This window comes from Brevundimonas sp. UBA2416 (assembly GCF_002343105.1).
In the GTDB taxonomy this organism is placed as follows: Bacteria; Pseudomonadota; Alphaproteobacteria; order Caulobacterales; family Caulobacteraceae; genus Brevundimonas.
In genome coordinates this window covers 57415-112812 of record NZ_DDRM01000037.1, presented here as the reverse complement: position 1 = coordinate 112812, position 55398 = coordinate 57415, and the positions used below count along the sequence as shown (strand labels likewise).

51 protein-coding genes and 1 pseudogene are annotated in these 55398 nt (G+C 65.8%); 17 read left to right on the top strand and 35 right to left on the bottom strand.

Translation table 11 applies throughout. The features are described 5' to 3' along the window. The 7 genes from B3E43_RS11945 to B3E43_RS11915 form a co-directional block, all read right to left on the bottom strand. Positions 1 to 2093, bottom strand: a 2093-nt coding sequence (locus B3E43_RS11945) for a VirB4 family type IV secretion/conjugal transfer ATPase (protein ID WP_292029757.1), incomplete at its 3' end; no start/stop codon positions are given. Beyond that, positions 2086 to 2436, bottom strand: coding sequence for a type IV secretion system protein VirB3 (locus B3E43_RS11940; RefSeq protein ID WP_292029755.1), 351 nt, complete (start codon positions 2434 to 2436; stop codon positions 2086 to 2088). The genes B3E43_RS11945 and B3E43_RS11940, both read right to left, overlap by 8 nt. After that, a complete protein-coding gene (locus B3E43_RS11935; RefSeq protein WP_292029753.1) occupies positions 2429 to 2608 on the bottom strand; it encodes a hypothetical protein in 180 nt (59 codons plus the stop codon). The genes B3E43_RS11940 and B3E43_RS11935 overlap by 8 nt, the downstream gene beginning before the upstream one ends. Then, a complete protein-coding gene (locus B3E43_RS11930) occupies positions 2608 to 2910 on the bottom strand; it encodes a TrbC/VirB2 family protein (protein WP_292029749.1) in 303 nt (100 codons plus the stop codon). The genes B3E43_RS11935 and B3E43_RS11930 overlap by 1 nt, the downstream gene beginning before the upstream one ends. Next, a complete protein-coding gene (locus B3E43_RS11925) occupies positions 2907 to 3554 on the bottom strand; it encodes a lytic transglycosylase domain-containing protein (RefSeq protein WP_292029748.1) in 648 nt (215 codons plus the stop codon). Before B3E43_RS11925 ends, B3E43_RS11930 begins: the two co-directional genes overlap by 4 nt. Before the next feature lie 75 nt (positions 3555 to 3629). Then, positions 3630 to 3896: a helix-turn-helix domain-containing protein gene (locus B3E43_RS11920; RefSeq protein WP_292029746.1), complete on the bottom strand. Its 267-nt coding sequence runs from the start codon at positions 3894 to 3896 to the stop codon at positions 3630 to 3632. A 59-nt stretch (positions 3897 to 3955) separates the two neighbouring features. Beyond that, positions 3956 to 4462 (bottom strand): helix-turn-helix domain-containing protein, encoded by a 507-nt coding sequence (locus tag B3E43_RS11915; RefSeq protein ID WP_292029744.1) that lies wholly within the window; start codon positions 4460 to 4462, stop codon positions 3956 to 3958. 251 nt (positions 4463 to 4713) lie between these two features. Here B3E43_RS11915 and B3E43_RS11910 point away from each other — a divergent pair, with 251 nt between their 5' ends. From B3E43_RS11910 to B3E43_RS11895, 4 genes and pseudogenes are all read left to right on the top strand, one after another. Then, positions 4714 to 5325: a GntR family transcriptional regulator gene (locus B3E43_RS11910; RefSeq protein ID WP_292029742.1), complete on the top strand. Its 612-nt coding sequence runs from the start codon at positions 4714 to 4716 to the stop codon at positions 5323 to 5325. A 72-nt stretch (positions 5326 to 5397) separates the two neighbouring features. Next, complete coding sequence (locus tag B3E43_RS11905) at positions 5398 to 5625, top strand: hypothetical protein (RefSeq protein WP_292029740.1); 228 nt, start codon at positions 5398 to 5400, stop codon at positions 5623 to 5625. A 55-nt stretch (positions 5626 to 5680) separates the two neighbouring features. Continuing rightward, on the top strand, positions 5681 to 6316 hold the full coding sequence (locus B3E43_RS11900) for a lasso peptide biosynthesis B2 protein (RefSeq protein WP_292029737.1): 636 nt from the start codon (positions 5681 to 5683) through the stop codon (positions 6314 to 6316). After that, positions 6313 to 7887, top strand: a pseudogene (locus B3E43_RS11895) (asparagine synthase-related protein); the annotation flags it as partial. The gene B3E43_RS11900 and the pseudogene B3E43_RS11895, both read left to right, overlap by 4 nt. Before the next feature lie 15 nt (positions 7888 to 7902). On the opposite strand, the gene B3E43_RS11890 reads toward B3E43_RS11895, so the two are convergent. The 4 genes from B3E43_RS11890 to B3E43_RS11875 form a co-directional block, all read right to left on the bottom strand. Beyond that, positions 7903 to 10425: an alpha/beta hydrolase family protein gene (locus tag B3E43_RS11890; RefSeq protein WP_292029734.1), complete on the bottom strand. Its 2523-nt coding sequence runs from the start codon at positions 10423 to 10425 to the stop codon at positions 7903 to 7905. Beyond that, positions 10425 to 13382: a TonB-dependent receptor gene (locus B3E43_RS11885; protein ID WP_292029732.1), complete on the bottom strand. Its 2958-nt coding sequence runs from the start codon at positions 13380 to 13382 to the stop codon at positions 10425 to 10427. The genes B3E43_RS11890 and B3E43_RS11885 overlap by 1 nt, the downstream gene beginning before the upstream one ends. An 81-nt stretch (positions 13383 to 13463) precedes the next feature. Continuing rightward, positions 13464 to 14447 carry a FecR family protein gene (locus tag B3E43_RS11880; RefSeq protein ID WP_292029730.1) on the bottom strand — a complete coding sequence of 328 codons (984 nt, stop codon included), beginning with the start codon at positions 14445 to 14447 and terminating at the stop codon, positions 13464 to 13466. Between the two features lie 10 nt (positions 14448 to 14457). Then, positions 14458 to 14943: an RNA polymerase sigma factor gene (locus B3E43_RS11875; protein WP_414631356.1), complete on the bottom strand. Its 486-nt coding sequence runs from the start codon at positions 14941 to 14943 to the stop codon at positions 14458 to 14460. A 480-nt stretch (positions 14944 to 15423) separates the two neighbouring features. Between B3E43_RS11875 and B3E43_RS11870 the strand changes: the two genes are divergently transcribed. Beyond that, entirely contained in the window at positions 15424 to 15666 is a 243-nt protein-coding gene (locus B3E43_RS11870; RefSeq protein WP_292029726.1) for a helix-turn-helix transcriptional regulator, read from the top strand. A gap of 316 nt (positions 15667 to 15982) precedes the next feature. Here the strand turns inward: B3E43_RS11870 and B3E43_RS11865 are convergent, their stop codons facing one another. Next, complete coding sequence (locus B3E43_RS11865) at positions 15983 to 16444, bottom strand: PaaI family thioesterase (protein ID WP_292029724.1); 462 nt, start codon at positions 16442 to 16444, stop codon at positions 15983 to 15985. 211 nt (positions 16445 to 16655) lie between these two features. On the opposite strand from B3E43_RS11865, the gene B3E43_RS11860 reads away from it, so the two are divergent. Beyond that, positions 16656 to 17492 (top strand): IclR family transcriptional regulator, encoded by an 837-nt coding sequence (locus B3E43_RS11860; protein ID WP_292029722.1) that lies wholly within the window; start codon positions 16656 to 16658, stop codon positions 17490 to 17492. A gap of 12 nt (positions 17493 to 17504) precedes the next feature. Here B3E43_RS11860 and B3E43_RS11855 read toward each other — a convergent pair whose 3' ends face one another. Further along, positions 17505 to 17906: a VOC family protein gene (locus B3E43_RS11855; protein ID WP_292029720.1), complete on the bottom strand. Its 402-nt coding sequence runs from the start codon at positions 17904 to 17906 to the stop codon at positions 17505 to 17507. A 182-nt stretch (positions 17907 to 18088) separates the two neighbouring features. Here B3E43_RS11855 and B3E43_RS11850 point away from each other — a divergent pair, with 182 nt between their 5' ends. Further along, entirely contained in the window at positions 18089 to 19423 is a 1335-nt protein-coding gene (locus B3E43_RS11850; RefSeq protein ID WP_292029717.1) for an amidohydrolase family protein, read from the top strand. A 51-nt stretch (positions 19424 to 19474) separates the two neighbouring features. On the opposite strand, the gene B3E43_RS11845 is transcribed toward B3E43_RS11850, so the two are convergent. From B3E43_RS11845 to B3E43_RS11835, 3 genes are all read right to left on the bottom strand, one after another. Further along, complete coding sequence (locus B3E43_RS11845; RefSeq protein WP_292029715.1) at positions 19475 to 20539, bottom strand: phosphotransferase family protein; 1065 nt, start codon at positions 20537 to 20539, stop codon at positions 19475 to 19477. Continuing rightward, positions 20536 to 21759 (bottom strand): acyl-CoA dehydrogenase family protein, encoded by a 1224-nt coding sequence (locus B3E43_RS11840; RefSeq protein ID WP_349677587.1) that lies wholly within the window; start codon positions 21757 to 21759, stop codon positions 20536 to 20538. The genes B3E43_RS11845 and B3E43_RS11840 overlap by 4 nt, the downstream gene beginning before the upstream one ends. A 99-nt stretch (positions 21760 to 21858) precedes the next feature. Next, positions 21859 to 22590, bottom strand: coding sequence for an SDR family NAD(P)-dependent oxidoreductase (locus tag B3E43_RS11835; protein WP_292029711.1), 732 nt, complete (start codon positions 22588 to 22590; stop codon positions 21859 to 21861). A 70-nt stretch (positions 22591 to 22660) separates the two neighbouring features. Between B3E43_RS11835 and B3E43_RS11830 the strand changes: the two genes are divergently transcribed. Continuing rightward, positions 22661 to 23278 carry a TetR/AcrR family transcriptional regulator gene (locus tag B3E43_RS11830; RefSeq protein ID WP_292029710.1) on the top strand — a complete coding sequence of 206 codons (618 nt, stop codon included), beginning with the start codon at positions 22661 to 22663 and terminating at the stop codon, positions 23276 to 23278. A 165-nt stretch (positions 23279 to 23443) separates the two neighbouring features. After that, positions 23444 to 24418: a fumarylacetoacetate hydrolase family protein gene (locus tag B3E43_RS11825; protein ID WP_292029949.1), complete on the top strand. Its 975-nt coding sequence runs from the start codon at positions 23444 to 23446 to the stop codon at positions 24416 to 24418. On the opposite strand, the gene B3E43_RS11820 is transcribed toward B3E43_RS11825, so the two are convergent. Genes B3E43_RS11820 through B3E43_RS11800 form a run of 5 tightly spaced genes read right to left on the bottom strand, consistent with a single transcriptional unit; the run spans position 24415 to position 29323 of the window. Next, entirely contained in the window at positions 24415 to 25194 is a 780-nt protein-coding gene (locus tag B3E43_RS11820) for an SDR family oxidoreductase (RefSeq protein WP_292029709.1), read from the bottom strand. The two genes, B3E43_RS11825 and B3E43_RS11820, sit on opposite strands and share 4 nt — an antisense overlap. Before the next feature lie 21 nt (positions 25195 to 25215). Next, positions 25216 to 26352: an acyl-CoA dehydrogenase family protein gene (locus B3E43_RS11815; protein WP_292029706.1), complete on the bottom strand. Its 1137-nt coding sequence runs from the start codon at positions 26350 to 26352 to the stop codon at positions 25216 to 25218. A 7-nt stretch (positions 26353 to 26359) separates the two neighbouring features. Beyond that, positions 26360 to 27160, bottom strand: coding sequence for a crotonase/enoyl-CoA hydratase family protein (locus tag B3E43_RS11810; protein WP_292029704.1), 801 nt, complete (start codon positions 27158 to 27160; stop codon positions 26360 to 26362). Then, positions 27153 to 28172, bottom strand: a complete 1020-nt coding sequence (locus B3E43_RS11805; RefSeq protein ID WP_292029703.1) for an acyl-CoA dehydrogenase family protein — start codon at positions 28170 to 28172, stop codon at positions 27153 to 27155. Before B3E43_RS11805 ends, B3E43_RS11810 begins: the two co-directional genes overlap by 8 nt. Beyond that, positions 28172 to 29323 carry an acyl-CoA dehydrogenase family protein gene (locus tag B3E43_RS11800; RefSeq protein ID WP_292029701.1) on the bottom strand — a complete coding sequence of 384 codons (1152 nt, stop codon included), beginning with the start codon at positions 29321 to 29323 and terminating at the stop codon, positions 28172 to 28174. The genes B3E43_RS11805 and B3E43_RS11800 overlap by 1 nt, the downstream gene beginning before the upstream one ends. A gap of 250 nt (positions 29324 to 29573) precedes the next feature. Between B3E43_RS11800 and B3E43_RS11795 the strand changes: the two genes are divergently transcribed. Together B3E43_RS11795 and B3E43_RS11790 are read left to right on the top strand one after the other, a co-directional pair. Further along, positions 29574 to 30464: a 3-hydroxyacyl-CoA dehydrogenase gene (locus tag B3E43_RS11795; protein WP_292029698.1), complete on the top strand. Its 891-nt coding sequence runs from the start codon at positions 29574 to 29576 to the stop codon at positions 30462 to 30464. Further along, positions 30461 to 31645 (top strand): thiolase family protein, encoded by a 1185-nt coding sequence (locus tag B3E43_RS11790; protein WP_292029697.1) that lies wholly within the window; start codon positions 30461 to 30463, stop codon positions 31643 to 31645. The genes B3E43_RS11795 and B3E43_RS11790 overlap by 4 nt, the downstream gene beginning before the upstream one ends. A 21-nt stretch (positions 31646 to 31666) precedes the next feature. On the opposite strand, the gene B3E43_RS11785 is transcribed toward B3E43_RS11790, so the two are convergent. The 6 genes from B3E43_RS11785 to B3E43_RS11760 all read right to left on the bottom strand — a co-directional run bounded on the left by B3E43_RS11785 (position 31667) and on the right by B3E43_RS11760 (position 36608). Further along, a complete protein-coding gene (locus tag B3E43_RS11785; protein ID WP_292029696.1) occupies positions 31667 to 32641 on the bottom strand; it encodes a DMT family transporter in 975 nt (324 codons plus the stop codon). Next, positions 32638 to 33159, bottom strand: coding sequence for a carboxymuconolactone decarboxylase family protein (locus B3E43_RS11780; protein WP_292029695.1), 522 nt, complete (start codon positions 33157 to 33159; stop codon positions 32638 to 32640). The genes B3E43_RS11785 and B3E43_RS11780 overlap by 4 nt, the downstream gene beginning before the upstream one ends. Before the next feature lie 3 nt (positions 33160 to 33162). Then, entirely contained in the window at positions 33163 to 34131 is a 969-nt protein-coding gene (locus tag B3E43_RS11775; protein ID WP_292029693.1) for a lactoylglutathione lyase, read from the bottom strand. Between the two features lie 49 nt (positions 34132 to 34180). Continuing rightward, entirely contained in the window at positions 34181 to 35287 is a 1107-nt protein-coding gene (locus B3E43_RS11770) for a thiolase family protein (protein ID WP_292029690.1), read from the bottom strand. Positions 35288 to 35370: 83 nt separating this feature from the next. Next, positions 35371 to 35769: a Zn-ribbon domain-containing OB-fold protein gene (locus B3E43_RS11765; RefSeq protein WP_292029688.1), complete on the bottom strand. Its 399-nt coding sequence runs from the start codon at positions 35767 to 35769 to the stop codon at positions 35371 to 35373. Between the two features lie 35 nt (positions 35770 to 35804). Next, positions 35805 to 36608, bottom strand: coding sequence for an enoyl-CoA hydratase/isomerase family protein (locus B3E43_RS11760; RefSeq protein ID WP_292029685.1), 804 nt, complete (start codon positions 36606 to 36608; stop codon positions 35805 to 35807). A 186-nt stretch (positions 36609 to 36794) separates the two neighbouring features. Between B3E43_RS11760 and B3E43_RS11755 the strand changes: the two genes are divergently transcribed. The 6 genes from B3E43_RS11755 (at position 36795) to B3E43_RS11730 (ending at position 45477) form a co-directional block, all read left to right on the top strand. Then, positions 36795 to 37811: an NADPH:quinone oxidoreductase family protein gene (locus tag B3E43_RS11755; protein WP_292029683.1), complete on the top strand. Its 1017-nt coding sequence runs from the start codon at positions 36795 to 36797 to the stop codon at positions 37809 to 37811. A 133-nt stretch (positions 37812 to 37944) separates the two neighbouring features. Then, on the top strand, positions 37945 to 39567 hold the full coding sequence (locus B3E43_RS11750) for an AMP-binding protein (protein WP_292029679.1): 1623 nt from the start codon (positions 37945 to 37947) through the stop codon (positions 39565 to 39567). 458 nt (positions 39568 to 40025) lie between these two features. Then, positions 40026 to 42470, top strand: a complete 2445-nt coding sequence (locus B3E43_RS11745) for a TonB-dependent receptor (RefSeq protein ID WP_292029677.1) — start codon at positions 40026 to 40028, stop codon at positions 42468 to 42470. Between the two features lie 315 nt (positions 42471 to 42785). Further along, on the top strand, positions 42786 to 44051 hold the full coding sequence (locus B3E43_RS11740) for an MFS transporter (RefSeq protein ID WP_292029675.1): 1266 nt from the start codon (positions 42786 to 42788) through the stop codon (positions 44049 to 44051). Beyond that, positions 44048 to 44686: a glutathione S-transferase family protein gene (locus tag B3E43_RS11735; RefSeq protein WP_292029672.1), complete on the top strand. Its 639-nt coding sequence runs from the start codon at positions 44048 to 44050 to the stop codon at positions 44684 to 44686. The genes B3E43_RS11740 and B3E43_RS11735 overlap by 4 nt, the downstream gene beginning before the upstream one ends. Before the next feature lie 23 nt (positions 44687 to 44709). After that, positions 44710 to 45477, top strand: a complete 768-nt coding sequence (locus B3E43_RS11730; RefSeq protein WP_292029671.1) for an SDR family NAD(P)-dependent oxidoreductase — start codon at positions 44710 to 44712, stop codon at positions 45475 to 45477. 99 nt (positions 45478 to 45576) lie between these two features. Here B3E43_RS11730 and B3E43_RS11725 read toward each other — a convergent pair whose 3' ends face one another. From B3E43_RS11725 to B3E43_RS11690, 8 genes are all read right to left on the bottom strand, one after another. Next, positions 45577 to 46422, bottom strand: a complete 846-nt coding sequence (locus B3E43_RS11725; protein ID WP_292029669.1) for a fumarylacetoacetate hydrolase family protein — start codon at positions 46420 to 46422, stop codon at positions 45577 to 45579. Then, positions 46422 to 47498, bottom strand: coding sequence for an amidohydrolase family protein (locus tag B3E43_RS11720; protein ID WP_292029667.1), 1077 nt, complete (start codon positions 47496 to 47498; stop codon positions 46422 to 46424). Before B3E43_RS11720 ends, B3E43_RS11725 begins: the two co-directional genes overlap by 1 nt. Before the next feature lie 232 nt (positions 47499 to 47730). Continuing rightward, entirely contained in the window at positions 47731 to 49239 is a 1509-nt protein-coding gene (locus B3E43_RS11715; RefSeq protein ID WP_292029666.1) for an ABC transporter substrate-binding protein, read from the bottom strand. After that, a complete protein-coding gene (locus B3E43_RS11710; protein WP_292029664.1) occupies positions 49236 to 50033 on the bottom strand; it encodes an ABC transporter ATP-binding protein in 798 nt (265 codons plus the stop codon). Before B3E43_RS11710 ends, B3E43_RS11715 begins: the two co-directional genes overlap by 4 nt. Continuing rightward, the gene (locus B3E43_RS11705) at positions 50030 to 50833 is read right to left on the bottom strand and encodes an ABC transporter ATP-binding protein (RefSeq protein ID WP_292029662.1); all 804 of its coding nucleotides are present in this window, start codon (positions 50831 to 50833) and stop codon (positions 50030 to 50032) included. The genes B3E43_RS11710 and B3E43_RS11705 overlap by 4 nt, the downstream gene beginning before the upstream one ends. Beyond that, positions 50830 to 51654 carry an ABC transporter permease gene (locus tag B3E43_RS11700; protein WP_292029660.1) on the bottom strand — a complete coding sequence of 275 codons (825 nt, stop codon included), beginning with the start codon at positions 51652 to 51654 and terminating at the stop codon, positions 50830 to 50832. The genes B3E43_RS11705 and B3E43_RS11700 overlap by 4 nt, the downstream gene beginning before the upstream one ends. Beyond that, on the bottom strand, positions 51651 to 52694 hold the full coding sequence (locus B3E43_RS11695; RefSeq protein WP_292029658.1) for an ABC transporter permease: 1044 nt from the start codon (positions 52692 to 52694) through the stop codon (positions 51651 to 51653). Before B3E43_RS11695 ends, B3E43_RS11700 begins: the two co-directional genes overlap by 4 nt. Before the next feature lie 9 nt (positions 52695 to 52703). Then, positions 52704 to 55178, bottom strand: a complete 2475-nt coding sequence (locus B3E43_RS11690) for a TonB-dependent receptor (RefSeq protein ID WP_292029657.1) — start codon at positions 55176 to 55178, stop codon at positions 52704 to 52706. Between the last annotated feature and the right edge of the window lie 220 nt (positions 55179 to 55398).

Below are 55398 nucleotides of genomic sequence, written 5' to 3'. Positions count from 1 at the left end.
TTGGGCAGGAAGATCTTGGTCGCGCACTGTTCGAGGATGGCGTGGGCGATCGGCGAGCGCAGGGCGTCGGCCGGGGACTGGGTCCCGAACACCATGAAGGCGTTTTGCTTGCGCCAGGTCTTGAGCCCGTCCTGGGCCAGGTCGGTGAAGGCCGGGTCGCCCAGCACCTTCCAGAACTCGTCGATGTCCACAACCAGCCGGCGCCCGTCGACGCGTTCGGCGATGCGGTGAAACAGATAGAGGATGGCCGGGGTGCGGACCTCGTCGTGATCCAGCAGCTGGGTGATGTCGAAGCCCGCGAAGCGCGCGTCCAGGGTCAGGGCGTCCTCGTCATTGTCGAGCACCCAGCCCAGAGGTCCGCCGCGCTGCCAGCGTTCCAGCCGGGCCCCGACGCCGCCGGCGTCGCCCTGGCCGAGCAGGCTGCGCAGGGCGGCGATCGAGCGGCGTTCGCGCGGCAGGGCCTCCAGCGCCGCAATGCCCTGATCTATCGCGCGCGCCTCGGCCACGTTGAGGGTCTCGTCCGGCCGCGCGACGAGGGCGCGCACCAGCCGCACCAGAAAGGCGCGATTGGCGGGCGACGGAGCCAGGGCCTTGAAGGGGGCGAAGCCGGTCGGCTCGCCGTTGCGCAGCGCCAGATAGGTCCCGCCGCAGGCGCGCACGAACAGTTCGGCGCCGCGGTCCTTATCGATGAACAGCTGCTGGGCGTCGAACCGTTCGAGCTGGGCCAGCATGAAGTTCTGCACCACAGTCTTGCCGGAGCCGGACGGGCCGCAGATGAAGGTGTGGCCGAGATCGCCGACGTGGAAGTTGAAGTGGAAGGGCGAGCCGGCGGTGGTGCGCAGGGTCGCCACCGCCTCGCCCCAGTGGTTGCCGCGCGCCTTGCCGACCGGATGGGCGTGGAAGGGCGCAAGCGCCGCGAAATTGCGCGAGGTGATGGCCGCGGGCCGGGTGCGGCGCGCGAAATTGCCGGGGAACTGGGCCCAGAACGCCGCCTCCAGACCGAGGTCCTCGCGCGCCACGACCAGGCCGGAGTCCGCCAGGACGGCGCGGGCGCGCGACAGATGATCGGCCAGGGCCGACGGGGTGTCGCCGTGCACCAGCACCGAGGCGTGGTGTTCGCCCATGACGAACCGGTTGCTGACCAGGTCGTCGAGCGCCTCCGACAGGCCTGCGATCTGGGAGGCGGCGCGGTCGCGCGCGGAGACCATCTGGTTCTGTTTGCGCTCCATCACGGCCCGGGAGGAGGCCTTGGACAGGAAGGCGAAGGACTGGCTGGCGACGAAGTCGAACCGGGCGCTGAGCAGGGCGTCCCAAAGGCCAGGGCGGGTCGCCGCCGGATATTCCTTGATGGCCAGGACGCCGGCGTAACGGGCGTCCGAGACGTCGCGCAGTTCCAGCGTCTCGCGGCCGAAGATGGCGCGGACGGTGTAGATCGCCGATCCGAGATGGCCGTGGACGAGGGGGACGGCGGAGCGGCGGCCGGTCAGCACCAGCCGCATCACCTCCAGCGGTTCGGAGAACCACAGGCCCGACCGCTCGGACAGGCCCAGCCGCCGCGGGGCGTAACGGCCGAGGTACTGGACCAGATCGCGCCCGGCCTCCTCGAGGCGGCGAATGTGGTCGGGCAGCGCCTCGGTCCCGTCCCGCCGGGCCGATTTCAGCCGCTTCATCAGGGCAGCGGCGCGGTCTCCGGCGTCCCGGCCGGGATGCAGGACGAGGGTGACGAACAGTTCGTTGACCCGCAGCGGGCGCTCGGCGATCCGCGCGTCATAGGCCGCGCCCAGTTCGGCGGCGAAGGTCGAGCGATAGCCGCTGAATGGTAGGGGCGCGGCCTCGCGCCGGACCACATGGTGCCAGACCGCGAGACGTTCATCGGCGAGGTTGCGCCAGGCCTGGTTGAGCTTGACGTGCCAGTCGTTGAGATCGCGGGCGTCGGCGGTCTCGAAGCTGGCCCCGTCGATCTGGAACACCATCATCAGGGCGCCGCTGTCGAGCGCGACGACGTGGTCGCTGACGTGGCGGGCATAGGGCAGGTTCGGGCGCACCTCGCCCTCGCGCCGCAGCCGCGTGACGGAAACGCCGCCCTCAGCCACGGGTCAGCTCCACCGGACGATAGCGCCGCGCCAGGGGGAGGGGCGAGGCCGAGCTGCCGCCCCACAGGGCGCCGTTGCGCGCGCGGCCCTTGGTGTCGACATGGACAAGCAGCAGCCGGAAGGCGTTGTGGTCGGCCCGGCAGATGGCGCGGAACACCAGGTGCACGGCGGGGGCGACCAGCAGATAGAGCAGGCTGCCGCCGACCAGGAAGACGATGCCCGAGACGATGAGGTTGACGCCCATCGCCTCTATCGGCACCCCCATGACCATGGCCGGACGGGTGCAGGCCAGAAAAAGCGGATCCTCGATCAGCTTCTCCTCAATCAGGCGAGCCTCAGCCATGGGGCCCTCCCGGCGCGAGGCGGGCTGCGACGAAGCCGAGCAACAGTCCGGTCAGCAGGCCGGCGACGATCCGGGCGAAGCGGCCGGGAGAGATCAATCGCAGGCCCAGCATCAGTCCGGGTCCGAGGACGGCCGCGCCGGTGGTGATCAGCCAGGGGACGAACGGCTCCATCAGGCGCCGCCGGTGATCAGGTTGACGATCTCGGCGGCGCCGAAGACGACGACGATGCCCAGCACCACGATGGCCGCCCGGCGCAGGTCGAACAGGCCGAACATCCACAGGATGCCGACGACGACCACGGCGAGCACCGCCAGCAGGCGCGCGGTGTTGCCCGTCAGCATGTCGACGACGTTCTGCAGCAGGCCCTCGACATTGGCCGAGGCGAAGGCCGGCTGGACCAGGATCAGGGTGGCGGCGGCGGCGATGGCGCCGGTGGCGCAGACGCGGCGCGCGCGGGCGGGGCGAGGGGTCATCTCGGGTCTCTCCAGCTGGGTGCGGATGGCGCGAAAGCGATGGTCGCGCTAAAGCGGGCGCGGCCGAACACGTCCCAGGCCGGCGGGTCCGGCGTCCGGGCGGAAAGCGCCGGCGTCGCCGGGCGGACGACGACCGGCGCCTCGGCGGCGGCGGTGTGCGAGGCGGGTGCGGGCGGGGCGAGCGACAGGGCGACGGCGGCGCGCTCGACGCGCGCGACATAGCCGTTGCGGAAACCACGTTCGGGATGTCCGGTGTTGTAGCGCGACAGGGCGACCCGCAGCGCCGCCTGACGGTCCCCGCCCCGCGCGGGCCGGTAGCCGGCCCGCAGCACGACGCCGGCGGCGGACAGGTTGCGGCAGGGATCGAACGCCGCCTCGACCGACAGGCCGAGCCAGGCCAGGTTGGCGCTGTTGATCTGGGCCAGGCCGAGGTCGAGGTTGGCGCCCCGCGCCAGCAGGCCGCGGGCGATCCGGGCGGCGTCGGCGGCGTCGCGGGGGCGCCGGGCGGGCCGGGGGCCGCGGTTCACGCCGATGGCCAGGGGATCGAACCGGCTTTCGGTCCAGGCGATGGCGGCCATGGTCTGCGGCGCCGCCTGGGGGGCGCAGGCCTGGGACAGGGCGAGAATGAGATTGAGGTCCAGCAAGACGGGCTCCGTTCAGGGCCCCAGCAAACCCGATCCCGACCGCCGCCCGCGACCCGCGGCCGGCCCGTCGGAAATCTACGGTAGGAAGCTGCGGGACTCGGGCATCGGTCCGGTCCGGGCGGCGAGGCGGGCGACGGCCTGGATCCGGGTGCGCACGCCCAGAGTTCGGCAGGCCCGCATCAGGTGTTCGTCAACGGTGCGGCCGGAGATGCCGAGACGCTCGCCGATCGCCGCCGAGGTCAGACCCCGGGCGGCGAGGGCGAGGCACTCGCATTGCCGCGCCGACAGGGGCTCGTCGGGGGCGGGCGGCGCGGCGTGTGGGCGCAGGGACGGCGGCGTCATGACGCCAGCAGAAGGCCGAACGAAATCCACGGCCAGACCGCAGCTTTCCGGCGGGGCGTCTACGGTCGGGATTTCCCGGCGCCGCCCTCGTCCTCGCCGCCGCCCGGCGAGACGAGCCTGGCGACCCGCGTCTCGAGCCAGTCCTGGGCCGCGCTGTCGCGGCGGACCGCCTGCAGCGCCAGGTCCTTCATCGTCCGGGTGAAGGCGTTGATCAGGGTGCGGGCGTCGAGCTCGACGATGACGTCGCCGAGGGTCTCGTCGAACTCCTGCAGGGCGACGGTCAGAATGGTCATCAGCTTGTTGTCGGCGCTGCGCAGGGCGAACTGCGGCGAGCCGAGGGCCAGGGCCGCGAGGATGGCGTAGGGGTCGGAATCCGTAACCTCGGCAAAGCGATGGATGCGTTCTAGATTGATGCGCCCGCCGCCCGCCTCGAAATGTTCGTAGGACCGCAGGGCCATACCCATCGCCTCGGCGACCTCGGCGGTCTTCATGCGGCGATGGGCGCGGATCAGACGCAGGGCCGAAGACAGGGTCTCGCTCTGCGACTGACGTTCGGCGGGATCCATCGTCCGGACTCTTCCACATCCATGAGGCCGCCGGACTCATCCTTCCGTACCCCTGCTGGTTGAAAAATGGGGCAATCGCGCTTCAAATGAAAGTCGTGAAAGCCACGGGGGCGAAAGTCTTGCGCGCGTGCGCAAGAAACCTGCGCGCACCTTGCGAGAACTTGAAGAGTGTTAATGGATACACGATCACCCGCCGACCATGGGTCGCCGGACAGGTTCCGAGCCGGAGCGGCGTGGCCGGACCGGGGCCCGTGAAGGCGCGCGATCCCTATCATCTTGCGGTGGCCGCCCTGACGGATTTCGCATCCGAAGGCCGGTTCGGCTGGGGCCGGCCGCTCGTCGCCACCGCCCTGGCGACCGAACTGGGCCTCAGCCCCACGCCGGTCCGCGAAGCCCTCGCCCGACTTTCCGGCGAGGGCGTGCTGGAGCACCGACCCGGCCACGGCTATTTCGCGCCGAGCCCGACGGCGTCGGACATCGCCGATCTCTATGAACTGCACTGGCGGCTGGCCGGATGGGCCATCGAGCGGATTCCGCCGGGCGCGCGGCCGCCACGCCTTGAGGCGTCGCCTCGCCCCCGGATCGAGGCCTTCTACGACAACCTGCTGGCCTGGGCGGGCAATGATGTGCTCGACCGGGTCTACCGCCGCACGGCGCTTCAGCTGCGTCCGGTCCGACGGGTCGAACGCCTTGTCGATCCGATCGCCGACGAAGCGGTCGCGCACCAGGAGGAACTCTTTCTCGAAGGCCGGATGAGCGATCTCAGGCCGGCGATCGACGCCTACCATCGGAACCGGATCGCGGCCGCCCAGTCCGTGTTTTCAGTCATGCGGCGGTCGGCGGAAAGTATAGAACGAATATAGTTTGAAAATAGAACCTGGCGGGCGCGGACTGGCGCGACGGGGCGATGGGCCCCGTTGACAGGAGGTTACGTCATGAAGACCGCGACCACGCCGCACCTGATCGGTCTGGGCTCCGCCCGGACCGCCACCCGTGCGGACGCCACCGAAGGCGACATGGAGCAGATTCCGGTGCGACTCTATGAGAGCGCCGGCGTTCGCGCCGATCTCGTCCGGCTCGGCTCGGCCGAACAGGCCACCCGCGCCGATTCCACCACCGGGGATTTCGAACAGATCCCGGTGCGGCTCTGGCAGCAGGGCTGACGGCGGGGGCGCCGGCTTCGCGCCGGCGCCCCTCGTCTGTCCGACCGCTTCGGCGATGACCCTGTATCTCCGACCTGACGTCCACGCCGTCGCCATCGGCGAGGATCTCGCCCTGCTCGACCTCGCGCGGGACGCCTATCTTTGCCTGCCCGACGGCGCCGCCGCCCTGGAGCCCTGCGCCCGGGACTCGCTACGGCAGGGGGCCGTGGCCGACGCCCTGCAGGCCGGGGGCCTGCTGGGTCCGGAGCCGCCGGCCCCGCGGCCGGCCCCGCCGCCACTTCCGACGCGGACCCTCATTCATCAGCCCCTGTCCTGCGCCGTATCGGCCCGAGGTCTCGCCGCGGCGCTCGCCGTGCCGGCGGACATCCGTTGCGCCCGCCGGGGCGAGGGGCTGGTCGCCTGGCTGGCGCTCGCCGAGGCCCGCCGTCCCCTGTCGCGCGATGCGGAGGCGGTAGAGGCGGCGGCGCGGCAGTTCTGGACGATCGGCGCCTGGTTGCCGGTCGAGGGCGAATGTCTCGTGCGCTCCGCCATGCTGGTCGCCTTCCTGCGCCGCATGGGACTCGCGGCGGACTGGGTGTTCGGGGTCCGGCTCTGGCCCTTCGCCGCCCATTGCTGGGTGCAGCTCGACGACGTCTGTCTCAACGACGACGTCGAGCGGCTGTGGCCCTATACGCCGCTGTACCGCCGATGACGGGCCCGGGACCCGCAGACCATGGCTATCTGATCCTTGACCAGCGGGATCTCGGCGAGGCGTCCCGCGCGCCGGTCGAGGCCGCGATCGCGGACCTGGTGCGCAAGGGGTGGCGCGCCTCGCACGCGGTCGAGGACCTGCAAGTCCTGCTCGGTCCGCGCGCGCGTCTCAGGGTCCGCCAGGTCGGCCGCCGTCATGTCCTGATCGGCGACTGGCGTGGGCCCAGGCCGCTGTCGACCCTTGTGGCCGTCAACAGTCGACCGGCGGACCTTGCCCGGGCGGTCGTCGGCGCCGGCTGGGGGCGCTACATCCTCGCCTGGCGCGACGACGAGGGCCGTCTCGCTCTGCTGCGCGATCCCACCGGCGCTGTCGACTGCGTCTGGTGGCGCCACGGCGGGGCCGTGCTGGCGGTCGCGGAGCCGCCGCGCGAGCTCGATCCGCTCCTGCCCGCGGACCTGGCCATCGAATGGACCGTGCTGCGCGAGATCGCCGAGGCCCCCGAGCTGCTCGGCGACCGCCTGGCGCTGACGGGGCTGACCGCGGTCAATCCCGGGACGCTCGCCCTGATCGCCGGGGACCAGGCGTCCATACCGGTGTGGCGGCCCTCGACCTTCTGCCGGGCGGGCGCCGGGTGGGACGAAAGCCTCGCCGGCCTGGCCGGGGTGGTGGATGAAACGGTCGCCGACCTGGTCGATCCGCACCGCCGGGTCGTCGCCGAACTCTCCGGCGGACTGGATTCGGCCATCGTCGCCGGCAGTCTGGCCGCGACCGGCCGGGCCGGGCAGGCCCGGTTCCTCAACTTCCATGGCGACTGGCGCGAAGGCGACGAGCGGCCCTGGGCCGAGGCCGTCGCCCACAGGCTGAAGCTCGACCTCGCCACGGTCCGCAAGCCGGTCGAGGCCATCACCCTGCGTCAGCTGCGCCCCCTGGGCGAGAGCGTGCGTCCGGCGCTCCAAGGCGTCGATGTCACCTATGACGGCGAGGTCGCCGCGCGCATGCGCAGGGGCCGGGCCACGGCCCTGCTGACCGGGCAGGGCGGGGACGCTGTCTTCTTCCAGGCGCCCGATCCCGCGGTGGCGGCCGACCGCTTCCGGCGCGAAGGGCCGGCCGGCCTCTCGCCGGCCTTCCTCGCCGCCGTGGGGCGCTGGACCCGTCATTCGGCCTGGACGGTGCTCGGTTGCGCCCTGGGACTGCGCGCCACCGGACCCCGGCCCGCGTCCGGGCGGCGGCATCCGTGGCTGGAAGACATCGAGGATCTGCCGCCGGCCAAGACCGGACAGCTGCGCCAGTTCGTCAACGCCCAGCTGTTCTGGGGCGACTGCCTTCGCGCCCGCGCCGGGGATCTGCTTCATCCCCTGCTGAGCCAGCCGGTGGTCGAGCATTGCCTCGCCATTCCCGCCGACCGGCTGATCGCGGGCGTGCGCGATCGCGGTCTGGCGCGCCGGGCCTTCGCCGATCGCTTGCCGCCGATGCTGATCGAACGCCGCAACAAGGGCGATCTCAGCTGCTTCTACGGCCATGTCACCCGGGCCAGTCTCGCGACCCTGAGGCCGCTGCTGCTCAACGGGCTTCAGGTCGACCAGGGGCTATTGGACGGCAAGGCCCTGGAGCGGGACCTGGCAGAGGATCGCCTGATTGTCGGGCCGGGCTACAACCGGTTGCTGGTCGGCGCCGTCCTGGAGGTCTGGGCGCAGCACTGGGAGGGGCGGATCGCCGATGTTCGCCGGACCCAGATAGCGGTCCAGCCAGGCGAGGATTCGGGCGTGGAGGTCGCGCAGGTTGGCCGGGCTGACGAAAACATGGCCTTCGCCCGCATAGGTCACGAGATCGGCCTCGCGTCCCAGCCGGTAAAGCGCCCCGAACAGGACATCGCCGCCGGCCGGGTCGAGGTCGCCCTCGATCAGCAGGACGGGGGTGCGGATCCGGTCGGCGAAATAGACCGGACTGTTGTCGACATAGGCCTCGGGTCGCGCCGGTAGACTGGCGCCGATCGCGCCCTGACCGCTCTCGGCCCAGCCCGCGAGGGCGTTGATCGGCACCCCGTCGTCGGGGGAGACCAGGAAATGCGGCGTCAAAGCATAGACCCGAGAGAGGTCGGCGTATCCGGCCGAGGCGATCACGGCGCGGAAGCGCTCGCTTTGCGCCGCGGCCAGCAGGGCGGCGTGTCCGCCATAGCTGTGTCCGACCAAGGCCACGCGGGCGGGGTCGACCGCCGCCTGTCGCGCCGCCTGGTCGACGATGGCGTCGATCCGTGCGGCCAGATCGTCGAGGCCCGTCCCGCCGGCGGCGGGGCGCGGTAGGGAGGGCACAAGCACGGCGTAGCCGTGGGCGGCCAGGACGGCGGGATTGATGTGCCGCCGCTCCCCGCCTGGCCGAAGCCAGAAGGGCGAAACGGGGTAGGCGGCGCCGGGGTAGAGGACCACCGCCACGGGGGCCCTCCCGCCGTCGGGGTCTGGCGGCGGAAGCAGCAGCCAGCTGGTCAGGACCTGGCCCCCCGGCCCGGGGTGGGTGACGGCTTCGATCCGACCCCAGGCCAGCGGGTCGAGCGCGAGGTTGAGCGCGGCGAGCGGATGGTCGCCGTTCGGATCGCGCCGCAGCAGGCGGGTCGATCCCGTCGCCGAAAGGCTCTGCACGACCACGAACCGCGCGTCCGGGCTGGCGGCGACGAGGGTCTCGTCCGGGCCCAGGGGCGGCAGGCAGGCACCGGATCGCGACGCGCCGAGGCGGGTGAGGCATCCGGCCCGAAGCAGAACGCCCGGCGCCGGGCCGACCGCGGTCGGGTTGGTTCGCGCCCGACCGCCGCCGTCGGCGGCGCGCTCGGCGCTCTGCAGTCGCCCGCGGAGGCCCGGAGCGTCGGCGGACGCATCGAGCCGGTAAAGGCCGTCGCTGCGTTCGATCCAGGCGTGATCGCCAGCCTGCAGCAGGCGTTCCGACGGCTCGTGGACCGGGACGGTCAAGGGGATCGGCGCGGCGCGACGCCATGCCCGGGCGTCGTCTGACGTCCGGACCTGGACGAGGGGCGCTTCGCCGTCCCAGCCCGCCCGCACGAAGGGCATGCCGTCGGCCTGTTCGCCGACCCAGGGGCGGGCGTCGCCGAGCGGCACGGACCGGGCCGGGTCGGCGCGGGAGACGCGCCAGAAGCGGCCGTCGCCCCATGACCCGCCGGGCGTCCGGCCGAAGACCAGCACGGACCGCCCGTCCGGCGACCAGCTCAGCAGATGCGACAGGAAATCCTGATCGGGCAGGGGCTCGTCCACTTGCCGGCTTTCAATGTCGACCATCAACAGCCGCCTGCGTCGCGCCGGCGTCCCGACCCGCACCGGGGCGTCGCCGCTCGCCTGCAGGTCTTCGGCGTCGGCCAGCATGACAATCGCCGCGCCATTCGGGGACAGTTCGAAGTCGAACAGCGCCCCGGTGGCGAGCTCGGTCTGGGCGCCCGTGACGAGATCGAGGCGGAGCAGGCGCGCCGGCGCGGCAGGTTCGCGGTCGCTGCGATGCGCGCCGCTGGGAATCGAGACCGCGGAGGGCGCGTGACCCGACTCGAACCGGCGCCACAGCGCCGCCTTGCGCACCTGGGTCTGGCCGCCGAGACGGAACACCAGCGGAAGATCGTCGGGCGCCCGCGCGATCACGACCACCTCCGTCGCCGAGCGCCAGGCGACCGTGCGGCCGAGGCCCGTGTACTCCGGGGTCAGGGCGAACCACCGGGTCTCGCCGGTCGCCAGGGTCAGCACCCCGAGGCGCCAGCTCGTTTCGGTCAGCCGGAAGACCAGCATCCGTTCGCCATCGGGGGAGAAGGGCCCGGAGACATAGCCGGTCGCGTGGCCAGGGTCGGAAATGACCTGCGGCGGCGCGCCGGATGTCGTGTCGTGTATCTCCAGACCGCTCAGCAGATGGGTGGTCATCAGCCCGAAGCGGTAGCTGGCCGCCGACGACCAGGCGGCGCGGCGTTCGACGACGATCCAGCGGCCCCCAGGGCCGATCCGGACCTGGCCGAGACTTTCCTGACCCAGCACGGCCTCGATGGTGACCGGCCGCGGCGTCTCGCCCACGGCCGGGCTGGCCGCCGTCCCGAGGACGGCGGCCAGCAGCAGACAGACCGGACGCATCACCAGGTCCGGGTCAGCTGCACGGCGATGAACCGGCCGATGACGCTGGTGTTGGCCGCGTCGTAACCGATGCCTTCGGGCGCGTCGTAGAAGGGCGGATCGCGATCGAACAGGTTCTGCACCGTCAGGGCGACCGCAGACCCCTGGAAGGGGCCGGTCTCCGGCGCATAGCGGATCTGGGCGTCTGCCGTGGTCCAGGAGCCGATGCGCGACCCGGCGAGGTCGCGATAGGAATCGACATAGTGCAGCGAGGCCGAGGCGCTCCAGGGACCTCGCGCCCAGCCCAGGGAGCCGCGGCCCCGCAGACCGACCGGATAGTTGGGGCGGTCGCGCAGCGACTGGGGCGAGGCGTCCGGGGTCGTCCAGCTGTCGAACCGGGCCAGATACGACAGCGTCAGTCCGAGGTCGAAGGCATCGGGACCGAAATCGAAGGCGTAGCGGGCGTTTGCGTCGATCCCCTCCACCTCGACACGGGCGGCGTTGACGTAGCGGGCGTCGACGATCGCCCCGTAGGACGTGGCCGGGTAGGCGTCGCGAAAATTGGTGGTCGGCAGGTCGAGAACGGCCTGGACGGCGGCCCGGTCATCCGCGTTGTTGAGCGGATCGACGATGCGGACAAAGGCCGACAGGGCGGGATCGGACAGGGCCGTCAGGATGTTCTCGAAGGTCGGCTGGCCGATCCGGTTGTCGAACTCCGTGCGAAACCAGTTGAAGCCGAGCTTGAGCCCGGGAAGGGTCTGTGGCGCATAGTCGGCGCCCACCGTCCAGGTGTCGGCCTCTTCCGGCTTGAGGTCGGGATTGCCGCCGTACAGGATCATCGAAAGGACCTGCTGGGCGCCGCGCGGAAGGAAGGTCGGGCTCTGTCGCGCGGCGTCGTTCAGCTCGCGCAGCGCCGGAGCGCGGAAAGAGGCGCCGTAGTTGCCCCGCACGACGAGTTCCGTCGTGGGCTCCCAGACGAGTCCGATCTTCGGACTGGTGGTTTCGCCGATGTCCTCATAATTTTCGAACCGGGCCGCCAGCGACAGCTCGAGCCGCTCGAAGCCGGGACGGCGGTTGTCGGGGCCGAACAACGGCACGCGCAGTTCGCCGAAGACGGCCGAGACCTGGCGGCTGGTGTCGGTCGCCACGCCCGTCGTCGGCGTAAGGCCGCTGCTGAAGCTGTCGTTGCGCCGCCAGAAGGTCTCCTCCCGGAACGCGAGGCCGGCGGCGAGCCGGATATCGCCGCCGGGCAGGGCGAACAGCGGACCGTCGAGCTGCAGGTTGGCCGAACTGACCCCGGTTTCCGCCTGGCTGTGCGTCCAGCCGGAACTGATGAAGGCCAGGACGGCGAGCGAACTGACGCCGCCGCCGCCGAACGGGTTGAAGAAGCCGTCGCGCGCGGCGCTGTAGGGCGTCGCGGGATTGTCGGCGATTGCGCCCAGGGCTTCGCGCAGGAAGGTCGAGTTCAGGGCGCCGAAGGTCTCGTTGTCGGTCCGTTCGGAGGCATGGGCGACATAGGCGTCCAGGGTCCAATCGCCGGACAGGTCGATCCGGGCGCCGACAGAGGCGCCGAAGCTCTCGGCCTCGCCGCGGATGCCGGGATTGGGCAGGTCGTTCTCGAACGAATAGGCGATGGTGTGGGAGGCGGTCCCGGTGGGGGAGGCGAAATACGGATGGCCGCCGTTGACGGTGAGCAGGGTGGCCGTCGGCGCCGAGACGGTCTCGTAGCGACGCTGGCCGTAGCGCGCGTCGGCGCTGAGTTCGAGGCGCGATCCCAGGTCCTGGCGCAGCGCCGTGAACAGGCTGTGGCGCGTCTGGCGCGGCAGGACGTTCATCCCGCGCCGGTGGTTGCTGAGGTTGGTCTGGCCGGCGAGGAAGTCGCCAGGGTCCAGATCCGTGCCGTCCTGGCCGAGCGGAATGGCGTGGGTCGAGACATAGCCGCCCGCCACCGGGTCGAAGACCACCAGATTGCCGGGCGCGGCGTAGTTGAGCCGGCGGTCCGATCCTCCGCGCCAGCGCAGGTCCGCGTCGCCCGCAAGCCGCCGGGCCGAGACCGGCAAGGCCCCGCGGTCGTAAAATTCATAGGTCCCCATCAGACTGCCGGAAGACCAACGCCGGCCGAGGGTCTGACCGAGCTGGACTTCGTCGCTGGCCCCGTCGGCGGTCGCGCCGAGCCGCAGACGGGTTTCCGCCCCGTCGTAGTCGTCGCGCAGGATGATGTTGACGACGCCGCCCACCGCGTCGGCGCCATACAGGGCCGAGGCCCCGTCGAGCAGGACGTCGATACGGGCGATGGCGCTCGTGGGAATTGTGGAGACGTCGGCGAAGTCCCCCATGGCGCCGGTTCCGGCCATGCGCCGGCCATTGAGCAGCACCAGGGTCGCGTCGCTGCCAAGACCGCGCAGATTGACGCCGGAGGCGAAACTGCCGTTGGTCGCGGTGCGGTCCGCGCCGTTCTGCAGCGCGCCTTCATTGGCCGTGCCCCCGAAATTCTGCGGCAGGGCGGCGAGGGCCTGGGCGACGGTGGCGTGGCCGGCCCGATCGATGTCGTCCCGGCTGATCATCACCACGGGCGAGGGTCCGTCAGCCACGCCGCGGATCAGGCTGCCCGTCACCACGACGTCGTCCAGCTCGGCCGGTTCCTCCGGAATCGCCGCCCGGGCGGCGGGATCGTAGAGGACGAAGACGTTGGGGCGCGAACGCCGGTGGGCGAGACCGGTCTCGCGCAACAGGGCCGCCAGGGCGCCGTCCGGGGCGTGTTCGCCGCTCAGCCCAGGTGATCGTCGACCCGCGACAAGGGCGGCGGGATACAGGATCTGTACGCCGCTCTGGCGGGCGAAAGCGGTCAGGGCCGCGTCGAGCGGTCCGGCCGCGATCTCATAGCGCCGCACCGGTTCGGCGGTCTGCGCCATGACCGGCGACGCCGAAGCCAGCATCAGCGCCGAGAGCGCCGTTGAACCCAATCCTCTGTGCATCATGTCCCCCTCTGGTTACCCGCGAAAGCGCGGGCCGGGGAAGAGACGCTGTGACGGTCGGGCGACCCTAAGTCGGTGGGCGGATTATTTTGGCGGGGACGAACCCGACAGGATCACCGTGCCGTCCGCCCGACGTTCGGCGGCGACCGGATAGAGATCCTCGAGAGCGGCGACGAAGCCGTCGACATCGCCGGCGTCGAAGGCGCCACTAACCGCTATGTCGGCGATATTCGGCGCCTGGAGCTCCACCTTGCGCGCGCTGTACCGGTTGACCTCCGCCACGGCCGTCCGGATGGGCATGCCTTCGAAGACGAGCCGGCCGGTGGTCCAGCTGGTCGCGCGCGCGGCGTCGACCGGCGTGACCTCGGGACGGCCGACGGTGGTGACGACCTGTTCGCCGGGCTTCAGGGTCCAGTCGCCGCGGGGCGCGCGCTGATCGCCGACCTTGACGCGTCCCTCGACCAGGACCACGCGGGCGCCGTCGCCGACCCGCCGCACCTCGAAGCGGGTGCCGATCGCCGTGACCCGGGTGTCGCCCGCCGCGACGACGAAGGGACGGTTCGGGTCTCCCTTGACGTCAAACAGGGCCTGCCCCCGCACCAGGATGACCGACCGCAGACCGGAGTCCAGCCGGACCTGGACGCGGGTGTCCGTGTCCAGGGTCAGCCGTGACCCGTCTTCAAGCTGGATGGTCCGCAATTCGCCGACCTCCGTCGCATAGGCGAGCGGACGGTTGACCATCCACATCCCCGCCGCGGCCACGACGATGAGGGCGGCGGCGAGACCGGCGAAGGGTTTGAGCAGGCCCGAGGCGGAGACCCGCGCCCGCGCGGGACGCGTCCGGCCCAGGGCCTCGGTCGTCAGCGCGGCGATGTCGGCGTCGCCGGCAAGCTCGCGGCTCGACTCCCAGACGGAATCCACCCGCTCGTAAGCCTGGGCGTTGTCGGGGTCCCGCCGCCAGGCGCTGAACGCCTTGACGTCGTTCGTCGACACCCGGCGCTGGCTCAGCCGGGCGAACCAGGCGGCGGCTTCCCGCCGCCGGATGTCGAGGTCGTCGTCGACCGTCATCATACCCTGCCTAATCGTCCAGTCGCGCCACGCAGTGCTCAAGCGCCTTCGACATCCGCCATTCGACGGTCTTGACGTTGAGCCCGCGCGCGGCGGCGATCTCCGCATAGGTCATACCGCCAAAGCGGCTCAGGACGAAGACGTCCCGGTAAAGGGGCGGCATGGTCAGCACGATCTGCTTCAGGAGCAGCTGGTCCGCCTGGGACGCGGCCTCGGCGAGCGCCGGAGGTTCGGCCGCCGGGGATTGGCGCCTGGCGCGCCGGCTATCGTCCCTCACGAGATTCATGGCGATCCGTAGCAGGAAGGCTCGTGGGTGGCGGATGTCGCCGATACGGTAGGGCGCGGCGCGCAGATAGGTGTCCTGCACCACATCGGCGGCGCGATCCGGATCGACGTGGGCCCTGAGACGGCCATCGAGCCAGCCCGCATAGCGGCGATAGAGGCTGTTCAGCCCCTCCGCCGCTTCCGGGTCCAGCTGCCTGGTGTCGGTCAACACGCCTCTCCGTCCGGGGGCAGAACCGGAATCCTCAGGCGCGAGGGCTCGGCGTCGACCATGCGCAGGCGTGCGCAGGATCGGACCGCCGCTGGCGACAGGCGCGCCGGGCGCGCGTCGTTGTGTTTGACTTCGCACAGGGGATTCCAGGCCCCTGCCGGCGCAAGCGCCGACGCCCCACCATGAATCAAACGGAATCGCGACGCAAGGCGGAGGGGTCGGGCGTTGGAATCCTCTGCGAAAACGAGGCCCGCTACTTCAGCGCGCAGCGCCGCCTCCGCCTTGGGGCGAACCCCGGCTCCGGCTGCGCGCCTGTCTCACGGCGCCCGACCCGACGCCTATAGGAGCCGCACCGCCCCGGTTCAACCCGCCGGGCGGAGCAGCCCGCCGCAATAATTCTGCGGCCCGCCCGCAAAACATCGACGTTGCCGAGGTCGGGCGGCCGCGGCTACGCAAGGAGGCCTGACAACCTGCGGTGTGAGTATGGACGCGCTGTCAACCGAATCCGATCCGGCGAAGCCCGAGGTCTCCCTCAGTCCCAGGGAACAGGAATGTCTGCACTGGACGAGCCTGGGAAAGAGTTCCGCCGACATCGGGACGATTCTCTCGCTGTCGCCGCGCACGGTCGACAGCTACCTCGAAAAGGCCTGCGCCAAATTCCGCGTCCGGACCCGCATCGAGGCGGTGGCCGTCGCGGTTCGGCAAGGGATCATCGACCCCGGTTAGGGGAGGGGGCGGGCCAGGAACTTCTGTGAGGAAGCCCGGCGTTTCGCCACCGATCGCTGCCGACGCTCGCGCGTCCCCTGGCTCTCAATCGGCGCCTATCGTTCCCGGAGCCCGCCGACCCTCATTCTAGACGGTTCAAACGTCTTTCGGCGAGAGGAGAAGGGTTGACCGTCGTTCGACACTGATACGACGACCGGGTTGTCTGGCGGCAACGCGTCGCGGCTTGGCCTTGAGAGGCTTCTAGCCACATCAATGCGGATCTCATCGATGCTGTCGTGGTCCAGATGCATCGGCCGGCAGAACTTCCCCGGCCAGGCTATCCGATCTGACTACGGCGGTACTCTGCCAGGCGGTGCTCGTGACGATCAAAATGGTCGGGACGCCGTTCAATCCAGACGCCTTCCGCAGTTGCAAGCTCAAGGTCGTCGCCCTGCAGGCGCAGTTCGCCCGTCACGGTCCAGCGCCGTCCTTCGTTTGACTGGATGCGAACCTTCAGTTCCAGCGGAGTCTCGACAGGGACCGGGGCCTTATAGCTTATCGTAAGGGTGGCGGTGACTGTGCGGCGACCGGTATGGGTCAGAAAACGGCCCATAACATCGTCGAACGCCGCGGCCGTCCAACCTCCGTGCGCCACTTGGGGCCCGCCCTCAAAAGTCTCCGGACACCTGAGACTGACCAGCGCCTCCGTTGGGCCCAAGGCGACAATCTCGTCGGCGCCGAATCGGCACAGCGATCCACGCGCGTCGCAGGCCCTGCAAAGGGCGACCCGGTTCAGCATCCATTGGTCTCCAGCACCCCGAGAACCGACACAGTATGGAGACCTTGCTCTTCGCGCCAGCACACAGAAGCAGCATACGCGAACAAGCCTCCGCGAACGGCTAGGCCGATTTCGGTCCGCAGACACAACGATTTCCGGTAGTGTTTGAAGGGCGTCGCCTGCTAATCAGAGCAACGCTTGCGGCGGCGCCGCATGGATTGACAGGGTGCGCATGGCGCGATCAGCAGCAGGAAAAGCCCCGCGTATTGGTGCCGGGGGCGTCGCGAGCGCGGACACGGTGACGTCGGGTGAGGCGACCGAGAAGATTGTGATCGTCAAGCCGGCGGCCAATGCGATCCGCATCCTCAAATACCTGGTCGAAGCGGGTGGGCCGACCCGGTCGGTGACCATTTCACGAAGCCTGGGTCTCAACGCGAGCACCTGCTTCAACATACTGCGCACCCTGGTGCTGGAAGACGTGGTCGAGTTCGATCCGGTCGGTAAGACCTATTCGGTCGGGATGGGCCTGACGACGCTGGTCGGAAACCTGCTCACGGAAGGGCAGCGGGTCGCGGCAGCGACACCACAAATGCGAGACATCGCGGCACGATTTAACATCACGGTGACCCTGTGGAAGCGGCTGGGGTCGGACAAAATCGTCCTGGTCAAGAGTGTGCCGAGCCCTGCCAATGTCCGCATCGAAATGGCGGAGGGCCAACGGCTACCGATCCTGATGGCCGCGACCGGACGGGTGATGGCGCCCCATCTGGGATGGTCTCGCAAGGAGTTGAAGGCGGCGTTCAAGGCTCTACGCTGGCAGACGCCACTGTCTTTCGAAGACTATTGGGAACAGGTCGAGGCCGCTGAACGGCGCGGCTGGGCCAGTGATCAGGGCTATTTCACCAAGGGCGTACAAACGATCGCAGCTCCGGTCTTCGATCGCGCCGGGGAGGTGGCCTTCACTGTCGTCGGCGTCATGCTGTTGGGTCAGTATGAGGACAGTGCGCTCGAAGCAATCGGAGCCGCCCTTCGAGACGCGAGCGAACGGCTGACGTCCGCTTTGACCTGAGCTACCTTGTAGCTACCGGCCGGTCAGCCCTCCGTGGTCTTTCCAGTCTATTGGCGGGGTCTCTTCAGGTGCGAAATCCAGTTCGACATCAACACCGTTGGGATCCTGCAGGAACATCTGCCATTGACTGAACGGGCGTGGCGTTCGGATGACGCGGTAAGTTAGCCCGGCCCGGACAATATCGGCCGCAACCGCCTGGAAGTCGTGGGCGAAGAAGGCCATGTGATCCAGCGCGCCACGTCTTGGCTCGGGCATCGTCTTCGTCTCGACCAGATGAAGAACGGGGTGCACCCCAATATAGAGCCAGGCGCCGCCGACGCCGAAATCGGGGCGCGGTCCGACCGTGAGCCCCAACATCCCGTAGAAGGCGACGGTATCGTCCAGCCTGTCCGTCACGACTGTGAAGTGGTCCATTCGGCGGATCATGGTGTCGCACCGAAGGTCAGAGGGGGAAGGGGCATTTTCATGTCGCAGGCCTTGGCGATGGACGAGCGTGTTATTCTTGATATAGAACTATATTCTGAAAGGCGAGGCTGTTTGGGGCCGAACGCCTGTGGGGTCGGCTCCAGTTCCGCCCCGGACGAGGAGGATTGCCCATGAACGTCGATGACATGATCCTGGTGAGTGTGGACGACCACGTGATCGAGCCTCCTGGGGCTTTCACTCCCCACTGGCCCAAGCATCTCAAGGGCCGGGAACCTCATATCGAGCAGCGCGACGGTCGCGACGTATGGATGTTCGAGGAAAAGGCCGCGGGCTACATGGGCCTGAACTCCGTCGTCGGTCGCCCGAAGGAAGAGTACGGCATGGAGCCGCTCAACTACGAGCAGATGCGACGCGGGACCTGGGACATCAAGGCGCGCGTCGAGGATATGGATGCCAATGGCATCCTGGGTTCAATCTGTTTTCCAACCTTTCCGGGCTTCGCGGGCGCCCGGTTCCAAACCGTCTCAAGGCAGGACCCCGAGGTCGCCCTGGCTGCAATCCGGGCGTACAACGACTGGCATGTCCACGACTGGGCCGGCGCAGCGCCGGGCCGGTTTATCCCTCTGATGCTCACGCCGTTCTGGGACATGCAGGCCGCGGTGGCGGAGGTGGAGCGGATGGCCCGGCTGGGCGTTCACGCCCTCTCCTTCTCCGACAATCCGGCTTTGTCGGGTTGGCCCTCGATCCACGACTCGTACTGGGATCCACTATGGAAGGTCTGTGCTGACAACCAGGTTGTCATCTGTTGCCACATCGGCACCGGCGCTTCGGCCCAACATGCCTCGGATTTGTCACCGATCGACGCCTGGATCACTTCGATGCCGATCTCGATCGCCAACTCGGCGGCCGACTGGATCTGGGGTCCGATGTGGAAGAAATTCCCCACACTGAAGATGGCTCTCTCGGAGGGCGGCATCGGCTGGATTCCGTACCTGCTCGAACGCGCCGATTTTACGCACGGCCACCACAGCGCCTGGACCAACTCGAACTTCGGGCCGGGAAAGATGCCGAGCGACATCTACAAGAAGCACATCATCAGTTGCTTCATCGAGGACAAGTTCGGTTTGGCCAATCTCGACTACATCGGCGAGGACATGGTCATGTACGAATGCGACTATCCGCACTCTGACTCGGTCTGGCCGAATTCGGCCGAAAAGTTGTGGGGCGACGTGAAGCATCTTTCACGCGAGACGATCGACAAGATCACCCACGTCAATGCGATGCGCGAGTTCTCCTATGACCCGTTTTCGGTGCTCAAGAAGGAAGACTGCACCGTGGGCGCGCTGAAGGCGGCGGCGGCGGCCGTGCCGGTGCACACCGATCCGCTGCTGAACCTGGGCGGCGCGGCCCCCACGCGCGAGGCCGGCAAGCCGGTTACCTCAGGCGACATCAACAAGATGTTCGAGAACGCCTCGGCGGAATCGACCGTATCGGGCCGCCGCTAGACCGCACCTGAAACTTGAAGCGCCCGCAGGATCAGGCCTCTGCGGGCGTTTTCATGTCCGCTTGTTTCCGATCCAGCGCCCGGCGCGGCCGAGCAGGCGAACTGCGTTGCCATGTAACCGCATGCCGATATCCATCGGGGCCTTGCCGGCGCAGGCGCGGGCGTAGGAGCCCTCCAGGATCAGGGCCAGCTTGTAGCAGGCGAAGACCCGGTACCAGTTCAGGTTCGACAGGTCCGCGCCGGTCAGCCGGCCATAAACTTCGACCAGCTCCTCGGCCTCGGGGAAGCCTTCCCATGGCTGGACGACGATGGTCGTTTGGCTCATGTCGCCTCCTGGGCCAGGCCAGGTTGCCAACAGCCAACCGAGATCGACGAGCGGATCGCCGATGGTCGACAGTTCCCAGTCGATGACGGCCTCAAGCTCCGGGGCATCCTGACGGAACAGCACGTTCTTGAGGTGAAAATCCCCATGCATCAGGCCGGGACGAAAGGTCGCCGGGCGGTGCAGTTCCAGCCAGTCGCCGATCGCATGGACATCGGGCAGACCCTCGACGCCGGGCCAGCCCTCGAACTCGCCATAGCTGTCGAGTTGTTTCATCCAGCGGCGCGCCTGACGTTCGAGGAAGCCGTCGGGCTTGCCGAAATCGCCCAGGCCGACGGCTTCGTAGTCGATCAGGGCGATGCGGGAGAGGCCCTCGATCACCGACTGTCCCATGGCGTGACGGGCAGCGGGTGATCCGGCATGCAGCGGCGGCATGTCGACCGCCGCGTTAAAGCCGTCAAGCGGCTCCATCAAATAGAAGGCCGCGCCGATCACGGAGGCATCGCCGCAGGCGGCGATGAGCCCTGCATGAGGCACGTCCGAATCCTTCAGCGCCTTCAGTACCCGGGCCTCACGCCGCATGGTGTCGCTGCCGTCGTGTCGCGGGTTCAGCGGCGGACGGCGCAGGACATACTCGCGACCGCTTCGCTTGAAGCGCAGCAGCACGTTCTGTGAGCCCCCTGTCAACTGCACGACATCGATGATTGGGCCTGAACCCAGGTCCTGACCGTCCATCCAGTTCGCCAGGTCTTCGAGATCGACTAGTTCCAGCCCGTGTGGGCGATCAATGGTCACGCGACCGCCGCCTTCAGGCCAGCCTCGTCACCGGAGAGGCCGTATTTGGCTAGGGCGGCCGCGCGTCGTGCAGGGACATGATAATCGGGAAAGAGCCCTTGTGAGTGCGATCGGCCGCGCAGCAGCTGCTTGGCCAAGGTCACTTTGTGAATATCGGTGGGACCGTCGGCGAGGCCGACCTGGAATGAGTCCAGCACCATCGAGGCCAGCGGCGTCTCGTTCGACAAACCCAAGCATCCGTGGACGTAGACGGCGCGCGCGGCGATGTCGTGCAAGACCTTGGGCATGGCCGCCTTCACAGCCGAGATGTCGCCGCGGACCTTGTTGTAGTCCTTCTCCCGATCGATCTTCCAGGCGGTGCGCAGGACCAGCAGGCGGAACTGCTCCAGCTCGATCCAGCTGTCGGCGATCTTCTCCTGAACCATCTGCTTGTTGGCGAGTGGCTCGTTGCGGGTGACGCGCGACAGGGCGCGGTCGCAGAGCATATCGAAGGCCTGGCGCGCCTTGCCGATGGTGCGCATGGCATGGTGGATACGTCCGCCCCAGAGCCGCACCTGAGCCACGACGAAGCCGTCGCCCTGGCCGCCCAGCATGTGATCCAGAGGCACGGCAACGTCGGTGAAGCGCAGATAGGCGTGACCCGGGTCGCGATCGCCGTAGCCGACGTTGCGAACGATCTCGAGGCCAGGCGTGCCCTTGGGAACGATGAAGACCGAAAGCCGACGATGTGGTGGCGCGTCTGGATCGGTCACGGCCATTACCAGGAAGAAGCTGGCATAACGGGCGTTGGTGGCGAACCATTTTTCGCCGTTAAGCACCCACCGGTCGCCTTCCAGCACGGCGCGAGCGGAAAAGGTCGTGGGGTCCGCGCCGCCCTGAGGCTCCGTCATCGAGAAGCAGGAGACGATGTCGTTGGCCAGCAGGGGCTTCAGGTACTGCGCCTTCTGGGCCTCAGTCCCATAGACGGCGAGGATCTCGGCATTTCCCGAGTCCGGGGCCTGACACCCAAACACGGTCGGGGCGAAGACCGAGCGGCCAAGAATCTCGTTCATCAGAGCCAGCTTGACCTGACCGTAGCCGGGGCCGCCGAGTTCGGGGCCGAGGTGGCAGGCCCAGAGGCCGCGATCCTTGACCTGCTGTTGCAGCGGCCGGATGAACTGGCGATTCAGGGGGTGATCGACGTCGAAAGGGCTTTGCAGCAGCAGGTCCAACGGCTCCACCTCGTCGCGGACGAAGGCATCGATCCAGGCCAGTTGTTCGGCGAAATCGGGGTCGGTCTCGAATTCCCAGGCCATCGGCATTTCCGTTCGTTCTGATTGTCAGGACAGGGTTCGGCCGCCATCGACGACGATGGTCTCGCCGACGATGTAGGCGGCGAGCGGTGAGGCGAGAAACAGCGCCACGCCGGCGATTTCTTCCGGGCGCCCAAGGCGGTTCAGCGGGATGCCCTTGAGGCGTTCTTGCAGGCGGGTGGGGTCGGAGGTCGTGACTTCGGTCATCTTCGTAGCGATCAGGCCGGGGGCTATGCCATTGACGCGGATACTGCGACCGGCCCACGCGTCGCCGAGGGCGCGAGTCAGGTGGATGGCGCCGGCCTTCGACGCTGAATAGGCGGGGTTGCCGCGTGCGGCCCGGAGTCCACCGACCGAACTGATGATGATCAGGCTCCCGCCGTGGGCCTCGAGCGCCGGCGCCAGCTTCTGTGCGCATGCCATCAGGCTGTTCAGGTTGACCTCGACAACTTGCCGAAACGCCTCGATCTCGAATTCTTGGCGACGGTACAGGACCGCGCCTTGGGACAGGATCACCACGTCCAGGACGTTGAAGGGCGGGACCCAGGCCTCAACCGCGCCGGGGACGGCTGCATCAAGGCTCGAAAAGGCGAAAGGCTCGAGCGCCTTGGCGCCGTCGCCATAGGCAGTCTTGGTCGCGCGGGTGCCTGTGACGGCGACTTCGGCGCCCCGCGCTGCAAACATCTGGGCGCAGGCCAGACCAATGCCGCTCGATCCGCCGACGACGAGGACGTTCCGGCCGGTGAAGTCGAGGTCCAAGGGGGGTGACCTAAAGCAAAAGAATGAAACAGTTGTTTTATTTGTCACGCTCGGGTTAGACCGTCAATCCATGAAAGCCGATATCGCCCGAAGTGCGATCAAGCGAGCCGCTCAGAGCCTGTTCGCCACGCGTGGCGTGGATGCGGTTTCAGTGCGCGATATCCTGACCGCAGCCGGCCAGCGCAACGGCGCCTCGCTGCACTATTACTTCGGATCCAAGGACGACCTCGTCACGCAACTGGTCATCGACGGCGCCCGTCTGATCGACGAGCGCCGCAATTCGATGCTGGACGCGCTGGAGGCCGATGGCGGTCCGACGACGCTTGAGCAGGTGATGGAGATTCTGATCCTGCCCTCGACAGCACTGGCTGAGGATCAGGAGGGGGAGGGTGACTATCTCCGTTTCATCAGCACGTTCAGCATGCAGAACCGCGCGGCCCTAGACGCTATCGTCGCGGATGGCTGGAACCGGGGCTACCAGCGCTGCCTCAATCATATTCGCCGCCTTTCTCCGGCGCCGCCCGAAGTGCTTGAGCGCCGGCTGGTGTTCCTCAGCATCGGGTTGCGCGCCATTCTGACGGCGCGGGAGGGAGCCGTTGCCGGGTCACCAGACCATCCTTTCTGGGGACCCGCGGCCACACTGGAGGCCCTGACGGCAACGCTCGTCAACATCGTCTCACCTTCGTAACTCCCGCATGATGTTCGGGCAGCAGAATTGCATTTCGATACAGGGCTGGCCCCGAGTTGTAGTAGAACTGCTGTCTGCTAACGTCGCCGGGCCGTGCGACGGTGTGCGTCGGACGAAATGTGAGCGTCGGGGAACCGGCTACTCAGGGAGACGCCCTTGCGCCTGGTGACTTTCGAAACCGACGGCCGTCGTCGCGCCGGGGCCTTCATCGATGGCGATTCGCGGATCGTCGACATGGGGGCCGCCTTTCGCCAGTTGCATGGCGAAGCAGCTTTGGAACTCGACGACATTCTGGCTCTTGTCGAGGCGGGCGACTCTGGCCTGGACAAGGCGATAGAGACGGTGAAGTCCGCACCCGACGCTGCGATATTCGACTACGCTGCGGTGACTCTCAAGGCGCCGATACAGCCGCCGCCCCAGATGCGTGACTGCAGCTGTTTCGAACTGCACCTACGCCAATGCTATGCCGCCGCGCGCGAGATGCGGGCCAAGGCCAAGGGTGTCGAAGTCCTGGCCGACACGGGGCCGTCAGACGCTGAGCAACGGATCCTGGACCTCTTCGCCAAACAGCCGATCTACTACAAGGCCAACCGGTTCTCGGTGATCGGGTCCGGCGAAACGGTAATGTGGCCAGCCTATTCGCGGATGATGGATTTCGAACTGGAGTACGGCGTCTACATCAAGAAGGCGGCCAAGGACGTGCCGGTCGAGAAGGCCCGCGACTACATCTTCGGCTACACGATCTACAACGATTTCAGCGCGCGGGACGCCCAGGCCGTCGAGATGATTGGCCAGCTCGGTCCCGCCAAGGGGAAGGATTTCGACACCGGCAATGCCATGGGACCCTGCATCGTCACGGCCGATGAGATGCCCAACCCCTATGACCTGACGATGATCGCGCGGGTCAACGGCGACGAGTGGGGCAGGGGCAACTCCAGCACGATGCGCTGGAAGTTCGAGGACCTGATCGCCTACATCTCGCGATCGGAAACCCTCTATCCCGGCGAGTTCCTGGGGTCCGGCACCATCGGCAACGGCTGTGGCCTCGAGGCCCAACGGTTTCTGAAGCCCGGCGACGAGGTCGAGCTGGAGGTCGAGGGGATCGGCGTCCTCAAGAACCGGATCGTAAAGGACGCCTAGATCAGGCCCGAATAGGCGCCGCCGTCCAGTTGCAGGTTCTGGCCGGTGATATAGCCGGCGCGGTCGGAACACAGGAAGGCGCAGGCGTCGCCGACCTCGGACGGCCGGCCGAACCGCCCGGCGGGAATCGACGAGACCATCTCGGCGCGGGCGTTGACCTCATCGATCTTGCGGACACGGGCCAACGACCGGGTCATCTGGGCCAGTCGATCCGTCTCGACCTTCTCGGGAAGTATGCAGTTGACCGTGACGCCGTCGCTAGCGACCTCTCCCGCCAAGGCCTTGCAGAAGGCGGTCAGGCCCGCGCGAGGTCCGGTGGACAGGGCCATCGGGAATTTCGGCGTCTTGACCATGGCCGAGGTGATCGCGACCACACGGCCGAAGCCTCGTTCGCGCATGCCTCCGATCATCGACTGGATCAGCAGGATCGGGGAGATCATCTTCGCGGCGACAATCTCGCTCCAGGCGGTTTCGGTCCAGTCCTCGAGACGACCGGGCTTTGGACCGCCGCTATTGCAGACCAGAATGTCGGGAGCGGGACAGGCGGCCAGAACCGTCGCACGCCCCTCGGCGGTATCGACGTCGGCGAGGACGGTATGGGGGCGTCGTCCGGTCAGAGTGTCGATCTCGACCGCCGCGGCCTCAAGCCGTCCGGCGTCCCGACCGTTGATCCAGACCTCCGCGCCTTCGAGGCTCAACGAGATCGCACAGGCCTTGCCGAGCCCCGATGACGAGGCGCAGACGAGGGCGTGCTTTCCGGCGATGCCGAAATCCATGAGCCTGCTCCTGATCGCCTGTCAAAGTGTGCGGGCGATGATTTCCTTCATGATCTCGGAGGTGCCGGCATAGATGCGGGCGACCCGCGCATCGACCCAGGCGCGCCCGACATCGTACTCGCTCATATAGCCATAACCACCATGCAACTGGAGCAATTCATCCAGCAACTGGCCGTGCAGTTCGGCGCTGGTCAGCTTGGCCATGGCGGCGGTCTCGGGCGTCAGCTCGCCGTCCAGCAGCTTTTGCAGGCAATCGTCGATGAACACGCGCAGCATCTGGGTCCGCGCCTTGACGTCGGCCAGTTTGAACCGGGTGTTCTGGAACTCGAACAACGGCTTTCCGAACACAACACGGTCCTTGGTGTAGGCGACGGTCTTGTCCAGCATCGATTCCAGCGAGGCGGCGGCGCGGATGCCGATAACCAGCCGCTCCTTGGCCAGTTCGGTCATCAAACAGGCGAAGCCCCCGCTCTCCTCACCCAGCATGTTCTCGACCGGCACCCGCACGTCGGAGAAGAAAAGCTCCGAAGTATCCTGGCCGCGCAGGCCGATCTTCTCCAGCTTCTTGCCCTTCTCGAAACCGGGTGTGCCGTCTTCGACGCAGAACAGGGTGATGTCTTTGGGATTGGCCTGACCCTCGACCTTGGCCGCGACTATGGCGAGGCCCGAATTGATTCCGTTGGTGATGAAGGTCTTCTGGCCCGACAGGATATATTGGTCTCCGTCGCGCATGGCCTTGGTCTTCATGCCCCGCAGGTCGCTGCCGATCTGGGGCTCGGACATGGCGATGACGGCGATCAGCTCGCCGCCGATCAGGCGCGGCAGCCAGCGAGTCTTCTGGTCGTCGGTCCCGTAGTTGACCAGATAGGGCACCGCGATGTCTGAGTGGGTGGTGAAGCCGACGGCCGTCGCATTCACCCGCGCCAGCTCCTCGATCAGGACGGCGCTGTGGCCGAAGTCGCCGCCGGCGCCGCCGTATTCTTCGGGCGCCGTGACGCACAGCAGGCCTTCTTCGCCGGCGCGCAGCCACAAGGATTTCGGCACGATGCCGTCACGTTCCCACTGGGCGTGATGGGGAACGATCTCGGTTTCCACGAAACGCCGGACCTGGTCGCGGAACATCTCGTGGTCGTCGCGGAACACCTTGCGCATGGTCATGGCTCCGTCAGCTGTCGGTATAGACGGCGGGGCGTTTCTCGATCATCGCCGCGACCGCCTCGGCATGATCCGAGGTGTGATGAGCCAAGGCCTGATAGGCGGCCGACAGTTCCAGCAGCGAACCCAGCCGCATATGCTGACCCTCGCGGAGGAGGCGTTTGGTCAGGCGCAAGGCGTGGCCAGGGCTGGAGGCCACCCGGTGCGCCAGCGCTATGGCGGTGGTCATCAGATCCTCCGGGGCCGTCAGCTGGGTCACCAACGTCCAGTCGAGTGCTGTCTGGGCGTTCAGCGCGTCGCCGGTCAGGGCCATATGGCTGGCGCGCGGCATGCCGACGATCCGGGGCAACAGCCAGGCGCCGCCGTCGCCCGGAACGATGCCCAGCTTGACGAAGCTCTCGGCGAAGGTCGCGGTCTCGGACGCGATGCGGATGTCGCACATGCAGGCGAAGTCCAGACCGGCGCCGATGGCGTGACCATTGACCGCCGCGATGACCGGGGTCTCGAGTTCGTAAAGCGCCATCGGGATGCGCTGGATGCCGTCGCGGTAGCGGTTGCGCAGGCGATACGGCGAGCCTTCGAAGATGCCGGTCCGGTCTCGCATGGCCTTGATGTCGCCGCCGGCGCAGAACGAGGCGCCTGCCCCGGTCAGGACGACGACTCGAACAGAGGGATCGGCGCGAACTTCCTCGCAGGCGTCCTCGATCTCGAACATGTCCTCAGGCTTGCTGAAGGCGTTGCGGGATTCGGGCCGGTTCAGCGTCCAGATGGCCACGGGCCCGTCGTGGGATTTGAGCAGGAAGTCAGCCATGGGTCGGGGTCTCCGCAAATGCGCCGGTAACCAGGGGCCACAGGCCGTCGTCGCCCGCCGCCGCGATGGACTGGCCCAGACGCTCGGCCCAGAACGCGTCAGAACCGTATTCGGCGCGCCAGGCCCAGAGGCGACGGGTCAGGAAATGAAGGCTGTGCTCGTGGGTGAAGCCGATGGCGCCGAAGACGGCATGGGCGATCCCCGCGCCCTTGCCGGCGGCCTCGCCGGACACGGCCTTGGCCGAGGCCGTGGTCAGGAAGTCGGCGCCAGGGCTGGCCATCAGGAAGGCCGCTTCGGCTGCTGCAACGGCGGCCGCGGCCTGGGTCGCGAGGACCGCCAGCTGTTGCTGGACCGCCTGGAATTTACCGATAGGACGGCCGAACTGGACCCGTTCATTGGCGTAATCCGCGCTCATTTCGGTCAACCGACCCAATGCTCCGGCCAGTTGCGCCGACCGCAGCATGGCCCCGGCCAGCATGACGGCGTCGGTTGCCGTCGAGGTGGCGGCGTCAGCGACGAGTGATCCTGACGCCAAGGTGACGATATCGCGAGGTTCGCCCGCGACATTGCAGTCGGCGGCGATCTGCGCATCGGTGAGGGAATGCAGGGCGATGCGGCCCGTGTCGGCGTCGTGCAGCGCCAGCCACCGGGCGTGACGGCCCCACGGGACGTCTGCGAGTGGTGCGTGGGCCGAGCCCGCGGCGAAGACGATCGGCCCGCTTTCCGGCGGTTCGAGGCCCGCCGCAGCCAAGAAGCTGTTGGCCAGAATGGCCTCGGGCAAGGGAACGGGCGCGGCCGCGGCTCCGCAGGCGCGGATGACGACGAAGATGTCGGTCCAGCTTGAGCCCGTGCCGCCCAGATCTTCGGGAACGGCGGCGAGGGGCAGGCCCAAGGATTCGATCTCGGCCCAGAGGTCTGTTGACCATGCGCCGGTCTCGGCGGCGCGGAGAAGGTCGGGCGTCACGGCGTCGGCCAGCAGCCGCTCGATCGAGTCCTGAAGCAGGGATCTCATCAGCGCACTCCCAGTCCACGCGCGAGAATGCCGCGCAGGATTTCCCGCGTGCCGCCGCGCAGGGAAAAGGACGGGGCCATGCTCTGCGTGATGTCCAGGACGTTTCGGGCGGTCCTCGCGCGGTCGCCGGCCGGCAGGGAATCGATCAGCCGTATCGCCACCTCGACCGTGTCCTGCTCATAGCCAGTGCCCAGGTCCTTGACGCAGGAGGCGGCCCAGACCGGGTCCTGGCCTGAGGCAAGCTGGGTGGTGACCGATATCGACATCGACCGCAACGAGATCAGCCAGGAGGCCAGACGGCCGATCTCCATCGCCTGACGCGCGTCCGGCGTAGGGCCGATGGCTCCGACCAGGCAGCGGAACAGGGTCATGGCGCTGAGGAAGCGTTCGGGGCCGCTGCGTTCGAACGCCAGTTCCGACGTCGTCTGAGCCCAGCCGTCGCCTTCGACGCCGATCAGGGCGTCGGCATCCAGGCGGACGTCGTCGAAGGTCACCTCGTTGAAATGCTCATGGCCGGAGAGGTCCGCGATCGGCCGGATCATGACGCCCGGCAGTGTCAGGTCGACGATGATCTGGGACAGGCCCGCATGGCGCTCGCTGGCCGGGTCGGTGCGGACCAGGGCGACCATGAAGTGGCAGCGGTCGGCGTTGGTCGTCCAGACCTTGCGGCCGTTCAACAGCCACGAGCCATCGACCTGACGATCGGCCTTCGTGCGCACCGAGGCGAGGTCCGAACCGGAGGCGGGCTCGCTCATGCCAATGCAGAAAAACAGTTCGCCGGCGCAGATAGCGGGCAGGTAACGCTGCTTCTGCGCCTCCGTGCCGTGGCGGAGGATCAGCGGCGCGCTCTGGCGGTCGGCGATCCAGTGGGCGGTGACGGGCGCGCCGGCGGCGAGCAATTCCTCGTTGACTACGAACCGGTCGAACGGAGATGCGTCATGGCCGCCGTACTGTTTCGGGATACTGAGGCCCAACCAGCCCTTAGCACCGAGCGCACTGCTGAAGTTCGCGTCGAAACCCATCCACGACAGGGCGCGCTTTTCAGCGGGGCAGGTCGGGGCCCATTCGGCCACGAAGGCTCGGACCGCCGCGCGGAGGGGTTCCAGGCCTGACGGCAGGACAGGCGGACCGAACTGGTCGAGCAGGTTCACAAAGTCTTCCCGGACGGCTGAAACGGCTCATTCTGGAGCCAAGAAGCCTATACACGTTAGAATATCGTTCTGAACAGAGAATTGTGTTTGCGGGATCGACCAGTTTCCCGGTAGAGTTCGGGCAACGATAATGACGGCTGATCCGTCGCGCGCGGGGGCAAGCCCGCATCTACGCGGCCCGCAGCGGCGGCGCCCATCGCCGCATCGGCCCTGGCGACGCGACGATTTGATTCAGGAAGAGGATAGAGCGTTGGCCAAGGTAGCAGTGGTGGGAGCCGGCCTGATGGGCGTGGGGATCGCTCACGCGTTCGCGTCGTCGGGGCATGATGTCTGTCTGATCGACGTCTCGGCCGAACAGCTGGCCAAGGCGGAGAAGACGATCGCGGGGATCCTCGCCGACGGGGTCCGGCTGGGCAAGGTCGAGGAATCGGCCGCGGCCGCGGCCCTGGCGCGGCTGTCGACGTGGGAGAGTGTTACCGAAGGGGCGGCGAGCGCCGATCTGCTCGTCGAGACGGTTTCGGAAAACCTGGCGATCAAGATCGATGTGGTGCGCAAGGCTGAGGCCGTGATGGCCTCGACCGGCCTGATCGCCACCAACACCTCTGCGCTAAGCGTGACCGAGATCGCTGCGGCTTGCGAGGATCCGACACGGGTCATCGGGATGCATTTCTTCAACCCGGTCCAGAAGATGAAGCTGGTCGAGCTGGTCCGGGGGTTGGCCACAACTGATGAAGCCGTGGGGCGTTGCCGTGCCTATGTCGCCGAGCTCGGCAAGACCGCAATCGTCGTCAATGAGACGCCGGGTCTGACCACCAGCCGGATGTCAGCCATGGCCGGCAATGAGGCGATGTGGATGCTGCAGGAAGGCGCCGCGACGGCCGAGGACATCGACATCGCGCTGAGGCTCGGATTCAATCATCCGATGGGGCCGCTGGAACTCGGTGACCTGACCGGCTGGGACACGCGCCTTGCGGTGCTCCAATATCTCCACGCCACCTTGGGCGACAAGTTCAGGCCCTGTCCGTTGATCATCAAGATGGTCAAGGCCGGACGCTATGGCCGCAAGGTCGGCTGGGGGGTCTACAAATACGAAAACGGCGTCAAGGTGCCGGGCTCGGGGCTGCGCGGGAGCAGCCTGTGAACCCGGTCTATGTCGTCGCTGCGGTTCGCACCCCGATCGGGAAGTTTCGCGGGGGGCTGGCGGGCGTGCGCGCCGACCATCTCGGCGCCCATGCGCTGAACGAACTGATCGCCCGCGCCGGGGTGGATGCGAGCCAGATTGACGACGTGATCTTCGGCAATGTGACCCAGATCGGTGAACAGTCGGCCAATATCGCGCGGACATCCTTGCTGGGCGCCGGCTGGCCCGAGACAATTCCCGCCATGACCATCGATCGTAAATGCGGGTCGTCGGAAGCCGCCATCCACATCGGCGCCGCCCAGATCGCTGCGGGTCTTGGCGACCTGGTCGTCGCGGGCGGAGCCGAGGCGATGTCTCGCGTGCCGATGGGGTCCAACCGCGCCCTCCACGGCGAGGCTTTCGGCTGGATGGTGTCGGATCGCTATGAGCTGACATCTCAGGGCGAGGCCGCCGAGAGGATCGCTGACAAGTACGGATTCGACCGAGACGCGTTGGATGATTTCGCGGCGGAAAGCCATCGGCGCGCCGCCGTCGCGACCGATGCGGGATATTTCCTGGCCGAGTCCATTGCTGTTCCGGTCGCCGACCTTTGCGAGAAGGACTGGGACGGGTCCCGATACACGCTGGAAGCCGACCAGACCATTCGGCGCGACACCAGCCGCGAAAAGCTCTCGACGTTGAAGACCAGTTTCCGGGAGAACGGCCGCGTCACAGCCGGCAATGCGTCGCAGATCTCCGACGGGGCGGCGGTCGTCCTGCTGGCTTCCGAGGCGGCGGTGAAGAAGTACGGCCTGACGCCGTTGGCGCTCGTGCGGTCAGTGGCCGTGGTCGGCGCCGATCCGGCCCTGATGCTGGAAGGTCCCATCTCCGCCAGCCGCAAGGCCGCCGCCCTGGCCGGCCTTTCATTCGACGACATCGCCCTGTTCGAGGTCAACGAGGCGTTCGCCAGCGTACCGTTGATGTGGATGCAGGCGACCGGCGTGGGCGCAGACCGGCTTAACGTCAACGGCGGTGCGATCGCCCTCGGCCATCCGTTGGGTGCGACCGGAGCCCGGCTGGCAACCAGTCTGATCCACGAGCTGAGGCGGACCGGGCAGAAATATGGACTTCAGGCCATCTGCTGTGCGGGCGGACTGGCCACGGCGACAGTGTACGAGAATCTGGAACTGAAGCCGGCCTGACCCGACTGCCGCTGGGTGGAGTCAGCGTCCATCATCCGGACGGGCGCCGGCATCCAGACCAAGGGGGATCGAAGCATCGGGCTGACCCGCGTCTATGGCAAGCGTCCTGGCGCGCTTGCTCTGGATCTCTCGTATCGTGATGTAGAGGGTCGAGACCACGATCACGCCCGCGCCGAGCCAGGTGAAGACGTCGGGCCATTCACCGAACACCAGCAGACCCGCGATCACCGACAACACCAGCCGCGCATAGTCGATGGGGGCCAGGACGGCCGCCTCGCCGACCGCCATCCCTTTGATGAACAGCACTTGGTTGGCGGCGCTGAGCAGGCCGATCAGGAACAGCGGGATCAGGTCGCCGGTGCTGGGCCAACGCCAGTCGGCCAGGGCGAATGGCAGACACAGCAGTTCACCGATGATGCTGGACCAGACCAGGATCGAGGTGGCGGACAGGTTTTTTGTCAGCGACTTCACACCAGTGATCGTGCCCGCGAGGCACAGGGCGGAAAACAGCGCGGCGAGGTGTGGCCAGCCGACCGCGACGTCCGCGCCCCAAGGTCGCATGATGATCACCACGCCGACGAAACCCATGACCACTGCCGCGATCCGGCTGGGGCCGATCAGCTCGCGCAGGAAAAGCGCCGCCAGAAGCACCACCCACAGCGGGCGGGTGAATGACAGGGCGTTCGCTTCCGCCATCGGCATGACTTCATAGGTATAGAGCAGCAGGATCATTCCGATCGTCGCTAGCAACGACCGCAAGAACAGGGCGGGCATGGTCGAGCGGGGCACGAACAGCACCAGACGGGGGCTGCGCAGCATGAAGGGGATCGCGACGATCAGTGAGCCGGTCTGGCGGTAGAAATTCTGGACGTGGGACGGGTAGTCGCCGCTGAGATGCTTCACCAGGGTGGTCATGGTGACAAAGGTCACGCCGGACAGCAGCACCCAGATCGCGCCCTGGGCGTTGGGCGGCAGGCGCGAGAAAAACGCCTTCAAGCCGGAGTGTCCTCATAGCCCTTGAGCACATAGGTCATCCGGCCGCCAGCCAGCATGAGGCCGCTGAACAGATGAAGCTCGACGATCTGGTCATCGTTGAAATGCTCGCGCAGGTGCTCGTAGACCTCGTCGCCCATGGAGAAGTAGTCGCCCGCGAACAGTTCGGCGAAGCGTAGAGCAGCCTGTTCTGGCGGGCTGAAGCGGGGGTCGGACCAATCGCTGCAGGCGACGATGTCGGCTTCGCTGACGTCGTCGGACTTGCGCGCGATCTGGCACACCGGACAGGTGGTGATCGAGGCGATCTTCAGCCGAACTAATTCCCGGAGACGGTCGGGCAGAACGCCCCGCTCGTGGATCTCCGCCATCGCACCGAGCCAGGCATTGGCCGCCGCCGGACGCCGGGCCCAGATCTGGACCGGCAGGGTGTTGGACAGCATCCGTGTCGCCGTTCCCCGCGCGATCGAGGCGCGCAAGGGGTCGGTCAGGCTGTCGAGGGGCAGGGGGCTGACGCGGGCCATGGATCAGCTCCGGTCTTCGCAGAATTCAAATATCGCGCCGTCGAACTCGGCCGGGTCAACTCGCAGCAGGGCGCCGCCGACAGCCTGGCAGTCTTCGATCCGCTCGAACTTCACGCCCAGCGCCGCCAGACGGTCGGCCTTGGCGTCCAGACCGTTCACAGAAATGCGGATGTAGTGCGGACCCGGTCCCCAATTGTGCAGGTAGCGGCCGGAGGGGCTGTCCCATTTCGTCGGCTGGATAACGTCCAGCGTCGCGCTGGTCCCCAGGTTGAAGCCGATGCGGGCGACCTTGTAGCCCTCGCCGTCCAGCTGTTCGACCGCGCCTGCAGGGTGGAGATCCAGGTTCTGGTCGAGGCGGCGCAGCACGTCGTCCAGATCGCGGACCAGAAAGCCGCGCCCGACGACCCGGACCATGTCGCCCGGCTTGGGATCGCGCGGGCGAGGCGATGGTGTGTCGAACGCCTCGGCCGGCATCTGGATCGCAGCAAGCGGAATGACCTCGATACACAGGCCGCCGTCGACGGAGGGTTCATAGACCGGGTTTTCGGGTGTGCAGCCGACCCACAGGCGGTCGAATGGCATTTCGGGCGTCAGCTGCGCCAGGCGGAAGGGTTGGCCCTTGCTGAGCAGGTGTTCGACCACGCCCCCGATATTGTCGGACACCAGGACGGTGGCGTGGGTCTTGATCGGGCGGAACGGGCCCTGGAAATCCTCCAGGCTTTTGAGAAAGCCCGGAAACATCGGATCGCCGTGGTTCGGGAAATCGAGGTGGCCCTGCGGCTCCACGCGCGTCGGCGACACGGCCAGCGATTTATGGACCCTGAGGAAGTGGGCAACATAGGGGTGGCCCGGAAAGGCCTGGCGCCAGTTGGCGTGGCCGTGAATGTCCAGCTTACTGACGATCTGTTCGGCCGCCTTGTCGGCATCATGGACCATCAGATCGCCGCTGAGCAGCAGGTCGTACAGGCTCATCTCGTTCTCCTTGCGTCGGCGGCGCGTTGGCGCTCGCCGACCATCATGTTCAGTCCTTGACCAGCAGCAGGCTGCCCGCGAGCGGTCCGCCGCCCGCGGCGCAGACGGCGACATGCGGATCGCGGATCTGGCGCTCGCCGCCGCGTCCCCACAGCTGGGTGCAGGCCTCATGGACGTAGCCGAGCCCGTGGGTGCGGCCACCAGAAAGCTGGCCGCCGTTGGTGTTCAGGGGCAATTCGCCGTCCAGTGCGATGCGGTGGCCGCCCTCGACGAAGGCGCCGCTCTGGCCTTTCGGGCACAGACCCAGTCCTTCCAGCCACATCATCGTCAGGATGCTGAAGCCGTCGTACAGCTGGGCCGTGTCGACATCCGCTGGCGTCATGTCCGTCCGCGCCCACATGGCGTTGCCGGCGTCCGGCATGGCGTTGGCGGTCAGATCGACCTGGTCCCAGAGATAGGGCTGATTCATCGCCGCCCCGATCGCCTCGATCCGGATCGGTGGATGGCGGAGGTCCCTGGCGATGTCCTTGCGCGACAGGACAATGGCGGTCGAGGCGTCGCAATGGACGTCGCAGTCGAACATCCGCAGTGGCGTCGAGATCATTTTCGATGCGAAATAGTCGTCCATCGTCATGGGCTTGCGCATGACGGCCTTGGGGTTGAGGAGGGCGTTGCGCCGTGTGGTCAGGGCGATCTGGGCCAGCTGTTCCGGCGTCGTGCCGTACTTCTGCATGTGGCTGTGAGCGTACATGGCGGTTATGTTGGCCACGGATAGAACGTTGAATGGCGTACACCACTGCCACATGAAGTTGCCGTCGCGCGGACCGGACTTCGCGGCGAGGCTCTGGTCCTTGCTGCCGGTCAGGCGGTTGCTGGACTCGGTGATGGTGCGGAAGACCACGACGTTATTCGCCATGCCAGAGGCGATGGCCATTGCGCCGTTCATCACGCCGGCCAATGGGCCGGCCGCCTCATAGCCGCCGCTGAACCAGTTGCAGTTCAGGCCAAGCATGCTGAGCACGGCCAGCGGGCCCACCGGCGAAAAGCTGCCGCCATTGGAGTTGTCGCCGGGCCAGGAACAGACGCCGTCGATGTCCTTGGGATCCAGGCCCGCGTCCGCGATGGCTTCCAGCGCGGCGTCCACGGTCAACTGCATCGCCGATCGCGAGGAGGGGCGACCGACTTCGGACTGGCCGACGCCAACTATGGCGACGTTTTTTTCGAGAAACCGCGTGTCCATCACGCTGCCGCCTTTTCGAACAGCGGGATCCAGACGTCCTCGACCTGTTCGAACACGACCCTCACGGGCATGCCGATCTCGATTTCTTCAGGCGGGCAGTTCACCACGTTGGACAGGAAACGCAGGCCTTCCTGTTCCTCCAGTTCGACGATGGCGACGACATAGGGTTCGGCCAACTCGGGCGTCCAGGCCTGATAGTTGATGGTGAAGGTCAGAACCCGTCCGCGACCGGACACCGGCGTCGGCGTGACCTTCAGACTTGTGCAATGGCGGCAGACGGGTGCGGGCGGATGGAAATACCGCGCGCAGTCGACGCAGCGATGCATCCGCAGCTCGCCGACTTCGCCACCGGTCCAGAACGGTCGCGTTTCCGCATTGAGCAGCGGCAGCTTTCTCACGTTGCGGCCCTGAGTCTGTTTCGGACAGGGGCCATCTAGCGCCCGCTGAACGCGGGGAGTCGCTTTTCTTTGAAGGCCGCGGCGGCCTCTCGGCGATCCGTCGTCGACATCAACAGCACAAACAGGTCCTTTTCCAGCTTCAGTCCGGCGCTGAGAGAAAGGTCCAAACCGTCCCGGGCAGCTTCCTTGGCGTAGGCGCAAGCAGCGGCGGGTTTGGAGTCGATGCGTTCGGCTAACGACTGGACCTCGTCGATCAGGGTTCCGACAGAGGCGGAGAGGCGCGAGACAAGACCAATTCTGTGTGCTTCGGCCGCGTCAATCCGATCTCCGCTCAGCAACAGGTCGAGCGCCCGCCCCAGACCTACCAATCGAGGCAGGCGCTGGGTGCCGCCGCCGCCCGGGATCAGGCCGAGGCCTGTTTCGGGAAGGCCGAACAGGGCGTCCGGGGCCGCGACGCGGATATCGCAGGCCATCGAGAGCTCCAGCCCGCCGCCGAGACAGTAACCATGGATCGCGGCTATCAGGGGCTTATTGACCCGGTCCAATGCCTCGATCCAGCCTGGGGTCAATTCGTCTCGCAGGGCGGTCAGGCAGGTCGCGTCGCTTTGCGCCTTGATATCAGCCCCGGCACAAAAGCCCCGCTCGCCAGCGCCGCGGATCGCAATAACGCCGATGCCGGAATCGCTGTCGAGTTGATCAAGCGCCATCAGTGCCTCGCGACGCAGGGACGAGTTGATCGCATTGATTTGCCCGGGGCGATTGAGCGTGATCCAACCGACGCGGTTTACCCGCTCGATCAGAACGGCGCGGCCAAGTGTTCCATCTGCCATCGGCGTCATCCTTCGACGGGTCCGTCAGCCGATCCGGGCAGCCGCGGGCTTGCTTCACTCAAGCTACAATAGTGCATAAAATTCGGCAAACGGAACAGAGTTCTTATGTCAGAATAAAATGATTGTCACGAGTGCCGTCCCTGAGTAGGTCAGAACGGCGGACCCGAAGACGTTCGCGCCTTTCTGGGAGTCGCAATGCGAGCCCTTCAGAGTCTGCGGCGAGGCGGTCCGGAAACGCTCGAGATCCGCGAGGTTGAAGAGCCTGTTCCGGGGCCAGGCCAAGTTTCCGTGATGGTTCACGCCTGTGCTGTGAATTTTCCTGACGCGTTGGTCATAGAGGACAAATACCAACTGCGCCCCAGCCGCCCGTTCTCGCCCGGAAGCGAGTTGGCGGGTGTAGTGCGGACCGTCGGCAAGGGAGTTGAAGCCATCAGGGTGGGGGAACGCGTTTCCGCGTCAATACCCTTCGGGGCAATGGCCGAAGTCGTGATCGTACCTGCGGAGCGGGCCACAGTGATCCCGGATGCGATGCCGTTCGATGAAGCGGCCGCGCTTCAGGTTACATACGGGACCGTCTTCTATGCCTTGGTCGGCAGGGCGAGCCTCCAACCCGCCGAGACGCTTCTGGTTCTGGGGGCGGGCGGCGGCATCGGCCTCGCTGCCGTGGAGTTGGGCAAGGCACTCGGCGCGCGTGTCGTTGCGGCGGCTTCGTCCTCCCACAAGCTGGAAGCCGCTATCGCAATGGGCGCGGATGTGGTGGTGCATTATCCTGAGAAGGTAGAGAACGTCGCGCAAGCGAGCGCGTTTACCGAGGCGATCAAGTCCGCTTGCGGCGGACGGGGGCCCGACGTCGTAGTCGATCCAGTCGGCGGCCCATATGCTGAGCCGGCGATGCGGTCGATGGCGTGGCACGGCCGATACCTGGTTGTCGGCTTCGCCGCGGGAATTCCGACGGTTCCGCTGAATCTTGCCCTGCTTAAGGGCAGCCAGATTATCGGAGTCTTCTGGGGAGCCTACATAGGACGCAATCCCTCAGCCGGCGCAGAAGACATGAAGGTGTTGATGGGACTCTATGCGGCCGGCAAGATAAGGCCGCGCATTTCAGAACGCTATCCGCTGGAGCGGGGCGGCGCGGCTATTGCCCGGTTAGGGTCGCGCAGTGTTTGCGGCAAGGTAGTCGTTGATGTTTGTAGTTCTGATGCCAGAATATAATACTGCCCATAGAATGACGCTGGACCGCAGCAATCGCGGCGGGTAGGTTCGGCGGTGAATGGATCCGCGCACACGGAGCGTGGTCTCGCCTCGCGTTCATCGAACAGTCGGCGAAATGAATGGAATGACGGCGATGACCCATACGACCGAGACGGGCTGGCGAACCGGCCCTCGCGACACGCCGGTCGCCGCACTGCGACGCGCGGTTGGTGCACATCCTCAGAAGGTCTTTCTCGATTTCTGCGGCGAGACGCACACCTACGAGGAATTCGACCGCGCCAGCAACCGGTTTGCCCACTCTCTTCAGGAGCTGGGCCTTGTCGCCGGAGCCCCGATCGTCTCGATGCTGGACAACAACGTTGATGCGGTCACGACCTGGATTGCCGCGAACAAGATTTCGGTGATCAGCGTTCCTCTGAATACGGCGCTGATCGGCCAGTTCCTGCGCCACCAGATCGAGGACGCAGGGGCGACGGTTCTGGTTTGTGAGGCGCGATACCTGCCCCGGGTCCTTGCCATCGAGGGCGAATTGACGGCGCTGAAAACCGTCCTGGTGCGAGGCGAGTTTGAGGCCCAGTCCGGATCGGCCCTAAACATCGCGGCGCTGGACGATCATCGTGGCGCAGACGAAAGCGTGTTTGACGAACTGCCCGACCCCGGGGCGCTGAACGCCCTGATCTACACCTCAGGCACCACCGGGCCTTCCAAGGGCTGCATGATCACGGGCAACCAGATGTGCCACTTCGCCCGGATGCTGACCCGCTCAGCACCGTTCGGGCCGGATGACATCTACTGGACGCCCCTGCCGCTGTTCCACATGAACGCCATCGCGACCGGCGTGGTCTCGGTGATGCTGGTCGGAGCGACGATCTCGTTCGCGCCGAAATTCTCGGTCTCGGGGTTCTGGCCGGCCGTTGAAAAATCCGGGGCGACGGTCGTTTCGATCTTGGGTTCGCTGGGCACTCTCCTGGCCCGCGCCGATGAGCACGAAGCGATGGCGCGCTGTTTCGGGCAGGTTCATACCGTGAAGGGCAATCCCTTCCCCGAGGAGGTCAAGCAGATCTGGCGAACCCGTTTTGGCGCCAAGCACGTCGGGTCCAACATCTATGGCCTGACGGAGGGACTGCTTACCTCCATGCCGGCGGACGGGTCCTATGCGGAAGGCTCATCGGGCAAGGCGGCGCCTGAGCTGGACGTTCGCATTTTTGACGACAACGACAACGAGGTCCCTGCAGGCACCGCAGGCGAAGTGGTCTGCCGGCCGCTGATGCCTGACATCATTTTCAAGGGCTATTGGCGGCGCCCCGACGACACGTTGAAGGTCATGGGGAACATGTGGTTCCACACCGGCGACATCGGCATGTTCGATGAGAACGGCTTCTTTTATTTCGTCGATCGGAAGAAGGACTATCTGCGGCGGCGAGGGGAGAACATTTCCAGTTTCGAGATGGAGAGCTCCATCTTGACGCATCCGGCGATCGAACAGGTCGCCGTCCATGCCGTACCGTCCCCCTTGCAGGAAGACGACCTCAAGGTGACCGCCAAACTGAAGCCCGGCGCGACGCTCACGGAAGAGGATCTGTGCCGGTGGCTGGTCGATCGAGTGCCGTACTATGCTGTGCCGCGCTACGTCGAGTTTAGGTCGGAGCTTCCCGTGAATCCTCAAGGCAGGGTGCTGAAATTCCAGCTCCGTGACGAAGGCGCGACCGAAGCGACTTGGGATCGTGAGGCCTCAGGCATCACTGTAGATCGCTGACGCCGCGTCCCCGATTGCTGCACATCCTTGGCCGATCGTCCTCCTTGCGGCTGCCGGATGAGAAATCGCGGGCGCGTCGCATGGCGAAGGGCGATGTAAGTTCACGGCAAGCTCAACACCCCGACGGAGGCAATCTGGCGTCCGGCGGCTTCTGCTTCCGGGCAAACCGCATCTCCGCACGAGAGTGCCGATCATCCGCCGGATCGAGCCTGCCAGACTCCGCATCCTCACCCTCCGAAAGCCCGGATTATGTGTCAGGGTGGGGTTTTGCGGCTGACCAATCCTGCGCCGTCAAGGGTTCGAGATACAGAATAGCGTTCCCAAGTGAGATTTTTACGTTGCCGATGAGCGGTGTTCTGTTAGCCTCCTGCTGCTGACCTCGCGCGCTTCGGGTCCGGAGCGAGTTTTGGGGCGGCGCAACAATGATTCCGGCTCGCAGCCGGGACGGGGGGAGCACCATGAAGAACGGATTATATCGGCGCGCTTCGTATGCCGTACTGGCCTGCGCAGCGACGTTGACTGCACCCGCAGCTGTTCAGGCCCAGGAGTCGACGCAGCAAGCGTCCCAGATCGATGACGTGGTCGTGACCGCGCGCCGCCGCGACGAAGCACCGATCTCGGTTCCCGTCGCTGTGACGGTTCTTGGTCGCGAACAACTCGAGATCCTGGCGGTCGATAGTCTGCAGGACCTTCGCGCGGTGACTCCCGGAATCGCAGTGGGCGAAGTCTCGGGCGGAGTCGGCGGTACAGTCGCGCTGCGCGGTGTCAGCACCACAGCGGGTTCCAACCCAACCTTCGAACAGACGGTGGCGATTAACATCGACGGGGTCCAACTGTCGCGTGGCGGCGCGGTTCGCATTGGCCAGATCGACATGGAGCGGATCGAGGTACTCCGTGGACCTCAGGCGCTCTTTTTCGGCAAGAACAGCCCGGCCGGCGTCATCTCGATTACGACTGCGGACCCGGGCAGCTCGTTCGAAGCCCGCGGCCGTGCGGCCTATGAAGTCAATGCCGAGGAGCGGCAGTTCGAGGCCATGATCTCCGGTCCTCTGACCGACACCCTGGGCGCCCGCCTGGTCGTACAGTTGTCTGACATGGAGGGCTGGCGCACCAACATCGCCGGAAGCGCGGCTGCGGCCGCCAATGCGATCCGGCCGAATTCTGTCACCGGCAATGCCGACGGCGGCCCGCAGCAGTCCTTCATGTTCACGCGCGGCACCCTGCTTTGGCAGCCCTCCGACGCCTTTGATGCACGACTGAAGCTCAGCTACGCTGACATGGAGGGCATCGGCTACAACGCCGCGGGGGGATTCCAGCGCATCTATTGCCCGAACGGCGCGCCCCAGACAGCGGGCCAGGCGAGTGCGTTGAACGGCAATGTCGCCAACCCTGCACTGGCGGCCGCACTGGCCGTTGACGACTGCCGCGCTGACGACGTGTACGCCAACGGAAGCATCAACCCGGCCTTTCTCGTCGGCGCGCCTGACGGGTTCACCGACCGTGAAGGCGCGGGGGATTATACTCAGGCCCTCCATTCACTGGAAATGAACTGGGCGCTAGGCGACGCGCTGACGCTGACGTCGATCACCGGTTGGGCGAATAACAAGGACTTCCGTTACGACACCTATGCGGTCGCGCCCTCGGACGCCCTGCCCACGCTCGGTTTTGGCGGCAACACAGAACTGACGCAGGTGACCCAGGAAATCCGGTTCGCTTCTGATTTTGACGGGTCGTTCAACTTCCTGGTCGGCGGCTTCTATGAAGACACCCAACTGACCACCTACACCCGCTTGATTACGGCCGGCTCACCCCTGTTCTTTCATACGATCGAGGGCCAGACCCAGTCGGTGTTCGGCCAAGGCATCTGGGACATCACGGATTCGCTGGAGCTCGCCGGCGGCCTGCGTTGGAGCCGTGAAACCAAAGACTTCTCGGTCGCCCGGAACGGCGTCCTTCAGCCTGTGGCGCCCGGCAGCGCCGAGTTCAGCAACACTTCGCCGGAGGTCACCCTGACTTGGCGACCGTCTGAAACTCTGACGATCTACGGCGCCTACAAAGAGGGCTTCAAATCGGGCGGGTTCGCTGCGGCCACGAACACCGGCAACGCATTCGTTACCCCGCTGAATGCCCTGTATCAGCCCGAATCCGCCGAAGGGTTCGAACTCGGGATCAAGGCGTTGCTGCTGGATGGCTCCCTTCGAACAAACCTGACCCTGTACGATTACGACTACACGAACCTGCAGGTGAACTCGCTGGACAACTCTAGCGGCGTCCCGGTGATCCGGGTGAACAACGCCGGCGCAGCGGCCGTGAGGGGCGTAGAGGCCGACTTCATCTTCCGGCCGGAAGCGATCGAGGACCTCACTATTCGAGGCGCCGTGAACTACAGCGACGCGACCTATACGGACTTTCTCGCCACCTGCTGGATCGGGCAGACCATCGCGGAGGGTTGCAACCAGTTAGTCAACCCCACGACCTTGCGGTTCACGGGCCAGCAGCTCGCGGGCCACCGGTTGATCAACGCGCCCGAATGGAGCGGTTCGATCGGCGCCGGCTATGTGCATTCCACTGGCATGCCGGGCATTTCGTGGGGACTTAACGCTGACGCAAACTACAAGTCCGACTACAATCCGCACCCGGAACTGCACCCAGGCGCGGAACAGGAGTCCGTTTGGTTCCTCAATGCGGGGGCGCGTGTATTCAGCGACGACCGCCGCTGGGAGTTTGCGTTGATCGGTCGGAACCTCACCGAGGAATTCAGGGTCGATGTGGCTTCGAACGTCCCGGGCACCGGCACGGCGGCGCGGACGGGTTCGGCGACCCTCGGTGGTCAAGCTGATCTGACCGGCAACGTCAACCGGGGACGCGAGATCATGTTCCAACTTACCTTCCGTCCGTTCTAGCCCAACTGGCGCGCCCTTCGTCCAATCCACCGGACGGAGGGCCGCCTCCCTTTCGTGCCGGCCGGATGCGGCCGAAACCTGAGGCAGTTTTATGCGGCAAGATGGTCGCCCTTGGAACGCCCACCTAGGACCACGGGCGCTCGTATGGCCAAGTCTGAACCTAGGACCGTGGCAGTGATTGCGGAGCTCAGGCCAATTTCTGCCCAGGCGGGCGGTCTCGCCACAGCGATCGCCTACGGACAATGGTGAAGCGGCCACGACGGATACCAAAGTGAGAGGCGCTATGGCCCGACAAGGGCCATTGGGAGGTTTAAAATGACGACAACAGAGGCGGCGGAGCGGCCCGTCGCCAAGGGGGCGTGGTACGCCTTGGCGGTATTGACGCTGGTCTATGTCTTCAACGCCGTCGACCGATCCGTGATGTCGATCGTGATCGAGCCGGTTCGACACGAGTTCGGCCTCAACGATAGCCAGTTGGGCCTCCTGACAGGACTGGCCTTCGGCCTGACGTATGCCATCGCCGGAATACCGATTGGCATGCTGGTCGACCGGGTTAATCGCCGGAATCTGCTCTCCGTCATGCTATTCGCCTGGAGTGGAGCCACTGCCTTTTGCGGTCTGGCTACAGGCTACGTCAGCCTGGTGGTCTCTCGGCTGGTCGTCGGGGCCGCTGAATCAGCCGGCGCACCCACCGCCTTGTCGATGATCGCTGACCTGTTCCCCAAGTCCCGCCGCTCTACGCCGATCGGCATATTTTGGGTCAGCACGGCCCTGGGCACGGCTATCAGCCTCGTGATCGGCGGCGTCATCGCTACGAACTATGGCTGGCGAGCAGCGTTCTTTATCGCGGGAGTTCCCGGAATCCTGCTGGCCTTTCTGCTCTTCTTTACGGTGAAAGAGCCCGTTCGCGAAGTTGACGTGAAGGGAGCGCAGCTCAAGGCTCCATCGTATTTCTCAACCCTCGCCTATATCTTCCGGACACCTACGGTCAGGCACCCATTCCTTGGAATCGCTCTGAACTCCATCGCCATGTCGGGCGTCCCGGTCTGGGCCGCGTCGTTCCTTATCCGAACACAGGACTTCTCGCTCGCTCAGGCTGGACTGTTCGCGGGCATCGGCGTCGGAGTGTTCGGCGGCATCGGCTCGCTGATCGGCGGCCCGCTCGGAGATATCGTGACGCGCCGGTTTGGACTGCCGGCGCTGGCGTCCGTGCCCATGGTGATGAGCGCAGCGTCGTTCTTTTCGGGCCTGGTGTTTGCCCTGTCGGGCAATCTGATCATGGTTGCGATTGGTTTCATCCTGTTTGAGATCTTCTCGCGGGCTCACACAGCGTCTGCCTATGCCATGCTTCTCGGGGGGGTCGAATCGCGGATGCGGGGCGTGGTTGTTTCATCGGTTCAGGCGGCGACCAACCTGATCGGATATGGCGTTGGCCCCCTTATAGTGGGGGTGGTTAGCCAACTGGTCGGAGGCGGCAGCAATTCGCTGCAGTTCGGCATGATGGCGGTCATGTTTGCGATGCTCTGGGCTACTGGCCACTTCGCGCTCGCCTGGCGCGCCGCACGCCGCGACAGCGTATGACCTCCGAACTGACCTTCTTCTATACGCCGACGTCATGCTCGCTGGCGTCCCATATCGCGCTTGAGGAGGCGGGCGCCGTCTTCGATCCGCATCGGGTGCGGCTGCATACGCCCGAAGGCGTCGACGACTACAGGCGTATCAACCCCGGGGGCACGGTGCCGGCGCTATCGATTGGCGGCGTCATCATTCCCGAGAATGTGGCGATCCTGACTTGGGTGGCCCGCGCCTTTCCCGATGCGAAACTCATGCCTGACGATCCGGTCGAGTCCGCCCGGGTCATGGCGCTGATCGCCTGGTTCGCCAGTACGGTCCACATCACCCGCCGAATGGCGCGAGCGCCTTTTCGCATGACGCCGGACGAGACGACCCACCCGTCGTTGAGCCGCGAGGGCCGAACCCGATTTCTCGTCAATTTGCAAAAGATTGATGGGCTGCTGGAAGGCCGCGAGTGGCTTGTGGGAGATCGCATGTCGATCGCCGACGCCTACGCCCTCGTATTCTACGCGTGGGGCCATGCGGACGAGCATCCGGTGGTCGATCTGGTCAACTATTCAGAACATGTACGACGGCTGATCGCACGTCCGGCTGTCCAGCGCGCGATGGCGCGCGAAAAGACCATCCTGCCCGTTGCTTGAGCATTCGCCCGAGGGGATCCGCCATGCCGAACCGTCAGCTCAGCGGCCGTCGCATCATTGTCACCGGAGGCGCCAGCGGTATGGGCGAGGGGCTGGTCCGCGCCTTTCCCGCTCTCGGCGCGCGGGTCGTGTCCATGGATTTCGCGGAAGACGCCGGACGGCGGATCGCCGCCGAGTCCGGGGCGGCGGGTTTTACTCTCGTTGACGTAACCCTCGAGCAGTCGGTCGAGGAAACGGTCGCCGAGGCCGTCGGACTTCTTGGAGGGCTTGATGTCCTGATCCATGCCGCTGGTGCGGCGCCAAGTGGCCCGGCGGCCGCAACGTCGCTTGACCTCTGGAGCCACGCCTTGGCTGTGAATGCGACAGGCACCTTTCTCATGAACAGAGCAGTGTTCCCACATCTGGCCGATCGCGGCGGATCTATCCTGAACTTCGCTTCGGCCGCCGGCGTGAAGGGCCATCCGGGCAAGGCCGCCTACGCCGCGGCGAAGGGCGCGGTGCTCGCCTGGACCCGGACGGTCGCCGCTGAGTGGGGAGCTTATGGCATTCGAGTCAATGCGATCGCGCCGGCGATCTGGACGCCGATGTACGACAGGACCAGGTCGGAGATGACTGCGGAAGAACTGGTGGCCCACGACTGCCTCAAAGCTCGGGCCATTCCCCTTGGGGGGCGACTGGGCGACATCAGTGAGGATTTCGTCCCGGTCCTTGCTTTTCTCGCTTCAAAGGAAGCGCGATTTATCAGCGGCCAGACCATCGCCATTGATGGCGGCATGCTGATGGTTCGTTGAACCAACATCCACGGGCGACATGGGAAGTGTCAGGCTAACGCCAAACGGCCCGTGGCAAACAAACGGCCCTTGGCAAAATTGGCGAAAGCCGCTGTCGCCTCAGCCCGTCTTGGGCCCGACCACGTTGCGCAAGGTTCCGATCCCCTCGACCGTCACCTCGACAACATCGGCCGGGCGCAGATAGCGGCCGGTCGCCTGTCCCACGCCTTCGGGTGTACCGGTGAACAGCAGATCGCCGGCGGCGAAGCTCACCCTCTGGTGAATGAAACTAATCAACTCCGGAACGTTCCAGGTCATGTCGGCCGTCGTGCCGTCCTGCCGAACCTCGCCGTTGATTGTGGTCGAGAGACGTAGGGTGGGACTGCCAGCCGGGAACTCATCGGGTGTGACGATCCAGGGTCCCACCGGCGTCGCGCCGTCCTGACTTTTGGCGGCGTAAAGGTCCATGCCGATCCCGGTAGGGCCACTGCGTTGAAGGTCGCGCGCGCTGACGTCGTTGCCGGCCGTGTAGCCGAGGACGGAGGCAAGCGGATCGTCCAGGTCGATGTCGGACGTACCGAGAATGACGACGAGTTCGCACTCATAATCCAGCTCATCGGTCAGCGGGGGGTATCGGATTGGATCCGCGGCCCCGATCAATGCCCCATAGGCCTTCAGGAAGGCAATCGGTTGGGATGGCGCGGCCACACCGAACTCGATCAGATGCTTTCTGTAGTTCGCCCCCGCGATGACGACTTTATTGGTGACATCGCAAGGGGCGAGCAGTCGAAGTTGCGACAGGACAAGCGTAGGTCCGACGAACGTGAGCGCCGCCTCGCCGCCCCCTTGAACGAGACCGGGCCCCCAGTCGGCGACTCCGCCCGCGATCGGCCGGGCGGCATCAGTTGCGGGATCGACGACAGCCCAGAAGGACGGGCCGCCGGTGGTGCACCGGGCCAGTTTCATCAGGCGGCAATCGCTTTGTTGGTCCGCCCCATCTTGTCCAGATCGATATGCAAGAGATCGACCGCGTTCTTCCAACGGATCTTCTCTAAATCCTCGGCTGAGACCCTGAGGCCTGTTGTCAGGTCACCGCGAATGGCGTCACTGCCTCCGAAGTTGGTGCCATAGACCAACCGGTCCGCGCCGATCACCTCGACCAAAGCCTGTCTCATGGGCAACTCGTGTAGTTCAGGGTCGAACCAGAAGTTGGGGAGGTACGACTCGAAGGGTTTCTTATTGTAGACCACATCGAGGTTCTTGATGGTCTGCGCCAGCCGCCCGAGCTGATAAGGAACAAACCCGCCCGCGTGGGTGATGTAGACCTTCAAGTTGGGGAACCGGTCCAGCACGCCTCCGCAGATCAGGTACCAGAAGCATTTGGTCTCGTCGTAGTTCATGCCGACGATGGCGGTCGTTTCGTACTTGTCGGTGTTTGCCTTCGCACCCCAGGTCACGGACTGGTTGTATCCGTGCACGAACATTGGAAGATCGAGATCGCACAGCGTCTCCCAGATGGGATCCATGCGCGGGTCGTCGAATTCCATGCCGCCGAAGTTGGATCCGCCGGCGCTCAATCCTTTGGCGCCCAGTTCGGTGCAGGCGCGACGTATTTCCTTGGCCGCGTTCACAGGATCTTGCAGAGCCGCCGTCGCCCACATGAAAAGCCGGCCGTTTGAACGGCTGCAGTACTCCGCCAGGGTATCATTGACGGTAGTAGAAAATGGGTTCGCGAACGCCGGATCTGCCCAATACATGTAGCAGTGAGAGGGGACCGACAGAACTTGGGCGTCCTGGCCAACAGCGTCCATCCCACTCAGCCGATGGACCGGGTCGTTCCATTTTGCCATGAATTCCTCGACTTCCATGGTCTCGCCACGCGCCACCGCGGCTCGACGCTCGGGAGAGCCGAGGGATAGGATCCACTCGCCAACGCGAAGGCGAATATGGCCGTCGTCATGCTTCTCGAAGAACGGGCCCCAGTGAGGATCCTGATTGTAATAACCCGGAAGCGGAGCGTGGGCGTGAAGATCGATCAGCATGTGATTTTCCCCGGCATCGAGGCCCTTTTGCAGGCCCATCGATTTGAGCGTGTTCGGCAACCCTTGTGTTGAAGATTGCCCTCGCGAATGAATTCGCGCCTAGCCATGTTCTGTAACGCGAATGATATTCCGCTGTCAAAATAATCGTGGAGCCTGGATCGGGGCGTACGTCTGCATTGGGCCCCCGAACTGAAGCTTAATCGACGAGCAGGCGGCTTCCCTGAGACCGCCTTCAAGGCAGCAGTTCTATTTCCTCATAGACAGGAACGCGATTGGCTATCCGAAGATTGCGGACCCGTGGCGAGGAACCAAACACGTCGATTTGTTCGACGAGAAACAGGGAAACCGCTGCTTCGTGATAAGCGCGCGACAGCGAAATCAAGGAACGGCGCCGCGTCTCGGGATCCATCTGCACATTGGACGCCCTCACGCTTGCGGCGAGAGCCTGATCGCAAAAGAAGGGCTGGGGCTTGATACAGGAATAGGCTTCCAGCGGCTTGCGAAGGTCGTTGTAGGGAGCCGCCGTCCACGGACTGGCGAAGGCGTCCACGCCCTCCCAGTCGCCTGTCTGGTTTCGCCGCACCATGGTCGCGTAGGGACTGGGTCGAAATACGGCCCGGACGCCGACCTGGTTCAGGTACCAAGCGACCGCCTGATAGATCGCGGAGTCTGCTGGCAGCGCGCCGATCACGCCCTCGATCACCATCGGGAACCCTTGTGGATATCCAGCTTCGCGCAACAGGGCCCGCGCTAGATCGGGGTCATAGGCGTAGGCGGCGATGGTGGGGTCATGGCCCACCGTCACGCGCGACGCAGGTTGTCCGGATGGCATGCCGCGGGCCGCCATAAGTGTGCGGGAGATCGCATCCTTATCGACCGCATGGTTCAAGGCGCGCCGCACACGAACGTCGTCTAGTGGCGTGTCGCGCCCCTCCGTGATCAGCGCGATCGCCAGAACCTGCATCGACGGCGGTGTTACGATCGTCAAACCGCGCGCCTCAAGAAGCTCCATTTCGTCCAGTCCGACACGACCGAGGTCGATGTGGCCGGAGATCAGGGCTTGGTTCCTCACCGCTTCGTCCAGCAGTTCGATGATTTCCAGGCGCGGCGTCCTGGGTGTACGCAAAGCGTAGGGATTGGCCTCCATGATTGCCCGGCGACCGCGCTCATCGAACCGTACGAGGCGATACGGGCCCGTCCCGACCGGGGCCTTCGAGAAACCGACCGGACCCAAGGTGCGCCACGCCTCCGGCTCGACGATAGGGGTGGCCGTCAGGCGACGCGGAAAAATCGGATCGGGTCTGTTCAATGTCAGTATCAGGGTGTTCTGGCCCCGGACTTCGATCCCGACAACGTCACGCATGCGCGATCCGATCAGGGTCGTGCGGCCAGCCGGCGAGGACAGCCAGCGGAACGTCGCCGCCGCCGCCTCTGCATCCATTTTTGCGCCATTGGAGAAGCGCAGGCCGGGGCGGATATCGAAGATCCACGTCAGACCGTCTGTCGTTGAGAAGCGCTCGGCCAAGGCCGGTTGCACTACGCCGGCCTCGTCCAGCCTCGTCAGACCGTCAAACAGGGCCGACCAGGTGTGGGCCGGCGGACCGCCTTCGGCCCGGTAAGGGTCTCCCCAAGAATTCGGCAGCGCCGGCACGCCAACTCGCAAGACATCGGATCGCTCGTCAGGAGCCGAGCAACTCCCCAACCCCATCACAAGGATCAGGATGATGAGGGGCAGCTTCATGCCGCGTGCTCCGTATCACTGAAGCGAGCGCGGATCACTTCTTGGGGGTCAAGGCAGGCGGCGCGCAGACGTTGCGTGTAGGCCTGTGTGGGGGCTTCCACGACGGCCGACGCCGGTCCTTGCTCGACGATCCGTCCGCGCTTCATGACGATTATTCGGTCGGCGATGGCGGACATTAGAGCCAGGTCATGGGAGACGATCAGGAAGGCGGTCCCAAGTCGGGATCTCAGGTCGCTGAAAAGGGCGGCAATTTGTGCCTTCACCGACACGTCTAGCGCCGACATCGGTTCATCAGCGACGATCAGGCGGGGCGAGAGCGCGAGGGCACGTGCGATGGCGACGCGTTGGCGCTGTCCGCCAGACAGGGCATGGGGTGATCGGTCGGCCATGGCGGCGTCCAAGCCCACGAGTTCCAACAAGGCCGCGGCCCGACTTCGGGCGGCTACGGCGTTTTCCCCGTGGGCGATCAGAGGTTCGGCGACCGAAGCGGCGAGGCTGCGAGAAGGACTCAGTGACGTCGACGGATCCTGAAATATCATCTGCATATCACGCCACACGCGTCGACGTTGGGATGTGCGCAAATGGGTGATGCGCTCCTCGCCGAAAAAAACTTCGCCTTCCGAAATCGGCGCCAGACCCATCATCGCATTCAAAGCCGTCGTTTTCCCCGACCCTGATTCTCCGACGATACCAACGATTTGACCGGGCTCGACCTGGAGACTCGCGCGATCCAGGGCCTTGAACCCCTTGTATTCGACAGAAACCTCCTCAAGCCGGATCAGGGGGGCGGTCATGGCTGTCCTCTGTTGTCTTTCCGGGGCGGCAGTCTGGGGGAACAGGCCAGAAGCTCCTTCGTGTACGGATGAGTGGGCCGGGCGATGATGTTTTGAACCAGTCCGTGTTCAACAATGCGTCCCCCACGCATCACCGCGATCTCATCGCAGATGTAGGCGGCCGCTCCCAAATCGTGCGTGACGAACACGACTGCCCCGTTCACCCGCTCTGCCGAGCGACGCAGCACGTCCAAAATCTCAACCTGGACGGTCGCGTCGAGTGCGGTGGTCGGTTCGTCGGCGATCAGCAGGCGCGGGTTGTTGACCAGAGCAAGCGCGATCAGCGCCCGTTGCCTTTGTCCTCCGGACATCTGGTGCGGGTAGGCGCGCGCCTTGCCGACCGGATCGGGCAGTCCGACTTGATCCAGCGCTTCGATGACTCGATCCCGGGCGACCCGAGCCGATACCCCGGTATGGCGTCGCAAAGCCTCCTCTAGCAGACTGCCCACCCGCCGCACGGGATTGAGACTGGTAAAGGGATCTTGGAAGACCACGCCAATATCACGACCGCGGAGCGGGCGCATTTGATCCTCGGATAGATCGACGATGTCACGTCCGTCGAAGACGATCTCTCCGGCAGATACCCGACAACCCGATGGCAACAGGCCGGGTATGCTCATCACAGTCAGAGACTTGCCCGAGCCCGACTCGCCGACCAGACCCAGAATGCGTCCGGCAGCGAGTTCTAGGTCGATTGTATGTACCAGCGGACCGTCGCCGGCTTCGATGGTGAGCCCCCGCAAGGCCAGCAGCGCCGTCATCGGCGTAACTCCGTCCTGCGTCGCCCGCCCAGCCGCCGAGCGAGCGCGTCGCCGCAAAGGTTCAACAGCAGAACGGTGGTGGCCAGAGCAAAGGCCGGCCCGATCAGCATCCAGGGGGCCTGAAAAAGATAGGGCCGGCTCTCGGCCAGCATCGCGCCCCAGGCTGGCGAGCCCAGCGGGGCTCCAACCCCGAGGAAGGACAACGCGCTAGCGGCGATCAGCATGTCGGCGAAATGAAAGGCGGTCATGGCGATGAGGCTGGGCAATAGAACCGGCAAGATATGGCGATATACTTGGGTCACTCGTCCCACCCCGCCGATACGGGCGGCAATCAGATAGGGCCGCTCGCGCGCCGACAGCGCTTCGGCATAGACAACCCGCGCGAACAGCGGCCAAGCCAATAGACCCAGCACCAGGATTACCGCCATTGCGCTCTGGCCCAGGACGGCTACGGCCGCCATCGCCGCCACAAGCCCCGGGAACGAAAGAGTGAGATTGACGACCTGAAGAATGATCCGTCGCGGCGCACCTGCGAACTCGGCGGCCAGCAGTCCAAGCACGACGCCAATGCATAGGGAAATCGCATTGGCGGCCAGCGCCACCCCCAACGACCATGGAGCACCCGCGATCACACGTGCGAGCACCGGGCGACCTAGCTGATCCGAACCGAACCAGGCCCGCCCGCTTGGCCCCGTCAAACGGTCGTCCAAGTTTAGATCAGCGTTCAGATTGCCTGACAGTACGATGGCGACCGCCACGACGGCGATCGCGAACGAAACTGCCGAGGCGATACCGACGGGCCCGAGGGCACGCCGGATCACCGGGCCTCCGTGATGTTCAGCCGGGGATCCAGCATGACGAAGACCAAGTCTGTGATGACGTTGGCCGCGAATACCAGGCCAGCCACCACAAGAGCGGCCGCCTGTATGACGGGAAAGTCCAGCGCGAGGGTCGACTGAACGAGCAGCCGGCCCAGTCCCGGCCACGCGAAGATGGTCTCGATCACCACCGCGCCGCCAACGAGTGCGGCGAACTGGGCTCCCATCAGGGCGACCGCGCCCAACATCGCGTTCGGCAAGACGTGCCGCCAAAGCACAACGCCCGGTCCGGCCCCGGCGGCGCGCGCGGCGCGGACGAAGTCCTGCCGCATCATCTCATCGACATTCACGGCTACAACCCGCGCCAACTTGGGCGCCAGGAACAGGCTCAGCGACAGGGCGGGCAGGACCCAGGTGCGGGGTCCGGCAAAGCCAAGCGCCGGTAGCCAGTTGGTCTGAATGGCGAAGACCTGGACCAGCACCAATGCGGCGACGAACCCCGGGGTGCCCTGTAGAACATAGACAACGGCCGCCGCAGCGCGTTGAGCCGGGCGATCCGGAGCCGAGCCTAACCAAGCGCCCAGGGGCACAGCGACCATAATGGTGGCCCCCATGGCCAGAAACGCGAGCAGCAGGGTCGCGGGGAGGGCCTGCAGAACCATCGAGAGCGCGGAGTCACCGCTCGCCATCGACTGACCAAAATCGCCCTGCAGCAATCGACCCAAGAACTTGGCGTACTGGATTGGTAGGCTCTCGTCGAAACCATACTGCGTCCTCAACGCCGCCAGCATCTCGGGCGTCGCGTCGTCGCTCGCCAAGGCGGATATGGGATCGCCCGTCGCCCTCAACAGCAAAAAAAGCAACGTCGATAGGCCCAGCAACAAAAGGCCGAGGTCGAGCCCGCGCCGCAGGACGATTCCAAGCTCGGTAACCCGGGCTCCGGCCGCTAGCCGGGAGCCCCAGGCTTGGGTGCGGGATCCCCTCGAAACCTCCCCGCCTTTCAGGCCCGACGAAACGCTGGATACGGGATCCCTGAGACCCATTTGCGCGACCTATTCGCCCCAGCTGTATCGCAAGCTCAGCCCAAACATCCGAGGTGCGCCCACCCCTTGCGAGAATGTTCCAAAGGGCCGCCCCAACTGTGGCGTGCCAAAGGCGTAATGTTCGTTGTCCAGCAAGTTCGTCACGAACAGACCCAGGTCCAGACCCTGTCGCCCCCCGACATCGCGCAGCGACGCGTTGAGGTTCCAAAGACTGTAGGCATCGACGTCCGCGCCGAAGGCCAAACAGGCTGCGAACTGGCCGTCGGGACCGCAGTTCGAACTGCCGGTATCGGAGGTGGCGAAGTCCGACTGGTAGTAGAAATTCAGCGAGACCGAGGGGATCCCGATGCTCGGTGACAGCTCCGGTGACCATGTCACCGAGGCGTTCAGCTGATGTTCCGGTGTGAAGCCGAACCGGGCGTCGGAGATATCGACCCGCGTCAGGATCGGTGCTGCCGTCGTACCGGTGTTGTAAGAGTTGAAGAACTCGTCGTAGCTGGCTTGGGTCAGCGAATAACCGCCGCTGAATTCAAGGCTGGGATGAACCCTCAGCATCCAGTCGGCCTCGATGCCCCAGATGGTTGCGCTCGCGGCGTTGAGCGTCAACGCGGTGACGACGTTGTTCACCAGGAGCTGCGAGTTTCGCTGAATGTCGGTGTACCAACCATGATAGGCCGCGACGTTGAAACGCGACAGCATGCCGTTGATCCGAAACTCGTTTTTTGAGCCGAACTCGATATCGTCGATGATCTCGGGGAGATAAGGTTCGCGCTGGGCGACAGTCGTGGGATTGTTCAGGCTGCCGGCGGCGGCGTTGCCCGGCTGCGCCGAGAACCCGCCGGACTTGTAGCCCCGGCGGTGGGCTACATAGAGCGTATTGCGCGGGGTGACTTCGTAGGTGGCCGACAGCGTCCAGGTCGGCTCGCTGAAGTCGGCCTGCGCCTGAAAGCTACAAAGGTCGCGATCGGGCGTGATCAGGTTGGCGTCCGCGTCGGCCACGGTCGTGTACGGCGACGGAGTAACCGTAACGAGACCGTCCATCCGACAAACGATTCGGCGTGGTAGGGCACCCGTCGCTGCCGCTTCCTGACGGCTGTGCCATACCACTTCGCGCTCGTCCCGGGTCCAGCGCACACCGGCCGAGACAGACAGGTTTTCCGACAGGCTGTAGTCAGCGTGAACGAAGGCGGCGTAGCTGACGTTAGTAGCCTCGGAATCGACCCAGTTAGACAGTGGGGAGGCCAGCGTCGATAGCGCAACCACGCCGGGGTTTCGATTGATCTCGTCCCCCGATTCCCGGAAATAGAACAGCCCGGCGACTACGTTCAAGTTGTCGAAATCGCCTTGCAGTTGCAGTTCGTTGCTGAACTGGGAGGTGTCCTGCAGGCCGCAGTAGCGCTGTATATGGGAAAGGGTGCCTAACGCATCCAGGCAGTAATCTACCTCGATATCCCGCCAGCCAATGATGTTCTTCAACGTGAGCGTCTCGGACAGATCCAGCGTGCTTGTGTTTTGCAGGCCAACGACTCGGTTGTGAGCCCGATTGCGGAAATTTTCGGCGCCCGACCCTTGCGCATTCTCGTAGAAGCCCAGTGTCTGCTGGCGATCGAAGTCGGCCTGCAGCAAGGCGCGAAGAGTCGCATTCGTGATCGCAATCGGGTTGATAGCGGTGGGCTTCAGCATCGATCCGGCCTCATCGGAATCGAGCCAGGTTCCGATCAGGGTTGAGGTGAACGCCTCGGTGGGGGTCCAACGCAACGAAGCCCGCAGGCTCTGGTTGTTGATGTCGTAGCTGCGCTGACCGGTCGTTACGCTGCGGAAATAGCCGTCTCGTTCGATAGTTCGGCCGGCGATGCGCAGGTCCAAGGTTTCGCCCAAGGGCAGGTTCGCGGCCCCTTCGAGATCACGAAGATTGTAGTCGCCTATGCGGGCGGTGACATAGCCCTCTGCCGATTCCCCAGGGGCCATGGGAGTGATCAGAACGGCGCCGCCGGTATTGTTGCGGCCGAACAGAGCTCCCTGCGGGCCGCGCAGAACCTGGACGGACTCCAGATCATACATGGTGGCGTTTCCGCCACCGGCTCGGGACTGACCGACCTCAGCGAAATAGACCCCGACGGCTGGGTCGATCAGCATGGTGGGCGTGCTAGCCCGCTGGCCTCGGATCCCATACTGGGGCGTGCTGATCCCGCGGGCCGTGGGTGTGACGGTGAGGGACGGAGCAACCCGCTGCAAATCCTGCGGCTGCAGGATGTTTTGGCGCTGCAGTTGTTCCCCGCTGAAGGCGCTGACCGCGATCGGCACGTCCTGAAGACGTTCTGACGTCCGACGAGCGGTGACAATAATCTCATCGAGGGACGCGGTCTCATCCGCTTGACCGCCTGCAAGCGGTTCCGTCCGCGTCGGCGCTGTCTGCGCAGTAGCGGTGCCTGCCATGGTCAAGGCGGTGGCCGATAACAGGCCGGCCATCAGATGATTGGTCAAGGTCTCGTCCTTTCCTGGGAGCAGATTGAATCTGCCCTTGGTTCCCTCCCGCTCCCGCGTCTTCGCGCGGTAAGCGTCGTCGCTGACGGCCCGTAAGGCCGCAGTCATGGTATACGGTATACAGATTGGTATTCTAATGCCAGATTTTTTTGCGGCACGGAGCGGTTGCCATTGGGGGCACGGCCTGAACGACTGTCAGCTGCAGGGGATCGTCGGTTCC

Excerpts from the sequence above, each read along its gene's own strand:
- B3E43_RS11940 (WP_292029755.1), bottom strand. The coding sequence starts at position 2,436 with ATGGCTGAGGCTCGCCTGATTGAGGAGAAGCTGATCGAGGATCCGCTT.
- B3E43_RS11935 (WP_292029753.1), bottom strand. The coding sequence starts at position 2,608 with ATGGAGCCGTTCGTCCCCTGGCTGATCACCACCGGCGCGGCCGTCCTC.
- B3E43_RS11930 (WP_292029749.1), bottom strand. The coding sequence starts at position 2,910 with ATGACCCCTCGCCCCGCCCGCGCGCGCCGCGTCTGCGCCACCGGCGCC.
- B3E43_RS11920 (WP_292029746.1), bottom strand. The coding sequence starts at position 3,896 with ATGACGCCGCCGTCCCTGCGCCCACACGCCGCGCCGCCCGCCCCCGAC.
- B3E43_RS11915 (WP_292029744.1), bottom strand. The coding sequence starts at position 4,462 with ATGGATCCCGCCGAACGTCAGTCGCAGAGCGAGACCCTGTCTTCGGCC.
- B3E43_RS11905 (WP_292029740.1), top strand. The coding sequence starts at position 5,398 with ATGAAGACCGCGACCACGCCGCACCTGATCGGTCTGGGCTCCGCCCGG.
- B3E43_RS11900 (WP_292029737.1), top strand. The coding sequence starts at position 5,681 with ATGACCCTGTATCTCCGACCTGACGTCCACGCCGTCGCCATCGGCGAG.
- B3E43_RS11890 (WP_292029734.1), bottom strand. The coding sequence starts at position 10,425 with ATGCGTCCGGTCTGTCTGCTGCTGGCCGCCGTCCTCGGGACGGCGGCC.
- B3E43_RS11885 (WP_292029732.1), bottom strand. The coding sequence starts at position 13,382 with ATGATGCACAGAGGATTGGGTTCAACGGCGCTCTCGGCGCTGATGCTG.
- B3E43_RS11880 (WP_292029730.1), bottom strand. The coding sequence starts at position 14,447 with ATGACGGTCGACGACGACCTCGACATCCGGCGGCGGGAAGCCGCCGCC.
- B3E43_RS11870 (WP_292029726.1), top strand. The coding sequence starts at position 15,424 with ATGGACGCGCTGTCAACCGAATCCGATCCGGCGAAGCCCGAGGTCTCC.
- B3E43_RS11865 (WP_292029724.1), bottom strand. The coding sequence starts at position 16,444 with ATGCTGAACCGGGTCGCCCTTTGCAGGGCCTGCGACGCGCGTGGATCG.
- B3E43_RS11860 (WP_292029722.1), top strand. The coding sequence starts at position 16,656 with ATGGCGCGATCAGCAGCAGGAAAAGCCCCGCGTATTGGTGCCGGGGGC.
- B3E43_RS11855 (WP_292029720.1), bottom strand. The coding sequence starts at position 17,906 with ATGGACCACTTCACAGTCGTGACGGACAGGCTGGACGATACCGTCGCC.
- B3E43_RS11850 (WP_292029717.1), top strand. The coding sequence starts at position 18,089 with ATGAACGTCGATGACATGATCCTGGTGAGTGTGGACGACCACGTGATC.
- B3E43_RS11830 (WP_292029710.1), top strand. The coding sequence starts at position 22,661 with ATGAAAGCCGATATCGCCCGAAGTGCGATCAAGCGAGCCGCTCAGAGC.
- B3E43_RS11820 (WP_292029709.1), bottom strand. The coding sequence starts at position 25,194 with ATGGATTTCGGCATCGCCGGAAAGCACGCCCTCGTCTGCGCCTCGTCA.
- B3E43_RS11815 (WP_292029706.1), bottom strand. The coding sequence starts at position 26,352 with ATGACCATGCGCAAGGTGTTCCGCGACGACCACGAGATGTTCCGCGAC.
- B3E43_RS11810 (WP_292029704.1), bottom strand. The coding sequence starts at position 27,160 with ATGGCTGACTTCCTGCTCAAATCCCACGACGGGCCCGTGGCCATCTGG.
- B3E43_RS11805 (WP_292029703.1), bottom strand. The coding sequence starts at position 28,172 with ATGAGATCCCTGCTTCAGGACTCGATCGAGCGGCTGCTGGCCGACGCC.
- B3E43_RS11780 (WP_292029695.1), bottom strand. The coding sequence starts at position 33,159 with ATGGCCCGCGTCAGCCCCCTGCCCCTCGACAGCCTGACCGACCCCTTG.
- B3E43_RS11775 (WP_292029693.1), bottom strand. The coding sequence starts at position 34,131 with ATGAGCCTGTACGACCTGCTGCTCAGCGGCGATCTGATGGTCCATGAT.
- B3E43_RS11770 (WP_292029690.1), bottom strand. The coding sequence starts at position 35,287 with ATGCAGTTGACCGTGGACGCCGCGCTGGAAGCCATCGCGGACGCGGGC.
- B3E43_RS11760 (WP_292029685.1), bottom strand. The coding sequence starts at position 36,608 with ATGACGCCGATGGCAGATGGAACACTTGGCCGCGCCGTTCTGATCGAG.
- B3E43_RS11755 (WP_292029683.1), top strand. The coding sequence starts at position 36,795 with ATGCGAGCCCTTCAGAGTCTGCGGCGAGGCGGTCCGGAAACGCTCGAG.
- B3E43_RS11750 (WP_292029679.1), top strand. The coding sequence starts at position 37,945 with ATGACCCATACGACCGAGACGGGCTGGCGAACCGGCCCTCGCGACACG.
- B3E43_RS11745 (WP_292029677.1), top strand. The coding sequence starts at position 40,026 with ATGAAGAACGGATTATATCGGCGCGCTTCGTATGCCGTACTGGCCTGC.
- B3E43_RS11740 (WP_292029675.1), top strand. The coding sequence starts at position 42,786 with ATGACGACAACAGAGGCGGCGGAGCGGCCCGTCGCCAAGGGGGCGTGG.
- B3E43_RS11735 (WP_292029672.1), top strand. The coding sequence starts at position 44,048 with ATGACCTCCGAACTGACCTTCTTCTATACGCCGACGTCATGCTCGCTG.
- B3E43_RS11730 (WP_292029671.1), top strand. The coding sequence starts at position 44,710 with ATGCCGAACCGTCAGCTCAGCGGCCGTCGCATCATTGTCACCGGAGGC.
- B3E43_RS11725 (WP_292029669.1), bottom strand. The coding sequence starts at position 46,422 with ATGAAACTGGCCCGGTGCACCACCGGCGGCCCGTCCTTCTGGGCTGTC.
- B3E43_RS11720 (WP_292029667.1), bottom strand. The coding sequence starts at position 47,498 with ATGCTGATCGATCTTCACGCCCACGCTCCGCTTCCGGGTTATTACAAT.
- B3E43_RS11715 (WP_292029666.1), bottom strand. The coding sequence starts at position 49,239 with ATGAAGCTGCCCCTCATCATCCTGATCCTTGTGATGGGGTTGGGGAGT.
- B3E43_RS11710 (WP_292029664.1), bottom strand. The coding sequence starts at position 50,033 with ATGACCGCCCCCCTGATCCGGCTTGAGGAGGTTTCTGTCGAATACAAG.
- B3E43_RS11705 (WP_292029662.1), bottom strand. The coding sequence starts at position 50,833 with ATGACGGCGCTGCTGGCCTTGCGGGGGCTCACCATCGAAGCCGGCGAC.
- B3E43_RS11695 (WP_292029658.1), bottom strand. The coding sequence starts at position 52,694 with ATGGGTCTCAGGGATCCCGTATCCAGCGTTTCGTCGGGCCTGAAAGGC.